Genomic DNA, 56,617 nt, shown 5'->3' on the forward strand with positions numbered 1-56,617 from the left:
GAAATGCTCGGGGTCTTGCCGCAGGCGGTTGCCGATTCCATGTCGACGGGCTTCGAGCAGATCGGTTGGCTCGGTCGCCGCCGGATCAAGGTCCGTTTTTCGGTCCGGTCGCGCTTTGCGGTGCGGCGCCTCAAGCTGATGGCGGGGCTGCGGCGCTGGCGGCTGCAGTCGGTTCGTTATGCCGAGGAGCGGGCCTGGGCCGAGCGCTGGCTGCACATGATCGCGCGCGCCCTCGACAAGCAGCCTGCGGCGGCGCGCGCCGTGATCGAGACGGCGACGATGATCCAGGGACAGGGCGACGCCTACCGTCAGGGGCTCGCGGATTGGCATGCCATCATCGATGGCCTGGCCAAGCCGACCTTCGACGGCGTGCTGCCGATCTCCGATCTCGCCGCCGCGATCGCAGAGGCCCGCGCCGTGGCGCTGGCGGAACCCGGGCAGGGGGCATTGAAGCGAACGATTGCGCAGATCCGCGCACGGGCACAGCCGGCGCCGAGCAGCAACGCGGCGGAGTGAGTTCGCAGCTGAACGCAGCAAATGGCAGCTCGGCAGGTAACCTTACCTCTCGCGGAAAGTGTGGGAAGGGTAGCAGAGTGCGCTTTGAGGTTCCCTTTTGCGTGCAATTCGGCAGCAGAGATGTCATAAGCGTCGCATACGCGTCGAATTGGCCGGGTATTCTCATCAGATTGCGCTGAACGCCTCCAGTTCCCGGTGCGTCCAAGGGTTAGTCGTAGCGAGAGCGTCAGCTTTGTCTTTTCCCGCTTTGTCGTCGCAGGTTGCGGTTGGTGCGCTGGTCGGCTGGATGCTGCTGCTCACCTTCAAGCACATCATTGGCGACTTCGTGCTGCAGAACGCCTGGATGGCCTATGGCAAGGACCAGCGGAAGGGCTGGGCGCTGCCGCTGCTGGTGCATTGCCTGATTCATTTTGCGGTGGCCCTGGTGCTGATCCTGATCGTCGCGCCGAAATTCTGGTTCGTCGCCGCGATCGACTTCGTCATCCACATCACCATCGATCGCATCAAGGGCATCTGCTCGTCGCGTTTCGGCATGACCATCGAGCATCCCTGGTTCTGGACCCTGATCGGCGTCGACCAGGCGCTGCATCACCTGACCGGCTTCGGACTCTCGATCTTCATGGCGGCGAACGGCTGAGAGCCGTGCAGGGAACCGAGGCGTAGCTGCCGGTCACCGTTGTGCCCGCTCTTCAACATGGTTAACCCCGCGTTAGCGATTCGCGTTGCATCCTTCATACAAGAGGATCAGCCGATGCTTCCAAGCCGTAGTGCCTTCGACAGCGATGCCTGCCCGGTCGGCGAGGAACTTCTCGGTGCGCTGTACCGCGCCGATGAAAACGGATTGCCTGCACTGGTCGAGAGCGTCTCCGCCGATGTCCGGGCGATGCTGGCGCTGTTCTGCTACCGGCGCACCCATCTGCATTCACTTGCGCTGGCGATCGCCTCGACCTGCACCGAGCATGATCTGACGCAGTTCGGCGGCCGCGTCGGCACCGCGCTCTACGCGCAGTCCCGCGGCAGCAAGAGCGGACGGGTCAGCCCGCTGTCCAGCAAGAAGCCGATCTCGCTGTCGACCAAGCCGCTGTCGGCGGTGGCGCCGCTGGATGACGATCTCGACGACGACCTCGCGCCCGTGACGGCCTGAGCTCGGTCCTGCTCACGGCAGCGGCGGCAAGCCGAACTTGCGCCGGGCTATCGCGCACTCATCGTCACCGGGCATGCAGATCCGGCACACTTCGGGGCGAACCGCATAGATCCGGCAGGCGACGGCGCGCCCGATCTCGCCGTCCAACGCGCAGCAGCGGTCATTCTCGCAGCGCATGCCGGACAGCCGCTCATTGACCAGCTCGGCCGGAATGAGATCCAGCACCTCATCCTCCTCGATCGTGAAGCGCGGCCAGTTCGATGAATAGCCGCAACATGCGCCGCAGCTTTGACAGGGGCTGCTGTCAGTTGCATGCGACATTGGCTCAGACATCTTTGGGAACCTCCCAGACCAGGCTGCGTCGCCATTTCGCACGCAACGCCTCGCGGCGCTCGGGATATTTGTCGTCCAGATAGTCCGCTTCGACGACGCGGTCGGTCCTGAAGCTGCGGAAATCGCGGCGCAGCTCGCACCAGGCGGCGAGGATGCGCACCGCGTCGTGATAGCCGATCGCGATCGGCCAGATCACCCTCTCGCTGTCGCGGCCCTGCTCGTCGCGATAGCGCAGCTTGATCTTGCGGCCCTCGTGGATCTGCGAGCGCGTGCGCGACATGTCGATGCGGTCGGGCTCGCGGCTCCACGGCCGCGGCGCGCGGCTGGCCGGCTCCAGCACGAACGGCCGCAGCCGTTCCGGCACGGTGTCGGCGATCTTGGCCATCAGGTCCTCGGCCGCGCGCGCCAGCACCGGGTCGGCGTTGACCGACACCCATTGCGCGCCGAGCACGGCCGCCTCGATCTCGTCAGGCGTCAGCATCAGCGGCGGCAGGTCGAAGCCCTTTTCCAGGATGTAGCCCATGCCGGCCTCACCGCGGATCGGCACGCGCTGGCCGATCAGGGTGGCGATGTCGCGATAGATCGTGCGCTTCGACGTCTCCAGCTCGGCCGCGATCGCATCCGCCGTCAGCGGGCGGCGGGTGCGTCTCAGCACCTGGATGATCTGGAACAGCCGGTCGGCGCGTCTCATGATGTGTCCCTGCGGAAGCGATCACCCCGCCGCTGCTGACACGATGTTGGCAGCAGCCCGTCCTTATACCGGGCCAACAACAGGATTGAAGGGGTGATGTCGATGATGATGTTTTATGGCCTTGGCCTTGCCACCACGCTACTGCCGCTGCTGACACCATGGTGGCAGCAGCATGTGCGTAGCGTCCGGCGCCTGCTCAGGAAGTCGGGAGTGCTGTCATGATCACCTTGTTCGGTTTGGGCTCGGGCTTCGGCCTGCCGGAGATCAGCCCCTTCGTCACCAAGACGGAGGTGCAGCTGAAGATGGCGGGCCTCGCCTATCGGAAGCAGCGGGCGATGCCGCCGGCCTCGCCCAAGGGGCAGTTGCCCTTTATCGATGACGGCGGCGCGCTGATTGCGGACTCCACCTTCATCCGCGCTCACATCGAACGCAAATACGGCTTCGACTTCGATGCCGGCCTCGATGTGCGCGCGCGGGCGCAGGCCTGGGCGTTCGAGCGCATGATCGAGCACCATTTGTACTTTGCGCTGGTCGGCGCGCGCTGGGTCGATCCCGTCAACTTCGCCAAGGGCCCGGCGCATTTTTTCGATGGCGTACCGGCCGACCGCCGCGAGAAGCTGCGCGAGGACGCGCAGTTCCGCGTCGCCGAGAACTACTTGATCTCAGGCCTCGGCCGTCATGCGCCGGACGAGGACATCGATCTCGCCGCGCGCTCGCTCCGCGCGCTGTCGGTGCAGCTCGGCGAGCGGCCTTATCTGATGGGCGACCGCCCCTGCGGCACCGACGCGACCGCGTTCGCCGTCATCGCCGGCATCCTCACGCCATTCTTCGATTCGGAGCTGCGCCGGCGGACCGAAAGCTTCGGCAACCTCGTGACCTACGTCGATCGCCTGATGGCCACGTATTTTCCGGAGTTCGAGTGGGGCAGGGCGGCGGAAGCCGCCTGAGCTACACGCCCGGCGCGGGCTCGCCCTTCAACCGCGCCAGCTCGGCCTCGAGCTCCGCGATCCTGGTGTCGCGCACCGCCAGCGCCTCCGCGACATCGGCCGCATCGAACTTCTGCGGAATGTGCTGAGGACAGTTGGTGTCCCAGGCCTCGATCGTGAACAGGATCACCTGCTCGGGTCCCGCCTTGTAGCCCCTCGGCATCAGCGAGGCCGTCAGCACGGCGTCGTCCTCGACCACCCGGGCCGTGCCCCAGATCTTCACCCGGCGGCGGTGCGCGTAGTCCATCACGAAGATGTAGGCGTGCGGATTCTCCGACAGATTACCTTGCGTGATGTATTGCCGGTTGCCGCTGAAATCGGCGAACGCCAGCGTGCGGCTGTCGAGCACCTTGAGAAAGCCCTTCGGCCCGCCCCTATGCTGGATGTAGGGCTGGCCGTCGGCCGAGGCGGTGGCGAGATAGAAGCTCGTGGCCTCGGCAAGGCGGCCGGCGAGATCGGCATCGACCTCGTGGCGGAAGCCGCGGGTCTGCTCGACATGCGCATAGCTGTCGCGCGATCCCTTGCGGGCCTGGATCGCCCTCGCGGCGGGTGAGAACATGACGTCGTCGGGCGCGCGGATATTTGTCTGGGTCATCGCAATGACTCCTCGTCTTCTGCGGCAGTCACTGCCGCCATGCCGCCAATATGGTCCCAAACCCCGTTGGAAATAATCAGACGCCTTGACACTGGATCATTGCAGATGTTGCAATGATCGGATGGACCGCATCGACGCCATGCAGGCCTTCGTCACGGTGGCCGATTTGAACGGCTTCGCGCCGGCGGCGCGGCGCATGAAGCTGTCGCCTTCGGCGGTGACGCGCCTGATCGCCGCGCTCGAAGAGCATCTCGGTGTTCGGCTGCTGCAGCGCACGACGCGTTCGGTGACACTCACCGATGCCGGCCGGCGCTATCTCGAACGGACCAGGCGGATCCTGGCCGATCTGGAGGAGGCCGAGCTCGCCGCCGAGAGCGAGCGGCTGCAGCCGGCGGGACGCCTGGTGGTCTCGGCGCCGGTCGGCTTCGGTCGGCTCCATGTTGGTCCCGTGATGGCCGCTTATCTCAGCCGATATCCGGAGGTCGCCGCCGAGCTGCGTCTCGAGGATCGCCAGGTCAATCTGGTCGAGGATGGCATCGACTGCGCCGTGCGCATCGGCCATCTCGGCGATTCCTCGCTGGTGGCCCGCCAGGTCGGCAGCATGCGGCGAATCGTCGTCGGCGCGCCCGCGTATTTGAAGGCGCATGGCGAGCCGCGCTCGCCCGATGCCTTGGCGAAGCACCAGACCATCCAGTTCGGCGCAGCGGACGAATGGCGTTTCGTGAAGGATGGCCGTGAGCAGGGCATTGAGGTGAGTCCGCGGCTCGTCACCAACAATGCGGACGCCGCGATCCAGTATGCCGAGGCAGGCGGCGGTGTCACACGGGTGATGGCCTATCAGGCAGCGGACAGCCTGCGCGCCGGCCGGCTCAAGCGGGTGCTGACCAAATACGAGCCGCCTCCCGTCCCCATCCACATCGTGTTTCCAAGCTCGCGGCTGCTCTCGGCCAAGGTCCGCGCCTTCATCGATCTGGTCATCGAGACCTGCAATTGGCGCTTCGGCTGACGTTGTCACGCCTTCTTCGGCACCACGCGAAACGTCGCATTCGCCCGCGCAATCACGGCATCGTCCGCCAGCACCAGGCTCTGCACGAAGCACACCGTGCGTCCACTCTTGATCACGTCGCTCTCGACGCTGAGCCACTGTCCGATGCCGGCGCTGCCGATGTAGTCGACCGCGAGATTGATCGTGACCAGCGACACCTCCCAACCCAGCGCCTGGGCGCAACTGTAGCCCATCGCATTGTCGGCGAGCGACGCGATCAGCCCGCCATGGATCAGTCCGCGCGAATTGGTATGCGGCGTGGCGAGCCGCAGGCCGAGAATGACGGCCTTGTCGGTCTTTTTCGCATAGAGCGGCTCCCAGGGATCGGTGAACCGGCTCTTGCGGAAATGAGGCTCGAAGCCGGCGGGGATGGTGCTCATGCGCCTGTGTTCGCTGCTGAGGATCTCAGCAGTCAACGACGGCACCGCGGATTTTGCACCGCCTACAAAGTTTGAAACATGTTTTGCGCTGACGTTTGAAACGGTGCGCGTGCGTGCCGGGAGGGATGGCGCACGATGTCGCAGGGGATGGTCCATGCTCCCGGCAATTTCGCGATGTGCCGATGCCGCCGTGCAATTTCGGGTGCAAGCGAGATGCTTAACGTGTTAATGAATCGGCCACACGCCTGCAACTTTCGTCTGTCAGACTTGCGCTGGCTGGCGCGATAGGGTCGGCTCGCGCGTGCAGCGGCGGCAGGCCTGCCGTCACGCTTGCAATGATGTTTATATGCTATAACAATGAAGCAAAGGGCCCTCGAAGGCCCATGATGGAAGGAGAGGATCCCGATGAGGAAGACGCTTCTGGCGTTGGCGCTGGCTGCCGGTGTGACCACCCCCGCGCTCGCGCAGGACAAGACGTTCGATCTGAAGATTTCGCACTGGGTCCCGGCCAGCCATCCGCTGCAGAAGGCGCTGGAGGATTGGGCCGCGTCGGTCGAGAAGGCCTCCGGCGGCACCATCAAGGGCAAGGTGTTCCCGGCGCAGCAGCTCGGCAAGGCGTTCGATCATTACGACATGGCGCGCGACGGCATCGCCGATGTCACTTATGTGAACCCCGGCTATCAGCCCGGCCGTTTCCCGATCATCGGCGCCGGCGAGTTGCCGTTCCTGGTCTCCGACGCCAAGGGCGGCTCGGAAGGCCTGGACGCGTGGTACCGCAAATATGCCGAGAAGGAGATGAAGGACGTCAAATACTGCCTCGCCTTCGTGCATACGCCGTCCTCGCTGCACACCCGGACCAAGAAGGTCACGATGCCCGAGGACCTCAAGGGCATGAAGATCCGCCCGGCGGATGCGACCATCGCGAATTTCGTCACCCAGCTCGGCGGCACCAATGTGCAATCGTCGGCGCCGGAGGTGCGCGACATCATCGAGCGCGGTGTCGCCGACGGTGTGTTCTTCCCGGCCGGCTCCCTGGTGCTGTTCGGCGTCGACAAGGTCACCAAATTCCACATCGACGCCCCGATGTACGTCACGACCTTCGTCTTCGTCATGAACAAGGACAAGTACAACCAGATGTCGCCCGCGCAGAAGAAGGCGATCGACGACAACTGCAATACCGAGGCCGCAGGCAAGGTCGGCGAGCCCTGGGGCAAGTTCGAGGACGCCGGCGTCGACAAGATCAAGGCGGAAGCCGGCCAGGAGGTCTACAAGCTCACGCCCGAGCAGACCGCCGCCTGGAAGAAGGCCTCCGAGCCGCTGTTCAAGACCTGGGCCGACGGCGTCAAGAAGACCGGCGTCGACGCCGACGCCGCGATGACCGAGCTGAAAGCCTCGCTCGCCAAGTACAACGCCCTGGCGCAGTAAGGCCTTCGACCTAAGCTGTTTGCGCGGCAGACGGTGCGCCCCCTCTCCCCGTTCTTCACGGGGAGAGGGCGGGGGTGAGGGGCAGCGGCACGGGTGGTGCTCGCGGCCGAACCTGTAGACCTCCATCAGCGTGTTGCCGGGCGGCCGCCCCTCACCCCACCCCTCTCCCCGCCCTGGCGAAGCTGCGCTTCGCTAGGGCGAGGCGAGGGAGCCCACCGCCTGCTGCGCAGCAGCTCGCTTCAATTTGTCGGACGTTTGACTTGAGAACGGACACGCCATGCAGCGCGCCTTCATGGATCGGATCATCGACGGGATCGAGTGGATCGCCGCGTTCTTCGTCGGCATCGTCGCGCTCGACATTTTTCTGTCGGTGCTGCTGCGCAATACGCTGAACTACGCGATCCCGGATTCGTTCGACATCGGCCGCATGCTGCTCGGCATCCTGATCTTCTGGGGCATCGCCGCGACATCGTATCGCGGCACCCACATCACCGTAGATCTCATCTGGGGCAATGTCGGCCCACGCTACCAGCGCTGGATCGACATCTTCGCCACCCTGGTCCTGCTGTTCGTCGTCACCGTGCAGACCTGGACCCTGTTCGACAAGGTCCGCGGCACCTATGAGGACAACGTCCTCACCTTCGACCTGCACATGCCGACCTGGCCGTTCTTCGCCATCGCCTGGATCGGCGACGTCTCGGCGGTGCTCCTGATCGCCATCCGGACCTATCGCCTGATCTTCCATCCCGAGGAGATTCATGACCCTCACGTCAAGCCCACGGAGTAGTGCCGCATGAGCACGGATGCGGTCGCCGTCATCGGCTTTGTTGCGCTGTTCGCCCTGATGCTCCTGCGCGTGCCCGTCGGCATGGCGATGGGCCTCGTCGGCGTCTCCGGCTTCGCTTATCTCGTCAACGGCACGGCGGCGCTGAAGCTGGTCGGCCAGACCTCGATGCGCACGGTCACGGACTACACGTTCGGCGTGATTCCGATGTTCCTGTTGATGGGAACGTTCGTCTCCAACTCCGGCATGAGCCGTGAGCTGTTCCGCGCCGCCAACGGCTTCGTCGGCCATCTCCGCGGCGGCCTGGGGATCGCCACCGTCGCCGCCTGCGGCGGCTTCGCCGCGATCTGCGGCTCGTCGGTGGCGACCGCCGCGACCTTCTCGGCGGTGGCCTATCCGGAGATGCGCCGCTTCGGCTATCCGCAATCCTTCGCCACCGGCGTCATCGCCGCCGGCGGCACGCTCGGTGCCATGCTGCCGCCGTCGACCGTGCTCGCGGTCTACGGCATCATCACCGAGCAGGACATCGGCAAGCTGTTCATCGCCGGCATCATCCCGGGCCTGCTGGCGATGACGATGTACATGATCACCATTACGGTGATCGGCAAGGTCAGGCCGGATTTCCTGCCCAAGGGCGAGGCGCCGCCGTGGCGCGAGCGTATCGCGGGGCTGAAGGGCATCTGGGCGCCGGTGCTGCTGTTCCTGTTCGTGATCGGCGGCCTCTATGGCCTGCCGTTCCTGCCGCGCTTCACCCCGACCGAGGCCGGTGGCGTCGGCGCCACCGGCGCGTTCCTGATCGGCGTGTTCACCGGGCGGCTCGACAAGGAGAAGATCCTGGCCTCGCTGCTGCAGGCGACACGCACCGCGGCCGCCGTGTTCACCGTGCTGATCGGCGCGCTGATCTTCGGCTATTTCCTCACGGTGACGCAGACGCCGCAGAAGGTCACGGAATTCCTCACCGGCCTCGGCCTCGGCCCCTACGGCGTGCTGGCGCTGATCATGGTGATGTATCTCGTGCTCGGCTGCCTGATGGACGCCATGGCGATGATCATCCTGACCGTGCCGATCATCTTCCCGGTGATCTCGCATCTCGGTTTCGATCCGATCTGGTTCGGCGTCATCATCGTCATGACCGTCGAGCTCGGCCTGATCCATCCGCCGGTCGGCATGAACGTGTTCGTGATCAAATCGGTGGTGAAGGACGTGTCATTCTCCACGATCTTCAAGGGCGTGCTGCCCTTCGTCGCCACCGATTTGATCCGGCTGGTGATCCTGATCGCCTTCCCGCTGCTCGCCACCTGGCTGCCGCAACAGATGATGAACCGATGACCACGCCCGTTCTCGACACCCGCTACGTCTTCACCCTCACGGTCATGATCGGCGCCGTCACCTCGGCCGGCGAGACCGGCATCGGCGTGCGCCGGATCATTCCGATCCATGGCGGCGAGGTGAAGGGTCCGGGCCTGAACGGCGAGGGCGTCAGCGGCAAGATCTGCAATTTCGGCGCCGACTTCCAGGTGATCCGTCCCAACGAGCTGATCGACCTCGAAGCCAAATACGGCTTCGAGACCGACGACGGCGCCACCATCTATGTCGAGAACCGCGGCATCCGCTTCGGACCGGTCGACTTGCTGCAGAAGCTGAAGCGCGGCGAGCCCGTCGACCCCAAGCTGATCTACTTCCGCACCCACCCGCGCTTCGAGACCGGGCACGAGAAATATCGCTGGCTGATGGAGCACGTCTTCGTCGGCTCGGCCGCGCGGCATGCAGACCGCGTCATCATCGACGTGCACGTGGTGCTGTAGGCCGGCCTGTCTGCCTCACACTCCGTCATTGCGAGCGCAGCGACGTGTCCGCCGAAGCTCGAAGAGCGAAGGCGGAAGCAATCCAGGGCCGGGGCGGGACTCTGGATTGCTTCGTCGCGGAGCCTGTCATCGGGCCGCGCTTTGCGCGGACCGGTTGGTTCCTTGCAATAAGGGTGTCTGTGGCTCCGTCATGGCCGGGCTTGTCCCGGCCATCCACGTGGTGCGGCATCCTGGGAGCGACGTGGATGCCCGGGACAAGCCCGGGCATGACGGAGTGACTAACTGACAGGATCGTTCGGGGCCGAATTCCTGGAAGACGTCCGATCAGTCCTCGTCGTCCCAGCTCGAGGCGCGGCCATAGCCGCCATGGTCGCAATTGCGGTCGCGGTAGACAGGCACGTAGCGGTGACGCTCATAGCCGTAGCCGTCATACGCCGCGTCACGATAGTGGGAGCGGTAGACCGGGGCGGGCTCATAGGCTTGCGCTTCCGATGCGATGGCGCCGCCGACGAGGGCGCCAACCAGAAGACCTCCGATGAGCGCCGCGTTGCGGCCGTCATGTGCCTGGGCCGGCGCCGCGCCGGCGAGCAAAGTGGCAGTCACGGCGAGCGCGGCGACGCCGCCAGCGAGAGAAGTCTTCAGCGAAACCATGGTCCCCTCCATTGGGAAGTGTGGTGACGATGATGTTCTACGCGGTCCGCTTTGAAGCGGTGCTGAATGTGATGTTGTCGGCCGTTCATGTGCCCCACCGAGCTGGCTGGAGGTGAGCAAGACATTTCGCCCTCGTCCAGGGCAGGCCTTGGCGGCCAGCCGGGGTTCGACGAGCGCGTGGTGCTGTGGGCGACGCTGTCGGCCCAAAACATTGGTGTCGTCCCTGCGAACGCAGGGACCCATAATCCCGGTCACCTATTGGGATACGAAGCTGGTCCGGCATCTTGCCTCACAACATCTCCCTGGGTTATGGGCCCCTGCGTTCGCAGGGACGACAGCGGAGGACTGCGAGGCGCCGGTAGGCGACATTCGGCGTATTCGATAAAAAATAAATATGTTGCTGTTTGTCGGAATTCATGGTTCACTCCCGTCATCCCGTCCCAAGCTGAGGGGCGTTGCGCGCGATCGTCACGACACGCGGGGCGGGGAGCGGTGGCCGCGATCATGCCGCAGCGTGGGCGAGAGCTCGCGCGGACGAACGGCGTGGCGCGGACGTGAAGTCGCAGCGTGCTGGCACCCCGACGCTGGTGTCCCGCGCAATGCGCAAGCATTGTCGCGAATGGTGGCCAACAAGCCCGGCGCACCAGGCAGACTGCGTATAAGCGTGAAGACCATCGCGCAGGGAAGGCCGGGCGTGTCTCGGCTGCACCTGTGGTACCTGCCGCCTGCATTTTTGTTAGCAGGCGGGCCGCAGGCGCCAGCCGGCGCCTGGCCTTCCCTGCGCCCTCTGCACATGAGGGTGAACGACGAGCAAGCCCCGGGCGCGAATCCGCCGCGGGAATGCCGCATCATGTCATTTGCCTTTGCGCCGACGCGCCTTACGATGCGGCCCGCGTCGCCTCGCGTAGTTCATTCCGGCGCCGCTCATTTTGCATTGCACAACACGATCTCGGGCGCCGCTTATTGACTCCTGCCGAGATCGTTATAAAACATAACTATTCTGAATAGGACACAATAGATCCCATGGGAAACGCCGACACGACGCCAGCAGGCGATCCGTCTCTGCTGCAGATCGAACAGCAGGGCGCCGTCCTGACCATCGGGCTCAACCGCCCGGCCAAGCGCAATGCGCTGAATGACGGCATCATCCTCGCGATCGGCGAGTGCTTCACCTCTCTGCCCGACGACATCCGCTGCGTCGTGATCCACGGCCTCGGCGACAATTTCTCCTCCGGCCTCGATCTCTCCGAACTGCGCGAGCGCGACGCCACCGAGGGCTTGGTGCATTCGCAGATGTGGCACCGGGTGTTCGACCGCATCCAATATTGCCGCGTCCCGGTGATCGCCGCGCTCAAGGGCGCGGTGATCGGCGGCGGCCTCGAGCTCGCCTGCGCCGCGCATATCCGCGTCGCCGAGCCTTCCGCCTATTTCGCGCTGCCCGAGGGCCAGCGCGGCATCTTCGTCGGTGGTGGCGGCTCGGTGCGGCTGCCGCGCCTGATCGGCGTCGCCCGCATGATGGACATGATGCTCACCGGCCGCGTCTATTCGGCGACCGAAGGCTCGTCCTACGGCTTCGCGCAATATCTGGTCGAGGCCGGCGCCGCCATGACCAAGGCGCTGGAGCTCGCGGCCAAGATCGCGAACAACGCGCCGCTGACGAACTTCGCCGTGCTGCAGGCGCTGCCGATGATCGCGGAAGCCAATCCGCAGACCGGCCTCTTGATGGAATCGCTGATGGCCACAGTCGCGCAGAGCGACAAGGAGGCCAAGGGCCGCATCCGCGCCTTCCTCGATCACAAGACAGCCAAAGTGAAGCCGACGTGACATGACCGCGCAAACAACAAAAATCACACAGGGGGGAACGGACAACACGGCGAGGAGCGCCAGTGTTCATCCGTTGCGCGCCATCTCGTTCAATGATCCCGTCGTCGATGTCGAGCGCCGCGACGACGGCACCATCTATCTCCGGCCGAAGCAGCCGCTTGGCGATTTCCCGCAGCGGATCACCGACCGGCTGCATCACTTCGCCAAGGAAGCGCCGGAGCGCGTTTTCATGGCCGAGCGCGTCGGTCCCGAGGGCTGGCGCGAGCTGAGCTACGGCACCTTGCTGGCGGCGAGCCGGCACATCGCCTCCGGCCTGCTCGCCCGCGGCCTGTCGCCGGACCGCCCGGTGATGATCCTCTCCGGCAATTCGATCGACCATGCACTCGTCGCGTTCGGCTCGCTCTATGCCGGCGTGCCGTTCTGCCCGGTGTCGCCGGCCTATTCGCTGGTGTCGCGCGACTACGGCAAGCTCGCTTATCTGATGAAGCTGCTGACGCCGGGCCTCGTGTTCGTCGATGACGCCGACAAGTTCGCGGACGCTCTGATCGCCAACGTGCCCGAGGGCGTCGAGATCGTGGCCTCGTTCGGTGAGGTGCCGGGCCGCAAGGTCACGATGCTGTCCGAGCTGATCGCCTCGCCACTGTTCGCCGGCCTCGATGCCATCAATGACAAGATCGGCCCGGACACGATCGCGAAATTCCTGCTGACCTCGGGCTCGACCGGCAACCCCAAGGCCGTCATCAACACCCAGCGCATGATCTGCGCCAACCAGGTGATGATCCGCGAGACGCTCGCCTTCCTGAAGGACGAGCCGCCCGTCATCATCGACTGGCTGCCGTGGAATCACACCTTCGGCGGCAACCACAACATCGGCCTGACCCTGTTCAACGGCGGCTCGATGTATCTCGATCAGGGCAAGCCGGTGCCCGGCGGCATCGAGGAGACGGTGCGGAATCTGCGCGAGATCTCGCCGACCGTCTATTTCAACGTCCCCAAGGGCTACGAGTCGCTGCTGCCGTATTTCCGCGAGGACCCCGGCCTGCGGAAGACCTTCTTCCGCCGCCTGCACGCGATGTTCTTCTCCGGTGCCGCGCTCGCGCCGCACGTCTGGAACGAGCTCGACGAGCTCTCGGTGTCCGAGACGGGATATCGCGTGCCGATGCTCACCGGCCTCGGCTCGACGGAAACCGCGCCGTTCTTCATGTCGGTCAATCCGCGCACCAGCCGCTCCGGCCACGTTGGTTTGCCAGTGCCCGGCAACGAGGCCAAGCTCGTGCCCAACAACGGCAAGATGGAAGTGCGCGCCAAGGGCCCGAACGTCACGCCGGGCTATTGGCGTCTGCCCGAAGTCTCTGCCGCTGCCTTCGACTCCGAAGGCTACTACCAGATGGGCGACGCGCTGAAACCCGCCGATCCCAACGACTTCAACGCCGGCTTCGATTTCGACGGCCGCGTCGCCGAGGATTTCAAGCTGGCGTCCGGCACCTGGGTCTCGGTGGGGCCACTCAGAGCGCGCTTCATCGCCGCTTGCGCGCCGCTGGCGCGCGACGTCGTCATCGCCGGCATCAACCGCGACGAGATCGCCGCCATCGTCGTGCTCGATCTCGACGGTTGCCGGCTGATCAACGCGACATTGCCGTTCGACGATCTCGCCGAAACCGCGTCGGATCCGCTGATCGTGGCCGCGTTCCGCGAGCGCTTCGCCAAATTCCTGAAGACCGCGACAGGCTCATCGACGCGGATCACGCGCGCGGTGCTGCTCGGCCTGCCGCTGTCGATCGACAAGGGCGAGGTCACCGACAAGGGCTCGATCAACCAGCGCGCCGTGTTGGAGAACCGCAAGGACCTGATCGAGCGCATCTACGCGTCGACGCCGGACGACGACATCATCGTCGCCGGCTGATCAACGAAATTAAGGGAGAGACGAACATGTTGTTGAAGGATCAGGCCGCCATCGTCACCGGCGGTGCGTCGGGCCTCGGCGCCGCCACCGCCCGCAAGCTCGCCGCGCAGGGCGCCAAGGTCGCCGTGTTCGATCTCAATGCCAAGCTGGCGGAAGAGGTCGCCGCTGAGATCAAGGGCGTGCCGGTGATCTGCGACGTCTCCGACGCCGCCGGCGCGGAAGCCGCCGTGGCCAAGGCGGTCGAGGCGCTCGGCCAGCAGCCGCGCGTGCTGGTGAACTGCGCCGGCATCGGCGTCGCCAAGCGCGTCGTCGGCCGCGACGGCCCGATGGCGCTGTCGGATTTCGAGAAGGTGATCAAGGTCAACCTGATCGGCTCGTTCAACATGCTCAGGCTGGTCACTAACGGCATGACCAAGCTGGAGCCGCAGGCGACCGGCGAGCGCGGCGTCGTCATCAACACCGCCTCCGTCGCCGCCTATGACGGCCAGATCGGGCAATCAGCCTATTCGGCCTCGAAGGGCGGCATCGTCGGCATGACCCTGCCGATCGCCCGCGAACTCGCGCAGTTCGGCATCCGCGTGCTGACCATCGCGCCCGGCCTGTTCCTGACCCCGCTGCTCGCCAACCTGCCGCAGGAAGCCCAGGACTCGCTCGCCGCCGCGATCCCGTTCCCGCGCCGCCTCGGCCACGCCGACGAGTTCGCCGCGCTGGCGCTGCACATGGTCGAGAATCCCTACCTCAACGGCGAAGTCGTGCGCCTCGACGGCTCGCTCCGCATGGCGCCGAAGTGAGATTTCGGCGCCTCTCGCAATGAGGAACAAGAAGTAGGGTGGGCAAAGCGCAGCGTGCCCACCGCCGCTGGAAATGGTGGGCACGGCGCTGCGCGCCTTTGCCCACCCTACGGACCGCCGAAGTAGGATTGATGAGCCGAGCTGCATCCTCGCGACGTGCTCCCAACCTCTCCCCGCGCGCGGGGAGAGGTCGGATTGCATCGCCAGATGCAATCCGGGTGAGGGGGGCTCTCCGCGAGTCTGGTGCTCGTGGCTGCCCCTCACCCCAACCCTCTCCCCGTGAAGAACGGGGAGAGGGAGCTCACCGGCGCTGTGGCTCGTTGCGAGGATTGCTTCGCTTTGTTCGCAATGACGGAAAGAAACGTAGGGTGGGCAAAGCGCAGCGTGCCCACCGCTCAGGAAGACGGTGAAGAGTAGTCAGATTGATGAACACCACTGTTCGCCACGAGCTCGCTCCCAACCTCGCCCCGCGCGCGGGGAGAGGTCGGATTGCATCGCCAGATGCAATCCGGGTGAGGGGGGCTCTCCGCGAGTCTGGTGCGCGTGGCTGCCCCTCACCCCAACCCTCTCCCCGTGAAGGACGGGGAGAGGGGGCTCGCCGCCTTCGCGGCTGATAGCGAGGTACACAACTGATGTTCGTCAACCGCCGCGATGTGCAGATCCAGTGGGGCGACTGCGATCCCGCCAATATCGTCTACTATCCGCGCTACTTCGCGATGTTCGACGATGCGACCTCGGTGATGTTCGAGGCGGCCGGATTCTCCAAGCAGGACATCGTGCGCCGCTATGGCCTGGTCGGCATCCCCATGGTCGACACCCGCGCGAAGTTCTACATCCCCTCGACCTATGGCGACTGGATCACGATCGAGAGCCGGGTCGAGAGCATCAAGCGCTCGTCCTTCGACGTCACCCACAAGGTGTTCAAGGGCGAGGCGCTGGCGATCGAAGGTTTCGAGACCCGGGTGCTGGTCGGGCGCGATCCGGCCGATCCTGACAAGCTCAAATCGGCACCTTTCCCTGAGGAGATGAGGGCGAAGTTTCTCGAAGGATGAGGCTGGAATGGGTGCGACATGCGGCCGTCTTAAGGATGTTCAGCTGTCGTGCTTTGGTCGGATGGTGAGGCGTGATCTTCTCGTGTTCAATGCTATGATCACGGTTGGACACCTATCGGCCGGCCAATTGGAAGACGCCCCGGAACAGGGGCGGGACTGCAAACAGGATCGGCGGATCTCGAGCTGAACCGAAAAGATTGAGGGAGGACTTGATGAGGAAGGCCTATCTGGCTGCGGCTGGCGTCATTGCGATGATCGCGTCGGCTCCGGCGCTGGCGCAGACCAGCGAGATCACCATCGGCATCACCACGACCACGACGGGTCCGGGCGCAGCGCTCGGCATTCCCGAGCGCAATGCGCTGGAATTCGTGCCGAAGGAGATCGGCGGCGTGCCGCTGAAGGTGATCGTGCTCGACGACGGCGGCGATCCGACCACGGCGACCACCAATGCCCGCCGCTTCGTGACCGAATCCAAGGCTGACATCATCATGGGCTCGGCGCTGACCCCGCCGACGATCGCGGTGTCCAACGTCGCCAACGAGGCCGGCATTCCGCATTTCGGCTTGGCGCCGTTCCCGGTCACCCCGGAGCGCACCAAGTGGTCGGTCGTGATGCCGCAGCCGGTGCCGATCATGGGCAAGGTGCTCTACGAGCACATGAAGGCCCATAACGTGAAGACCGTCGGCTATATCGGCTATTCCGACTCTTACGGCGATCTCTGGTTCAACGACCTCAAGAACCAGGGCGTGCCGATGGGCGTCACCATCGTCGACGAGGAGCGCTTCGCGCGTCCCGATACGTCCGTCACCGGCCAGGTGCTGAAGCTGGTCGCCGCCAACCCGGATGCCATCCTGGTCGGCGCCTCGGGCACCGCGGCGGCCCTGCCGCAGACCGAATTGCGCGAGCGCGGCTACACCGGCCTGATCTACCAGACCCACGGTGCGGCGAGCATGGACTTCATCCGCATCGCCGGCAAGGCAGCGGAAGGCGTGATCATGGCCTCCGGCCCGGTGATGTCGCCGGAGACCCAGGACGACAGCGCGCTGACCAAGGCCCCCGGCCTCGAGCTGAACAAGGCCTATGAGGCCAAGTACGGCCCGAACAGCCGCAGCCAGTTCGCCGGTCACTCCTTCGACGCGTTCGAGATCCTCAAGCGCGTCATCCCGGTGGCGCTGAAGACCGCGAAGCCCGGCACGCCGGAGTTCCGCGAGGCGATCCGCCAGGCGCTGCTGAGCGAGAAGGACCTCGCGGCCTCGCAGGGCGTCTACAACTTCACCGAGAAGGATCGCTCCGGCCTCGACGACCGCGCCCGCATCATCCTGACCGTGAAGGACGGCAAGTACGTCCCGGCGAAATGAGCTATCAAGCACTAGCACCCGATCGAGACGAAAGGCCGGCGCAACGCCGGCCTTTCCATTTCTTGCCCGCACTTTCTTCTTTGTCGCGCTTCGCAGCGTCCGTGCCCGACGGGCTAGCTCGCCGGCAGCAACCCCGGATCGACGCCGGTCATCGCGATGGACACGTCCCAGAGGCGGCGGGCGAGATCGGGGTCGACGGCCTGCGGCGCACGAGCGGCCTCTCCGGAGGGACCACGAATCTCGCCGCGGCCCTGCGGCCCGTAATAGCCACCCGCCTGCACGATTCCGGTTGCGGCTTGCAGCGCCGGCCAAGCGCCCATCGCCGGCGTATTGGCGATCAGCCCGAACAGCGGCTTGAGAACGCCGATGAAGCGGATGTGGCGGCCGAGCTCGGTGGTCGCGAAGCCGGGATGGCAGCCGACCGCCGTGATCGAAGAGCCGACCGCACGCAGGCGGCGGTCCAGCTCGAACAGAAACAGAATGTTCGCGAGCTTGCTCTGATCGTAGCGCGGCCGCCTCTCGTAACCGTTGTCGGCATTGAGGTCCGACCAGTCGATCTTGCCGGTCTTGTGCACGAGGCTCGACGTAATCACGACTCGAGCGCCTGCGTTTTCTGCGAGCTTGGGCAGCAGCAGCGAGGTGAAAGCGAAGCAGCCGAGATGGTTGACGCCGAACTGCAGCTCAAAGCCTTGCCTCGTGCGCGTGAGGGGCGGGTTCATGACGCCGGCATTGTTGATCAGTACGTCAACGCGCGGCTCTCGTGCGACTTGATCGGCGGCTGCGCGGATGCTGTCGAGGTCAGCCTGATCATAGCGGAGGAAAGTAAGGTTGGCCGCGGGGACCTGCTGCTTGAGCCGCGCCATCGCGGCATCGGCCTTGGCGCGATCTCGGCATGCCATCAGCACGCGGGCGCCATGCGCCGCCAGGACGCGCGAGATCTCGAAGCCGAGCCCGGTATTCGCACCGGTGACGACGAAGCACTTGCCGGTCTGATTGGGGACATCGTTATCGGTGAAACCGGATGGCTGGCTCATGATCAAGCTCCTTCGATGACGCAAGCGCGCAGCCGCCGTGTCCGCGCCGACGGCCCGGTATTGCACAACTCGCCAGCGCTCACTAAAGTTAAACGGAGACATCTCCGTATTTCCTCTGCATTAGCGGAGAGTTCTCCGTTTCGTCAAGAGGGCATGATGACCGATGCTGAAGACGGCTTGCGGGCCGATGCCCGGGCCAACCGGGCCAAGATCGTCGACGTTGCCCGGGAGGCGCTGGCGCGCGATCCCGCGGTCTCGCTCAACGCCATCGCCAAGGCCGCCGACGTCGGGCCGGGCACGCTGTATCGCCATTTCCCGAACCGGGAGGCGCTGGTGCTCGCCGTGTACCGCCGCGAAATCGAAGCGGTAGCTGCAGTCGCCCAGCAGCTCGTCGTCCGCCATCCGCCGCGCGAGGCGTTCCGCCGCTGGTGCGAGCGGCTCGCGAAGTTCGGACGCATGAAGCAAGGGCTGGCCGACGTGCTGGGCACCGCGACATCCGAGCGCGACCTCATGTATTTGCGCGAGCTTTACGCGCCCATCCTCGAGGCGCTGGATCAACTGCTCCGGGCGGGCGAAGCGTCCGGCGATTTCGCTCCGGGCGCCGATCCAGAGGACGTTCTGCAACTGCTCGGCTTTCTCTGGCGCATCAAGCCGGATGCCCAGGGGACGGCGCGCATCGAGCGCCTGCTCGACCTAGTGGTGCGCGGCTTGAACGCGCCCGTGTCACCGACGACGAGGGAGTGACCGGATGATCTTCGCCCCCACCGGAGCCACCAGGCTCCACATCATCATTGGCGATCCCGTTGCGCAGGTGCGCTCGCCCGCCGGCGTCAGCGAAGCCTTTGCGGATCGCGAGAGCGATGCGATCCTGGTCGCCGTGCAGGTCGCGCCGGCCGATCTCGCCGACTTCATCGCAACGATGACGCGGGTGAAGAATCTCGACGGCATCGTCGCGACCATCCCGCACAAATTCGCCTGCTACCGTGCCTGCGCGACGGCGACCGAGCGCGCGCATTTCATCGGTGCCGTGAACCTGATGCGACGCGGAGTCAATGGCAAGTGGCACGGCGACATGGTCGATGGTCTGGGCTTCGTCGGCGCGGCGCAGGCCGCGGGGTTCGATCCCGCCGACGCGCGCGCCTTGCAGGTCGGGGCGGGCGGTGCCGGCTCGGCAATTGCGCTGGCTCTGATCGATGCCGGCGTGCGCGAACTCGCCATTCACGACAGCGATCCCGGCCGTCGCGATGCGCTGATTGCGCGGCTCAACGAGAGCGGCAAGGGCCGCGCGGTCGTCGGCAGCGCGGATGCAAATGGATTCGACATGGTCGTCAACGCGACGCCGGCCGGCATGCAACCCGGCGATCCCCTCCCGGTCGACATGGCGACGGTGAGCCCATCAGCCTATTGCGGCTGCGTCATCACCAAGCCGGAAGTGTCGCCCTTCATCACGGCCGCGCGTGATCGCGGCTGCCTGACGGCGACCGGCACAGACATGTATCACGCGCTGGAGCGCGTGATGGTCGACTTCCTCTTGTCGAAGGAGGCGCCATCCTGAGACAGCGCCTTTCCATTTTCAGGGCCGGTTCAGTGCGCGGCTGCCTCGGCGAAGCCGAGATAGCTCGCCGCGACGCGCTGGTCGGTCGCGATCTCCGAGGCCTTGCCGTTGAGCACGAACTCGCCGAGCTCCATCACATAGGCGCGGTCGGCCACTTTCAACGCGGCCTTGGCGTTCTGCTCGACCAGCAGCACCGAGACGCCTTCCTCGCGCAGCTTGGCGACGATCTCGAAGATGCCGGCGACGATGATCGGCGCCAGACCGAGGCTCGGCTCGTCGAGCATCAGCATCTTCGGCGATCCCATCAGCGCCCGGCCCATCGCCAGCATCTGCTGCTCGCCGCCCGACAAGGTGCCGGCGAGCTGCTTGCGCCGCTCCTTCAGCTTCGGGAACAGCGTGTAGACGTGCTCGAAGCCGCGCGCCGCATGCGCCTTGCTCATTCTGAAAGCGCCGAGCTGCAGATTGTCCTCGACGTTCATGGTGGCGAACAGCTCGCGATGCTCCGGCACCAGGCAGAGGCCGCGGGCCACGCGGTCCTCGATCTCGTAGCGCGCCAAATCCTCGCCGAGGAAGGCGACGCGGCCCTTGAGCGGAAACACGCCCATGATGGCGCTGAGGAGCGTCGTCTTGCCGGCGCCGTTGGCGCCGATGATGGTGACGATCTCGTTCTCCGCCACGGTGAGCGAGACCGAGCGGACGGCCTCGACCTTGCCGTAGGAGACGTGGGCGTCGGTGACTTCCAGCAGGGTACTCATGCGGCGGCTCCGAGATACGCCTTGATGACCTCGGGATTGGTCTTGATCGCGGCTGGTGTGCCCTCGGCGATCTTGGTGCCGAAATCGAGCACCACGATGCGGTCGGCGAGATCCATGACGAAGCCCATGTCGTGCTCGACCAGCAGCACCGACATGCCGCCGGCTCTGAGTTCGCGAAGCAGCGCACCGAGGCGCTGCTTCTCCATGTGGCGCAGGCCGGCGGCGGGCTCGTCGAGCAGCAGCAGCATCGGATCGACGCACAGCGCGCGGGCGATCTCGACGATGCGCTGCTGGCCGAGGGATAGCGAACCGGCGAGCTGGTGCATCTGGTCGCCGAGGCCGACGCGTTCGATCTGGCGCGCGGCTTCCGCGAGCAGCTTGGCCTCGTCGGCGCGATCGAGCCGGAACATGCTGGAGAGCGCGCCGGAATGGCCGCGCAGATGCGCGCCGATCGCGACGTTCTCCAGCACGGTCATGTCGGGCACCAGCTTGACGTGCTGGAAGGTGCGGGAAATGCCGAGCTTGACGACGTCCTGCGGCGGCGCGTTGCCGACGGCCTTGCCGAGCACCGAGATGTTGCCGGAGGTCGGCGGCAGCACGCCGGTGATCAGGTTGAAGGTCGTGCTCTTGCCGGCGCCGTTGGGACCGATCAGCGCGACGATCTCGCGCGCCTGGACGTCGAACGAGACGTTGTTGACCGCGACCACGCCACCGAACTGTTTGCGCGCATTGTCGACCTGCAGCAGCACGTTCGGCGCCGAGGAGGATCGCACCCGGGCCGGCAGCTCGAGCGAGGTGTCCGGCTTCTTGGCGACCGGCTTGAACGGCAGCCGCGCGGTCAGCCACGGCCACAGGCCGGTCGGCGCGAGCTGGAGCAACGTGACGAGCAGGATGCCGAACACGATGGTCTCGAGCTGGCCCTCGCCATGCAGCAGCAGCGGGAGATAGCTTTGCAGCACCTCCTTCAGGATCACGACGATCGCAGCACCGAGCACGCCGCCCCAGACATAGCCGGCACCGCCGACGACCGCGACGAACAGATATTCGATGCCGGCCTGGGCGCCGAACGGGGTCGGGTTCACGGCGCGGGCGAAGTGCGCGTAGAGCCAGCCGGACAGGCCGGCGAGCACGGCGGCGTAGATGAACACAAGCAGCTTGGCGCGTGGCGAATACACGCCGAAGGCTTCGGCCGCGATGTGCCCGCGGCGCAGCGCGCGAATGGCGCGGCCGGTGCGGGAGTCCAGGAGGTTCATCGTCAGCAGCGCGGAGATCAGCACGGCGGCCCAGATCGCGTAGTAGATCGTGCCGGGATCGAGCATCCTGAGGCTGCCGATCGACAGCGGGGGGATGCCGGAGATGCCGTCGTTACGGCCGAGGAAGGCCAGCTTGCTGAAGAGATAGTAGAGGCCGAGACCCCAGGCGAGCGTGCCGAGCGGCAGATAATGGCCGGACAGCCTGACCGTGACGAGGCCGAGCAGTACCGCGGCGAGGCCGGAGACCAAGAGCGACAGCGGCAGGGTCAGCCAGGGCGAGACGCCGTAATTGGCGGACAGCACCGCGGTCGTGTAGGCGCCGAAGCCGACGAAGGCGGCCTGGCCGAACGAGGTGAGGCCGCCGACGCCGGTCAGCAGCACCAAGCCCATCGCGACCAGCGCGGACAGGCCGATATTGTCGAGCAGCACGATCCAGAACGGCGGCACGCCCGGGATGAACGGAACATCCGCGACGAGGACGGCAAAGACGATGAGAGGCCAACGCTCGCGCACGGCTCAATCCTTTTCTTCTTCGACCGCGGGCGCGGCAAGCGAACGCAGCAGCAGGACCGGGATCAGCAGCGTGAAGACGATGACTTCCTTGAAGTTCGAGGCGTAGAACGAGGAGAACGCCTCGACGATGCCGACGACCAGCGCGGCGACGGCGGTCAGCGGATAACTGATCAGGCCGCCGATGATCGCGGCGATGAAGCCCTTCAGGCCGATCAGGAAGCCGGTGTCGTAATAGAGCGTCGTGATCGGAACGATCAGGATGCCGGACAGCGCGCCGATGGTGGAGGCCAGCAGGAAGGCGATCTGGCCGGACAGCGTGGTGCGGATGCCGACCAGGCGGGCGCCGAGACGATTGACCGCGGTGGCGCGCAGCGCCTTGCCGTACAGGGTCAGGCCGAAGAACAGCCAGAGACCGACGATGAAGGCGATGGTGATGCCGTAGACCGCCATGCCCTGGCCGGTGAAGCGCAGCGAGCCGAGCGTCGCACTGGTGGTGAGCAGGGCCGGGCCGCGCTGGCCCTCGGCGCCGAAGAACAGCAGGCCGAGTCCTTGCAGCGCGAGGTGCACGCCGACGGAGGCGATCAGCAGCACCAGCACCGAGGTGTGGGCGAGCGGCTGGAACACGATGCGGTACAGCGACAGGCCGATGCTGGCAACGATCAGCAGCGACAGCACCAGGCTGACGCCGGCGGGCATGCGCTGGTCGGCCGCCCACATGCTGGCGAGCAGCACGACGAGGGGAAAGACGACGTGAAGGGCAGCGGCGCGCGCGACCTTGGGCACGTGCAGCGTCTTGCGCATCGCATAGAGGTCGAAGGCGAAGGCGACGAGGCCGATCACCACGGCAAGCTTCGCGGTGCCCGGCATGCGGCCGGCGGCGAGCGAGGCGTAGGTGAGGGCGCCGTAGGTGACGAATTCGCCCTGCGGGATCAGGATCACCCGGGTGACGGCAAATACCAGCACCAGCGCTAGCCCGAGCAGGGCGTAGATCGCGCCGTTGGTAATGCCGTCCTGCAACAGGAACAGCAAGATCGTTGTGTTCAAGACAGGACGCTCCCCCTCTGTGGTGACCGCACGCCGTGGGGTGCCTGGCGCCCGCGGCTGGTCGGAGCAGTTGAATGGCTGCCCGTGTTTGATATAGTGGATAACAATTATCGATTATAATCTCAAGGCCGCTGTTCCGGCTGCGGCATTCGAGACCAGGGATGGAAGCGGGTCCGATGAATTTGGCGGATTGTGATGGCCGATAGCGCCAAGCCCGTCAGCAAAGCCAGAGAAAGCCGAAAGGAAGCTGCCGCAGCCGTCGAGGAGACGCAAGCGGTCCAGCTCGGCGAGCTCTCCGATCTGCTCGGCTATGTGCTGAAACGGGCGCAGTTGAAGGTGTTCGAGGACTTTCTACGCTGCGTTGCACCGTTGCAGCTGACGCCGGCGCAGTTCTCGGTGCTGCTGCTGCTCGACGCCAATCCCGGCCGCAACCAGACCGAGATCGCCAACACGCTGGGCATCCTCCGGCCCAATTTCGTGTCGCTTTTAGATAGCCTGGAAAGCCGTGAGCTCTGCACCCGCGTCCGCTCGGCCAATGACCGACGCTCGCACATCCTGCTGCTGACCGAGAAGGGCAAGGGCGTGCTCGCTCGCGCCAAGAAGCTGGTCGTCTCCAAGCACGAGGCGCGACTGAACGAGCTGCTCGGCCCCGACGGGCGCGAGACGCTGCTCGCGATGCTCACCAAGATCGCGGAGGAGTTCTGAGGGCGTCGTGCCCTCAGTCGACCAGGATCACTCTCACATCGTTGACGTTGGTCAGCGTCGGGCCGGTCTGCAGCAGGCCGCCGGTCGCGGCGAAGAACGCGGTGGCGTCGTTGTTGGCGAGATAGGCTTGGGGATCCAGTCCCTGCGCCCGCATCGCTGCGATGACCTCGGCATCGACCAGCGCGCCGGCCGGGTCCGAGGCGCTGCCACCGCCGCCATCGGCACCGTCGGTGTCGCCGGCCAGCGCCGCGACGCCGTCCATGTCCTTCAGCAGGTCGGCGAGCGCCAGCGCATATTCCTGGTTCGGCCCGCCGCGGCCGTGGCCGCGCACGGTCACCGTGAGCTCGCCGCCCGAGATGATCGCCATGCGGCGGCCGAGCGAACGGGCCTCCCGCGCCAGCTTGGCATGATCGGCGGCGACCTCGCGGGCCTCGCCCTCGAGATCGGCACCGAGGTCGAGCACGTCGTAGCCCGCGGCCTTGACCGCGGCCACAGCCGCTTCGAGCGAACTCGCGGGCCGCGCGATCAGCTCGAACGATGCGCGGGCGAAGGCGGGGTCGCCAGGCTTGCAGCTCTCATTGGCGGGATCTTCGAGCGCACGAGCAATCGCCGGGTCGACCTCGAGCCTGTATTTCGCGACGATCGCGCGGGCATCGGCCAGCGTCGTCGGATCCGGCACCGTCGGCCCGGAGGCGATGGCGGAGGGATCGTCATGCGGCACATCGGAGATCGCCAGCGTCACGATCTCGGCCTTCTGCCCGGCGCGCGCCAGCCGCCCGCCCTTGATGCGCGACAGATGCTTGCGGACGATGTTCATCTCGCCGATCGGCGCGCCCGAACGCAGCAGCGCCCGCGTCAGCTGCTGCTTCTGCCCGAAGCTGACGCCGTTCACCGGCGCAACCCAGTTCGCCGAGCCGCCGCCGGAGATCAGCACCAGCATCAGATCGTCGGCTTCTGCCGTTGCGGCCAACTGCAGCGTATCGTCCGCTGCCTTGAGCCCGGCCTCGTCCGGCATCGGGTGGCCCGCTTCGATGACTTTGACGCGGCGCGTCGGCACACCGTGGCCATGACGGGTGGTTGCAATGCCGACGAGCTTCGCCGGATCGAACCCGAGCGTGTCGAGGTAGTGCCGCTCTGCGGCAACTGCCATCGCGGCGGCGCCCTTGCCGGCGGCGAGGCAGATGATCCGGCCCTTCGGTGCCGCCGGGAGGAAGCCCGGCAGCACGACATCGGGATGCGCCGCGGCGACCGCGGCATCGAAGATCGATCGCAACAGCGGACGGCGGCTGCTCATGCGAGGCCGCCCGCGGATGCGCGATGGTTCACTTCAGCTCGCCGCTCATGACCTCGCCGAACAGCTGCCAGCGCTCGCCCTTGAATTGCATCAGCTGCAGCTGCTCGATCGGCTGGAAATCGTCGGGCCCCGTGGTCAGCGTGACGCCGGGCAGCAGCCCGCCTTGCGCAAACTGCTTCAGGCTTGCCGCCTGTTTCATGACGTTCGCGCGTGTCAGTTCGTCGCCGCATCGCTTCAGCACCTCGACCATCGTGGTGGCGATGTTGTAGCCGGTCAGCGCCGACGAATCCACGGGGTTGATCTCCGGCAGGTATTTGGCGAGCAACTCGCGGAACGCGCCGAGGCCCGGATCATTGGCCCATTGCGGATCGGAGGCATCCTTGGCATAGGCGGCCGAGATCACGCCCTGCGAGTTCTCGACGCCAGCCGGCCGCATCACCGCAGCCGTGGAGGCGCTGACGTTGGAGATGATGGTGAGCGGCTTCCAGCTCATCTCGCCGAGCTTCTTGATCGCCTGTGCGCCCGACTTCGGCGTCGTGAACAAGATGACGACGTCGGGATTGGCCGACTTCATCTTGACGATGTGCGACTCCACCGTCGGCTCGGCGATCTCGTAGCTCTCCTCCAGCACCACCCGAGAGGCCTCGCTGCCGAGACCGTCCTTGAGGCCCTTTAGATAGTCTTTGCCCATGTCGTCGTTCTGGTAGAGCACCGCGATCTTCCCGCTCGGCTGCTGCGCCATGAGATATTTGGCGTAGATGCGCGCTTCCGATTGGTAGCTCGGCAGCCAGCCCATGGTCCACGGATTGGTCTTGGGCTCGTTCCACTTGGTGGCGCCGGTCGCCACGAACAGCTGCGGCACCTTCTTGGCGTTCATGTATTTCTGGATCGCCGTGTTGGGCGCGGTGCCGAGCACGCCGAACAGGAACAGCACCTCATCGCTCTCGACCAGCTTGCGCGCCTGCTCCACCGTCTTCGGTGGCGAATAGGCGTCGTCATACGAGATGAAATTGATCTTGCGGCCGTTGATGCCACCTTCGTCATTGACCTTCTTGAACACAGCCGACATCGCCTTGCCGACCGAGCCATAGGCCGAGGCCGGGCCGCTATAGGGCACGATGTTGCCGATCTTGATCTCGGTGTCGCTCGCGCCGTTATCGTATTTCTTGTCGGCGTACGCGCTGCTGGCAGCGGCGCCAACGAGGGCGAGGCCGAGCAGGCTGGAGAGCGTGCGGCGGGTGAGGGCAGTGGTCACGTGGGGAGACTCCTTCTCGGCCTTGGAGCTTGGCCTTGTTGTTGGACTCGCCGCGATCAGGGCGACTCGTTTCACTCCGAAGGCGTCCCCATAGCCCAGCCGCGCGCGCGGCGTAACCGCCGGCGACGCATGACCGCCGTTCCGTGAACTCCTAGCTTAAGGATTAGTGGGAAAAGAAAGCTGACTTGTTCGTAGATGAAACCTCCTGCGGCGTGACGCCGCAGGAGGCATAGTCAGTTCGTCGTATCAGCCGCCGACGTCGGCCGAGATCACGTCGCCGAACAGTTCCCACCTGTCGCCCTTGAAGCGCATCAACTGCAGCTGGCTGACGGGCGCGAAGTCGGTCGCCGAGGTGTTGATGCTGATGCCCGGCAACAGCATCTCGGTGCGGAAGTTGCGCAAGCTCGCCGCCTGCTTCATGACGTTCTCGCGGGTGAGATCGTCGCCGCACTGCTTCAGCACCTGCACCAGGGTCTGCGCCACGCCGTAGCCCACGACGGCGCCGCCATCGAGCTTGTCACCTTCGGGGAAGTCCTTGGCCATGAACTCCAGGAACTGCTTCATCCCGGTGTCGTCCTTCCACTGGGGATCGGACACGTCCTTCAGATAGGCGGCCGAGATGATGTCCTGCGAGTTCTCGAAGCCGGCAGGTCGCAGCACGCTGCCGACCGAGGCCGAGACGTTGTTGAGGAGGTGCAGCGCCTTCCAGTCGATCTCCTTCACCTTTTTGATCGCCTGCGCTGCGAATTTCGGCGTCGTGATGTTCATGAAGACGTCGGCGCCGGTAGACTTCAGCTTGACGATATGGCTGTCGATCGTCGGCTCCGTCGTCTCGTAGCTCTCCTCCATGACGATCATGCTCGCCGCCTTGGCGCCGAGCCCGTCCTTCAGGCCCTTGAGATAATCCTTGCCGTAATCGTCGTTCTGATACAGCACCCCGATCTTGGCGTCCGGCTTCTCCTTCAGCAGATACTTGGCATAGATGCGCGACTCCGCCTGGTAGCTCGGCTGCCAGCCCATCGTCCACGGGAAGCTCGACGGATCGTTCCACTTGGTCGCGCCGGTCGCGACGAACAGCTGCGGCACCTTCTTGGCGTTCATGTACTTCTGGATCGCCGTGTTCGACGGTGTGCCGAGTGAGTTGAAGATCAGCAGCACCTCGTCGCTCTCGACCAGCTTGCGCGCCTGTTCGACGGCCTTGGGCGGCGAATAGGCGTCGTCATAGGAGATGAAGTTGATCTTGCGGCCATTGATGCCGCCCTCGGCGTTGATCTTCTTGAAGTAGGCCGCTTCCGTCTTGCCGATGACGCCGTAGGCTGACGCCGGCCCGCTATACGGCATGATGTTGCCGATCTTGATTTCGGTGTCGGAGGCTCCGGTGTCGTATTTCTTGTCGGCGGCGAACGCGCCTGACGAAGCGAAGGCGATGGCGGCGACGGAGGCGAGGGCGGCTCTGCGCGTGATCATCATTGTGCGTATCTCCCGTGTTGTTCTCGATGATGTGTCGCGGCTTCCTTGCTGGAAGCTCTTGGTGACACAGGAACTATAGCAGAGCTGGTGCGGCCACGCTGCGACATCACGGCACGGGCCGTGTTTTCGCGGCTGCCTGGGATGTGCAATTGCGAGAAGGCGCAATCTCGGCGGGTGGGTGCTTTGCGAGAACAGCTTGAGATCAGTCAGACGGTGTCGCTTCACCGCTGGTCGAACGGGCATGCCGCGCATGAAAAAGCCCCCCGTGCCGAGGGCACGGAGGGCCAGTGGAGATCGGCACCGCTCGTTAGCGGCGATGCGCGATGTCTCTAATTTGAGCTACTCAACGGCGCCGCTGATGGCCTCGCCGAACAGCTCCCACTTCTCGCCCTTGAACCGCATCATCTGCAGCTGCTCGATCGGGGCGAAGTCGGTGGCCGAGGTGTTGATCTTGACGCCCGGCAGCAGCGTGTCCGGCGCGAAGTCCTTCAGGCTCGCGGCCTGCTTCATGACGTTGGCGCGGGTGAGATCGTCGCCGCACATCTGCAGCACCTTCACCAGCGTCTGGGCGGCGCCGTAACCGTAGACGGTCGAGCTGTCGAGCTTGTTGGCGTCGGGAGCGTACTGCGCCAGGAAATCGAAGAACTTCTTCATGCCGGGATCATTGTCCCATTGCGCGTCCGCGGCGTCCTTGGCGTAGGCGGCCGAGAGGATCCCTTGCGAGTTCTCGAAGCCGGCCGGCTTGATGACGCTGCCGACCGAGGCCGAGACGTTGACGACGAGATGCGTCGGATGCCAGTCGATCTCGGCGAGCTTCTTGATCGCCTGCGCCGCGAACTTCGGCGTGGTGACGCTGAAGAAGGTGTCGGCGCCGGAGGCCTTCAGCTTGACGATATGGCCGTCGATCGAGGGCTCGGAGGTCTCGTAGCTCTCCTCCATCACAATCATCGACGCGGCCTTGTCGCCGAGTCCGTCCTTGAGACCCTTCAGATAGTCCTTGCCGAAATCGTCGTTCTGGAACAGCACGCCGATCTTGGCGCCCGGCTTCTCCTTGAGCAGGTACTTCGCATAGATGCGGCCCTCGCTCTGGTAGCTCGGCTGCCAGCCCATGGTCCACGGGAAGTTCTTCGGATCGTTCCACTTGGTGGCGCCGGTCGCGACGAACAGCTGCGGGATCTTCTTGCCGTTGAGGTACTTCTGGATCGCCGAGTTCGACGGCGTGCCGAGCGGGTTGAAAACGAACAGGACCTCGTCGCTCTCGACCAGCTTGCGCACCTGCTCCACGGCCTTCGGCGGCGAGTAGGCGTCGTCATAGGTGACGAAGTTGATCTTACGGCCGTTGATGCCGCCCTCGGCGTTGATCTTCTTGAAATACGCTTCCTCGGTCTTGCCGATCACGCCGTAGGCGGACGCGGGTCCGCTATAGGGCATGATGTTGCCGACCTTGATCTCGGTGTCGGACGCGCCGGTGTCGTATTTCCTCTGGGCGAAGGCTGCGCCCGAGCTGAGGGCGACGACCGCCGTCGCGAGGGCGGCGATCCGTAGATGGTGAGCGACCTGCAAGAGTTCCTCCTTAGTTCTTTCTGAGTTTGCCGAGCAGCTGCTGGGCCACCATCGCCACCTGCCGCGCGCCGTGCGGCACGAGGAAGATGACGAGGAACAGCAGCACGCCGAACACCGCGCCGGACAGGCCCTTGGAAATGCCTTCGGCGATGTTGGGAACGAAGATGATGAAGGCAGCGCCGACGAACGAGCCGGGCAGCCAGCCGACGCCGCCGACGACCATGCCGAGGAACAGCGAGATCGCGAGCACGATCGTGTAGCTGTCCGGCGCGACGAACTGCACCGCGATGGCCCCGAGCCCGCCGGCGACGCCCGTGATCCCCGCGCTGACACCGAATGCCAGCGTCTTATAAGTCGCGACGTCGATACCCATGGCGGAGGCGGCGATCTCGTTGTCACGGATCGCCATGAACGCCCGGCCGGAGCGGGAGCGCAGCAGGTTCACTGAGAAAATGTAGATCGCGATCGTGATCGCCAGGGTGAAGTAATACAGCCACATGTCCTGCGACATCGGCAGGCCGAACGGCGCGTCCGGCTTGGTCACGACCAGACCCTGCACGCCGCCGGTCCAATGCTCGAAGAAGCCGAGTTTCAGGATCTGCGGCATCGCGGTGGCGAGCGCGAAGGTGGCGAGCGCGAGATACACGCCCGACAGCCGCAGCGCCGGCTGGCCGAACAGGAAGCCGAAGCCGAAGCAGATCACGCCTGCGATCGGCAGGGTCAGCGCGTAGTTGACGTTGTACTGCTCCATCAGGATCGCCGACGTATACGCGCCGACGGCATAGAACGCGCTCTGCCCGAGCGAGAACTGCCCGGAGCCGCCGGTCAGGATGTTCAGCGCCAGAACGGCGAGGCCATAGATCAGGAGCATCGTCATCTGGAAGATGATGAAGTTCTTGACGAACAGCGGCACGACGAGAAGCAGCAGCACGACGACGAAGGTGGTGCCGGAGCTCAGGGTCATGGCCCGCTTCGGAACGGCCTCGACCGCGGGCGCTGGGGATGCGATTTCCTCGACTGCGCTCATGATCAGACTCGCTTCACGATGTTGCGGCCGAACAGGCCGGCGGGTTTGATGACCAGGACGGAGATGATCAGGGCCAGCGCGATCGGCAGCTTCATCTCATTGCCCACATGCGGGATGTAGGTGCCGGCGAGGTTCTCGAAGATGCCGACCAGGAAGCCGCCGAGCACCGCGCCGAACGGGCTGGTGAGGCCGCCGAGCACGGCCGCGGCGAAGCCGTAGATCAGCACGCCGCCCATCATGTTGGGCTCGAGGAACACCACCGGCGCGATCAGCATGCCGGCGATCGAGCCGATCGCCGCGGCCATGCCCCAGCCGAGCGCGATCATCCACGACGTGTTGATGCCGACCAGCCGCGCCGACTCGGGCAGCGCTGCCGCCGCCCGCATCGCGAGGCCGACGCGGGTGTATTGGAAGAAGAAGTACAGGCCGACCAGGAGCAGGAGCGTAATGCCGATCATGCCGGCCTGGTGGGTCGAGATCAGCTGGCTGCCGAGGAATGGCGAGGAGCCGAACGGCGTCGGATACTGCTTGATCGTGAAGTCCCAGATCAGGCCGGCGCAGGAGTTGATGATCGAGAACAGCGCGATGAAGCCGGCAACTTGCGTCAGGATCGGCGCCTTGGTCAGCGGCTTGAACAGCACGCGCTCGATCGCGATGCCGCCGGCGAAGGAGAACGCCAGCGTGACGATGAAGGCGCCCCAGTAGGGCAGGCCCCATTGCATCAGCTGCCAGGAGATGAAGGTCGAGAACATCGCCATCTCGCCTTGCGCGAAGTTGAGATGGTCGATCGCCTGGTAGATCATCACGACGGCGAGCGCCATGCAGGCGTAGATCGCGCCCGTCGCGATGCCGGCCAGGACCTGGTTGGTGAAGAGTTCCATTGTCCCGCCTCCGTCAGTAGCCAAGATAGGATTTGCGGACGTTCTCGTCGTTCGCGATGTCCTTTGCGACACCCGACATGACGATGCGACCGGTCTCGATCACATAGGCCTGGTCGGCGAGCTCCAGCGCGAGCTGGGCGTTCTGCTCGACGACGAGAATCGAGACCTTCTCGTCGCGATTGATCTTGCCGAGGATGCCGAAGAGATCACGTACCACCAGCGGCGCGAGGCCGAACGACGGCTCGTCGAGCAGCATCAGCCGGGGACGCAGCATCAGCGCGCGGGCCACGGCGAGCATCTGCTGCTCGCCGCCGGACAGCGTTCCGGCCTGCTGGGTGTGGCGCTCCTTCAGCTTCGGGAAGTAGGAGTACATCCGCTCGATATCGGCGACGATGCCCGCCTTGTCGCTGCGGGTGATGGCGCCGAGCTGCAGGTTCTCCTCGACCGTCATGTTGGTGAAGGTGCCGCGGCCCTGCGGCACGTGCGCGATGCCGAAGCGGACGATGCTCTCGGTGGACTTGTTGTTGAGTGGCTTGCCCTCGAACTCGATCGCGCCGGTCGAGCGCACCATGTTGCAGATCGCGCGCAAGGTCGTGGTCTTGCCGGCGCCGTTGGCGCCGAGCAGGGTCGTCAGCGAGCCCTCGTTGAGCGAGAAGGAGAGGCCGTGCAGGGCCTGGACTTGGCCGTAATACGCCCTGAGATCCTTGACGTTGAGAAGCGCCGTCATTGATCCTTGCTCCCGAGATAGGCCTTGATGACGTCGGGATCGGCCTGCACCTGGGCCGGCGTGCCCTCGGCGAGCTTGCGGCCAAAGTTCAGCGCCACGACGTGATCGGCGATCGACATCACGAGACCCATGTGATGCTCGACCAGCAGCACGGTGATGTGACGGTCGTCGCGGATGCGCCGGATCAGGTCGCCGAGCACATAGACTTCCTCGTGATTGAGGCCGCCGGCAGGCTCGTCGAGCAGCAGGATCTTCGGATCGGCGGCGAGCGCGCGTGCCAGCTCGACGCGCTTCTGCGTTCCGAACGGCAGGCCGGATACGGTCTTGTGCGCGACCTCCTCGAGGTTGAGATAGGCCAGGATCTCGTGAACCTTGGTGTTCACGGATTTCTCGCTGCGCCGGATCCAGGCGAGCCGCAGCGAGTCCGAGATGATGTCGCTCGATGTCCGCGCATGCGTACCGACGCGGACATTGTCCAGCACCGAGAGGTTCGGGAACAGTGCAACGTTCTGGAAGGTGCGGCCGATGCCGATCTCGGCGATGCGATGTGGCGGCCGCGACAGGATGCTGCGACCTTCCATCAGGATGTCGCCGGCGCTCGGCTGGTACAGACGGCTGAGGCAGTTGAACAGCGTCGTCTTGCCGGCGCCGTTGGGACCGATGAGGCCGAGGATCTGGCCCTTGTGCATGTCGAACGACACGCCGTTCAGTGCGACGATGCCGCCGAACACGACGCTGACGTCGCGGACCGCGAGCAGCGGATCGTTCGTCGGGGCGAGTTGTGCCTGCGTCATCTCGTCTCGCCCCTCCCGAAATCGTTCAGGTTAGAGCGCGGCGCCAGCCGACCGCGATGATGCAGGCTATCTGATACCCTCGGCAACACGGGCAACTTTTCCTCCTGGCTTCGGCTTTTTATTGGGTTCTTTGTGAGACGATTGGCTCGTCTGATTATTTGTCTGATTAGTTTGCGGCGCGAGTCCGCCAAGCGCTGCTTCGATTTTTCTTACCATCGCGACGAGGCGAGGTCCAATGTCGGAGAGCAGACGCTCTTCCGTGAAGCGGAATGCAGGCGCGCCGCAATTGATCGCGTAGGGACCCGTTCCATCGTTGAGCCTGAGCGCCGCGGCGACGGCATGCACATCGTCCTGCCACTCGCCGGCCGAGATCGCGAAACCGTGTTTGGCGACGGTCTCGCCGGCGCGTTCGATGCCGTCGCGGATCTTCGGCCAGCGGTTGCCGTAATGCTCGCGCATCTCGCGCATGAGCGCGGTGCGTTCCTCCTCGGGCAGCGCCCAGAGATAGGCGCGGCCCATTGCGGTCGTGGCGATCGGAATGCGCGATCCGACGTCGAGCTCGACATTCACGACGCCGTGACGGCTCTGGCCGATATAGATCATGCTGAGCCGGTCGCGGCCGCCGATCGCGACCGCGCCGCCGGTCTCGCGCATCAGCTGCTCGCGGAACGGCTCGGAGAGCTGGCGCACGCCGAGATTGGCGAGCGCGGCATAACCGAGCAGCAGTGCTGACGGTGCCAGCTGGTACTTTTCGAACCGAGGAACCGGGGTGAGATAGCCGAGCTTGGTGAGCGTATAGGTCAGGCGCGACACCGTGGCCTTGGGCAGGTTGGTGCGCGCGGCGATCTCCTGGTTGCCCAGCAGGCCGTCGTTCGGCCGGAAGGCACGCAGCACTTCCAGGCCGCGCGACAGCGCAACGACGAAGTTGCGATCGGTCGCAGCTTTCTTCCCTGGGCGTTTCATGTCATCGGCTGTTGATTGATGAGCCTCGTTGACAACGCTCGTGCTTCAAAATAACCCTGGCTGTCAAGATGTGGAATTACGTTTCGCACTGCGGAATTGAGGTTCGGCAGCGGGTAGACGCAAGCAAGGCTGATACTCTGCGCAAATGAAGGTCCAACAATTGGCAGGTCGGTTAACCGGCCGCAAAGAAACGACATCCAAGGAGCTTACGCGTGAGCGAAGTGGCAAAGCTTGATCGCCAAGACATCATCGGCATCGTCACCATCGACAGCCCGCCGGTCAATGCGCTGAGTGCCGCAGTTCGCGGCGGCATCCTCGACAACGTCAAGGCGGCGATCGACGATCCCACGATCAAGGCCATCGTTCTGACTTGCGGCGGACGCACCTTCATCGCCGGCGCCGATATCACCGAGTTCGGCAAGCCGCCGAAGCCGCCGGCGCTCAACGACGTGCTCAGCACGATCGAGAATAGTCCGAAGCCGGTGATCGCTGCGATCCACGGCACCGCGCTTGGTGGTGGCCTCGAAGTGGCGCTGGCCTGTCATTACCGTGTCGCCACCAAGGACTCGAAGCTTGGCCTGCCGGAGGTGAAGCTCGGCCTGCTGCCGGGCGCGGGTGGTACGCAGCGCCTGCCGCGCGCGGTCGGTCCGGAGCTTGCGGTCAAGATGATCGTCGGCGGCGATCCGATCGGCGCCGCGGAGGCGCTCAAGTCGGGGCTGATCGAGGAGATCGTCGAGGGACCCGCGTCGGGCGGCGTGGAGTTCGCGCGCAAGGTGGTGGCGGAGAACCGTCCGCTGCGCAAGCTGCGCGACGACGAATCCAAGATCGCTGCCGCCAAGGCCGATCGTTCGATCTTCACCAACGCGGTCGCTGCGATCACCAAGAAGTCGCGCGGCCTTGAGGCGCCGTTCGCTGCGGCCGATGCCGTCGGCTACGCGATTGACCTGCCGTTCGACGAAGGCCTGAAGCGCGAGCGCGAGGGCTTCCTCAAGCTGGTGGCCAGCGATCAGTCGAAGGCGCAGCGCTACGCGTTCTTCGCCGAGCGCGAGGCGGCCAAGATCGCCAGCGTGCCCGAGGGCACCAAGGGTCGCAAGGTCGAGCGCGTCGCCATCATTGGCGCCGGCACCATGGGCGGCGGCATCGCGATGTCGTTCGCCAATGCCGGTATTCCGGTCACCCTGATCGAGACCGCGGAAGAACAGCTCAAGCGCGGCATGGGCATCATGCAGAAGAACTGGGAAGCGACCGCCGCGCGCGGCGGCATCCCGGCGGATGCACCGGCCAAGCGTATGGCGCTGATCGACGGCAAGGTCGGCCTGGAGAACGTCAAGGATGCCGACCTCGTGATCGAGGCGGTGTTCGAGACCATGGCCGTGAAGAAGGAAGTGTTCGGCAAGCTCGATCAATACGCCAAGCCGGGCGCAGTGCTGGCCTCCAACACCTCCTATCTCAACATCGACGCCATCGCCGCGGAGACCAGCCGTCCGCAGGACGTGCTCGGCATGCACTTCTTCTCGCCGGCCAACGTCATGAAGCTGTGCGAGATCGTGCGCGCCGAGAAGACCGCGCCGGATGCGCTGGTCACCGCGGTGTCGATCGCGCGCAAGATCGCCAAGGTGCCGGCGGTTGTCGGGGTCTGCGACGGCTTCGTCGGCAATCGCATGCTGGCGCAGCGCGGCAAGCAGGCCGAGAAGCTGCTGTTCGAAGGCGCGCTGCCGCAGCAGGTCGACGCCGTCGTCACCAAGTTCGGCATGCCGATGGGCCCGTTCGCGATGGGCGATCTCGCCGGCCTCGACATCGGCTGGCGATCGCGCAAGGACCGCGGCATCAAGAGCGAGATCGCGGACGCGCTGTGCGAGGCCGGACGCTTCGGCCAGAAGACCGGCAAGGGCTACTACAAATACGAGGCGGGCTCGCGCGCGCCGCTGCCGGATCCCGATGTCGAGAAGCTGATCGACGAGACGCTTGCCAAGCTCGGCCTCAAGCGCCGCGCCGTGAGCGACGAGGAGATCCTCGAGCGCATGATGTATCCGATGATCAACGAGGGCGCAAAAATCCTCGCGGAAGGCATCGCCGCGCGGCCGTCGGATATCGACGTGGTCTGGCTCTACGGCTACGGCTGGCCGATCTATCGCGGCGGCCCGATGTACTGGGCCGACAGCGTCGGCCTGAAGCATATCGCCGAGCGGCTGGCGTTCTACGCCAAGGAAACCAACGATCCGTCGCTCGAGCCGGCGCCGCTGCTGAAGAAGCTTGCGGATGAGGGCAAGACGTTCGCCTCACTGGCCAAGGAATCCAAGGCTGCCTGATGCAGCCTGCTCGTCGCCTCGTTCGCAGGTGCGCTCCCCTCCCCCTTGCGGGGAGGGGTTGGGGGTGGGGGTCCACAACGGCAGTCTCACCCGCGGCCACCCCCCTCCCTGACCCTCCCCCGCAAGGGGGGAGGGGACGGACGCAGCGGGGCCACCTGACGGCAACAAACACAGAGTCCGCATGACCCATCCCGGCGAACAGTTCTATCCCGAAGGCGTCCGCTGGGACGCGCCGCTCGCGCGCGGCACCTTGCCGGACCTGCTGGCGAAGTCCGTAAGCGATTTCGGCGATCGCCATGCGTTGGAATTCCGCGACCGCCCGATCACATTCACTCAGCTCTCAAGCCTCGTCGACCAGGCCGCCGCTGCCTTCCTCCGCGCCGGCTTCGGCAAGGGCGCCTCGATCGCGCTGTTCCTCGGCAACACACCGGATCATCCGATCAATTTCTTCGGCGCCCTCAAGGCCGGTGCCCGCGTCGTGCATCTGTCGCCGCTCGACGGCGAGATCGCGCTGTCGCACAAGCTCAGCGATTCCGGCGCGCGCATTCTGGTGACGTCGAATTTGTCGGCGCTGCTGCCGATGGCGCTCAAGTTCCTGGCGAAGGGTCTGCTCGATCGGCTCATCGTTTGCGAAGATGATCATTGGGGCAAGGTCGGCACGCCGCAGACGGCGCTGCCTGACAATCCTGCCGTCATCACCCATCGCGCCTTCGTCAACGGCGCCGTGCCGCCCGCATCGTGGCCCGCGATCTCGCCCGACGACATCGCACTGCTGCAGTACACGGGCGGCACCACCGGCCTGCCCAAGGGCGCGATGCTGACGCACGGCAATCTCACCTCAGCGGTCTCGATCATCGAGATCTGGGGCCGCGCTACACGGATCCAGCATGAGGGCGGCGACCGCGTCATCTGCGTGCTGCCGCTGTTCCACATCTATGCGCTCACCGTCGTGCTGCTGACGGCGCTGCGCATCGGCAGCCTGGTCTCGCTGCATCAGCGCTTCGATCTCGAGGCCGTGATGCGCGACATCGAAGTGAAGCGCGCGACCTATTTCCCGGGCGTGCCGACGATGTGGATCGCGATCGCCAACCTGCCGGATCTCGACAAGCGCGATCTGTCGTCGTTGACCAGCGTCGGGTCCGGCGGCGCGCCGTTGCCGGTCGAGGTCGCGCGCATCCTGGAGCGCCGCGTCGGCATGAAGCTGAAGAGCGGCTGGGGCATGACCGAGACCTGCTCGCCCGGCACCAGCCACCCGAAGGAAGGGCCGGACAAGCCCGGCTCGATCGGCATCGCACTGCCCGGCATCGAGATGGACGTCGTGTCGCTCGAAGATCCCTCGAAGGTGTTGGGGATCAACGAGGTCGGCGAGATCCGCGTCAAGGGGCCGAACGTCACCAAGGGCTATTGGAACAGGCCCGAGGAGTCGGCGCAGTCCTTCGTCGGTGACCACTTCCTGACCGGCGACATCGGCTATGTCGATGCCGACGGCTTCTACTTCCTGGTCGACCGCAAGAAGGACATGATCATCTCCGGCGGCTTCAACGTCTATCCGCAGATGATCGAGCAGGCGATCTACACGCATCCCGCCGTGCAGGAAGTGATCGTCATCGGCATTCCCGACGCCTATCGCGGCGAGGCGGCCAAGGCCTTCATCAAGCTGCGCGACGGTTTCGCGCCGTTTTCGGTCGAGGAGCTCCGCGGCTTCCTCACCGGCAAGCTCGGCAAGCATGAACTGCCGGCGGCGGTCGAGTTCGTCGACGAACTGCCGCGCACGCCGGTCGGTAAATTGTCGCGCCACGAGTTGCGCCAGCAGCAGTCACCACCATCCCACAGCAAACAATCCTAACAACAACAGGAGGTCGCCCATGACCGATGCCGTCATCGTTTCCACCGCCCGTACGCCGATCGGCAAGGCCTATCGCGGCGCGCTCAATGCCACCGGCGGCGCGACGCTGCTCGGCCACGCCATCGGCGAGGCCGTCAAGCGCGCCAAGATCGATCCGGCCGAGGTCGAGGATGTCGTGATGGGTGCGGCCCTGCAGCAGGGTTCGACCGGCGGCAACATCGCGCGCAAGGCGCTGCTGCGCGCCGGCCTGCCGGTGTCGGTCGGCGGCACCACGATCGATCGCCAGTGCGCCTCCGGCCTGCAGGCGATCGCGCTCGCCGCGCGCTCGGTGATCTTCGACGGCGTCGAGATCGCGGTCGGCGGCGGCGGCGAGTCGATCTCGCTGGTCCAGAACGACAAGATGAACGCGTTCCAGGCCACCGATCCCGCGCTGCTCGAGATCAAGGGCGACGTCTACATGCCGATGATCGACACCGCCGAGGTGGTCGCCAAGCGCTACGGCATTTCGCGCGAGCGCCAGGACGAGTACGCGCTGGAGAGCCAGCGCCGCACGGCTGCCGCGCAGCAGGGTGGCAAGTTCAACGAGGAGCTGGCGCCGATCTCGACCAAGATGGCCGTCACCGACAAGGCCACCGGCAACGTCTCGTTCAAGGACATCGCGCTGTCGCAGGACGAAGGTCCGCGTCCGGAGACGACCGCTGAAGGCCTCGCCGGCCTCAAGGCCGTGCGCGGCGACGGCTTTACCATCACCGCCGGCAATGCCAGCCAGCTGTCTGACGGTGCTTCGGCCTCGGTGATCATGAGCGACAAGGAGGCCGCCAAGCGCGGCCTGCAGCCGCTCGGCATCTTCCGCGGCTTCGTTGCGCACGGTTGTGAACCGGACGAGATGGGCATCGGCCCGGTCTTCGCGGTGCCGCGCCTGTTGAAGCGTCATGGCCTCACTGTCGACGACATTGGCCTGTGGGAGCTCAACGAGGCGTTTGCGGTGCAGGTGCTGTACTGCCGCGACAAGCTCGGCATCGACCCCGACAAGATCAACGTCAATGGCGGCGCGATTTCGGTCGGCCATCCCTACGGCATGTCGGGCGCGCGCCTCACCGGCCACGCCCTGATCGAAGGCCGCCGCCGCAAGGCCAAATACGCCGTCGTCACCATGTGCGTCGGCGGCGGCATGGGCGCCGCCGGCCTGTTCGAGGTGCTGCAGTAACAACATCGTAGTCCCGCGCAAACCTGGTGCGGGACCTAAACAGGTGTCGTCCCGGACAAGCCGGCAAGCGCGACGCGCTTGCCGGCGCAGATCCGGGACCCATACCGCGTGATGTCGCTTGGGGCATTCTGGCAGACGCCTTTCGCACCAATGACGGCCGGTGGTTATGGGTCCCTGCGTTCGCAGGGACGACAGCTGAGTGTGACGAACTGACCGAAGCCCGATTTGAATACTAAGGGAGCGATCCAATGGATCTTGCATTCACGAAAGAAGAGCAGGCGTTCCGCGAGGAAGTCCGGCAGTTCTTCAGGGACAACGTGCCCGCGGAAACGCGCCGCAAGATGGTGGAGGGCCGGCATCTGTCGAAGGACGAGATGGTGACCTGGTGGCGCATCCTCAACAAGAAGGGCTGGGGCGTCTCGCACTGGCCGACGGAATATGGCGGCACCGGCTGGAGCTCGGTGCAGCACTACATCTTCAACGAGGAGCTGCAGGCCTATCCGGCGCCGCAGCCGCTCGCCTTCGGCGTCAGCATGGTCGGCCCCGTCATCTACACCTTCGGCAACGAGGAGCAGAAGAAGAAGTATCTGCCGCGCATCGCCAATGTCGATGATTGGTGGTGCCAGGGCTTCTCCGAGCCCGGCTCCGGCTCCGACCTCGCCTCGCTCAAGACCAAGGCTGAACGCCGTGGCGACAAATGGATCATCAACGGCCAGAAGACCTGGACGACGCTCGCCCAGCACGCCGACATGATCTTCTGCCTGTGCCGCACCGATCCCTCCGCGAAGAAGCAGATGGGCATCTCCTTCATCGTCTTCAGCATGAAATCGAAGGGCGTCACGGTGCGTCCGATCCAGACCATCGACGGCGGCCACGAGGTCAACGAGGTGTTCTTCGACGACGTCGAGGTCCCGATCGAGAACCTGATCGGCGAGGAGAACAAGGGCTGGGACTACGCCAAATTCCTGCTAGGCAATGAGCGCACCGGCATCGCCCGCGTCGGCGTCTCCAAGGAGCGCATCCGCCGCATCAAGGAGCTCGCCGCCAAGGTCGAGGCCGGTGGCCGCCCGGTGCTGCAGGATCCGTCGTTCCGCGAGAAGCTCACGGCGTGCGAGGTCGAGCTGAAGGCGCTGGAGCTGACCCAGCTGCGCGTGGTCGCCGATGAGGGCAAGCACGGCAAGGGCAAGCCCAACCCGGCGTCCTCGGTGCTGAAGATCAAGGGCTCCGAGATCCAGCAGACCACCACCGAGCTGCTGATGGAAGTCATCGGCCCGTTCGCCGCGCCCTACGACGTGCATGGCGACGACGACAGCAACGAGACCATGGACTGGACCGCCCAGATCGCGCCGAGCTACTTCAACAACCGCAAGGTCTCGATCTACGGCGGCTCCAACGAGATCCAGCGCAACATCATCGCCAAGGCGGTGCTGGGGCTCTGACGTGTGAGCCGCAGCGCCTCGACAACGCACGCCGTCATGGCCGGGCTTGACCCGGCCATCCACGCGCAGCCCCGCCCGGGCACGACGTGGATGCCCGCGACAAGCGCGGGCATGACGGAGAATGGGGATACTGGAGAGTCAACCAATGGATTTTGATCTCACCGAGGAGCAGCGCCTCCTCAAGGACAGCATCGACGGCCTGCTGGCGGATGCGTACGATTTCGACAAGCGCAAGCTGTACATGAAGGAGAAGGGCGGCTGGAGCAAAGCGATCTGGTCCAAGCTCGCCGAGCAGGGCCTGCTCGGCCTGCCATTCTCCGAGGAAGATGGCGGCTTCGGCGCCGGCGGCGTTGAGACCATGATCGTGATGGAGGCGATGGGCCGCGCGCTGGTGCTGGAGCCCTATCTCGCGACGGTCGTTCTGTCCGGCGGCTTCCTTCGCCATGGCGGCTCGGCGGCGCAGAAGGCGGCGCATCTGCCGGGAATCATCGACGGCAGCAAGACGTTCGCCTTCGCCCAGCTCGAGAAGCAGTCGCGCTACGACCTGTTCGATGTCGCGACGTCGGCGAAGAAGAAGGGCGACGGCTACGTCATCGACGGGGAGAAGTTCGTCGTGCTCAACGGCGAGAACGCCGACACCTTGATCGTCACCGCGCGCACCTCGGGCGGCCAGCGCGACAAGTCCGGCATCGGCGTGTTCATCGTGCCGGCTGATGCCAAGGGCGTCACCCGCAAGGGCTATCCGACCCAGGACGGCCTGCATGCCGCCGACATCACCTTCACCGGTGTCGAAGTCGGCGCTGATGCCGCCATCGGCGATCCCGCCAATGCGCTGCCGCTGATCGAGCGCGTCGTCGACGAGGCCCGCATCGCGCTGTGCGCCGAGGCCGTCGGCCTGATGGACGAGTCGCTCAAGACCACGGTCGAGTACATCAAGACGCGCAAGCAGTTCGGCGTCGCGATCGGCTCGTTCCAGTCGTTGCAGCACCGTGCCTCCGACATGTTCGTCGCGCTGGAGCAGGCCCGCTCGATGTCGATGTTCGCCACCATGGCCGCCGAGTTCGACGACGCCAAGGAACGGGCGACCTCGATCGCGGCAGCCAAGGTGCAGATCGGCAAATCGGCCAAGTTCGTCGGCCAGCAGTCGATCCAGCTGCATGGCGGCATCGGCATGACGATGGAGGCCAAGATCGGCCACTACTTCAAGCGCCTCACGATGATCGAGAGCACCTTCGGCGACACCGACTACCACACCCGCCGCGTCAGCGAGGCCGGTGGGTTGATCTGAGAGGATGCGTCGTTGCCGGGCTTGACCCGGCAACCCATCGTTCTCGGGAAAAGATGGATGCGCGGGCCTTCGCCGCGCCGAAGGGGCTTCGGCTCCGCAGGCGGGTCAATCCCGCGCAGGACGATTTGAGGCTCTTCGGTGCCTAGCCAACCTAGCTCCGAAGGGATTTGAATTTGGAGCCGTCATTGCGAGCGAAGCGAAGCAATCCAGGACGTCACGCGTGACTCTGGATTGCGTCGTCGCTTCGCTCCTCGCAATGACGCCGAGGAGGCAGACATGACCCCGAACCCCTTCAATCTCGCCGGCCAGGTCGCCGTCATCACCGGCTCCAGCCGCGGCATCGGCCGCGCGTCGGCTGAATTGCTCGCGCAACTCGGCGCCAAGGTGGTGATCTCCAGCCGCAAGGCCGACGCCTGCGAGGAGGTCGCGGCCGGCATCCGCGCCAATGGCGGCGATGCGCATGTCATTCCTTGCAACATCTCGCGCAGGCCTGAGGTCGACGCGCTGATCGAGGGCGCGGTGAAGCATTACGGCCAGGTCGACATCCTCGTCTGCAACGCCGCCGTGAATCCTTACTACGGCCCGCTGCTCGACATCACCGACGAGGCCTTCGACAAGATCATGGCCTCCAACGTCAAGAGCAATCTCTGGCTCTGCGCCAAGGCGATCCCGCCGATGGCCGTGCGCGGCAAAGGCTCGGTCGTCATCGTCTCCTCGATCGGCGGCCTGCGCGGCTCGACCGTGATCGGCGCCTACGGCATCTCCAAGGCCGCCGACTTCTCGCTGTGCCGCAGCCTCGCCGGTGAATGGGGCCCGCAGGGCGTGCGCGTCAACTGCGTCGCGCCCGGCCTGGTCAAGACCGACTTCGCCCGCGCGCTGTGGGAAGACGAAGCCCGCCTGAAGCAGCGCTGCGCGACGACGCCACTGCGCCGCATCGGCGAGCCGCACGAGATCGCGGGCGCGGTGGCGTATCTGGCGTCGGATGCCTCGACGTTCATGACCGGGCAGACGATTGTCGTCGACGGTGGTGTGACAACGGCGGCGGTGTAGCTGTCCGTCCACACGACGGCTGTACCCTCTCCCCCTGTGGGAGAGGGTGGTTTCTCACGAAGTGAGAAACCGGGTGAGGGGTCTCTGTCCGCAAACTCCGAACGTGCATGTGGCATCAACCCCTCACCGAAGTGAGATCGGAGCATCCGCCAGCGTAGCCCTCTCCCACAAGGGGAGAGGGCGCAGTCATGCGCAGCGGAATCGGTTGTAACTGCAGCGCGCGGTCCTCGCGCGCAACCACCTTGACCTTCCCTCGCCAATCCGCTTGCTTGTCGCCCCAACGTCGTCAACCTCCCGGGAAGAAACCCATGTCCTTCGTGCTGGCCATCGATCAGGGCACCACGTCCTCGCGCGCGATGGTGTTCCGCTCCGACATTTCGATTGCCGCTGTCGCGCAGCAGGAATTCCCGCAGCATTTCCCGGCCTCGGGCTGGGTCGAGCACGAGCCGGAGGACATCTGGACCTCGACCGTCATGACCTGCCGCGACGCCCTGGAGAAGGCGGGGCTCGGGCCCGCGGACATCGCCGCGATCGGAATCACCAACCAGCGCGAGACCACCGTTGTCTGGGATCGCGCCACCGGCCAGGCCGTGCACCGCGCCATCGTCTGGCAGGACCGCCGGACTGCCGATATCTGCGCGCGCCTGAAGGCAGAGGGCCATGAGCCTGACGTCAGCGCCAGGACCGGGCTGATCATCGATCCCTATTTCTCCGGCACCAAGGTCGCCTGGATCCTCGACCACGTGCCGGGCGCGCGCGAGCGTGCCGAGCGTGGTGAACTGATGTTCGGCACCGTCGACTGCTACCTGCTGTGGCGCCTCACGGGCGGCCGTGTGCACGCGACCGACGCGACCAACGCCTCGCGCACTCTGCTGTTCAACATCCACACCGGGCAGTGGGACGACACGCTGCTGAAGCTCTTGCGCGTGCCCCGCTCGATGCTGCCGGAGGTGAAGGATTCTTCCGCTGATTTCGGCTCCACGACGCCGGACCTGTTCGGCGGCCCGATCAAGGTCGCAGGCATCGCCGGCGACCAGCAGGCGGCGACCATTGGACAGGCCTGCTTCACGCCGGGCATGATGAAGTCGACCTACGGCACCGGCTGCTTCGCGCTGCTCAACACCGGCGCGACGCCGGTGAAGTCGAACAACAAGCTGCTGACGACCATCGCCTATCAGCTGAACGGCGTCCGGACCTATGCGCTCGAAGGCTCGATCTTCGTCGCCGGCTCGGCCGTGCAGTGGCTGCGCGACGGGCTCGGCATCATCAAGCACGCGGCCGAGACCGGCCCGCTCGCCGATAAGTCCGATTCGATGCAGTCGGTCTATCTGGTCCCGGCCTTCGTTGGCCTGGGCGCTCCCTACTGGAATCCGCGCGTTCGCGGCGCGCTGTTCGGCCTCACGCGCAACACCGGCCCGGCGGAGCTGGCGCATGCCACGCTGGAGAGCGTCTGCTACCAGACCTACGATCTCTGGGCGGCGATGCGCGCCGACTGGCCGGATGCCTCCGCCGCCACCATCGTGCTGCGCGTGGACGGCGGCATGACGGCGTCGGACTGGACCATGCAGCGCCTGGCCGACCTGCTCGACGCGCCGGTCGATCGCCCAATGATCCAGGAGACGACCGCGCTCGGTGCCGCCTATCTCGCCGGCCTCAATGCCGGCGTCTATCCCGAGCCGGAGAAATTCGCCGACAATTGGCGGCTCGAGCACCGCTTCAGGCCGGCGATGAGCGCAGCAACCCGGCAGCGCAAGCTGGCCGGCTGGGCCCGCGCGGTGAAGGGCGTGCTGGCGAGCGACGAGGGCGAGTAGGGATGTCCCTTCCGGACGGTTATGTAGACATCCCGCCCGGCAAGATCGCCGCAGTGGTCACCTCGCTCGAAATGCTGGCGCGGCCGGTGATTCCGCCCGATCCCGTAGGAGATTGGCGCATTCGCCGCGTCGCGCAGCCGGATCTCGACTGGTACCGTGACCTCTATGCGCGCGTCGGTTGGGACTGGCTGTGGTCGCAGCGAACGCGCATGAGCGATGCTGAACTCGCCGGGACCATTCGCGCCCCTGGCGTCGAGATCACCACGCTCGAATATGACGGCGGCGACGAGGCTCTGCTGGAACTTGACTTCGGCAAGAAGAACGAGTGCGAGCTGGTGCTGTTCGGCGTCACTTCGAAGCTGATCGGCACCGCCGCTGGTCGCTTGCTGATGAACCACGCGCTGCGCCGCGCCTGGGCCCAGCCGCTCACGCGGCTCTGGGTCCACACCTGCAGCTTCGATCATCCGCGCGCGCTGGCGTTCTACCAGCGCTCCGGCTTCCGTCCCTATCGCCGACAGATCGAGATCGCGCCCGACCCGCGGCTCGACGGCACGCTGCCGCGCGATGTGGCAGCCCATGTGCCGCTGCTCGACTGAATTTGTCCGCTGACAACGCGGCCGAATGGCGCTTCAATGCAGCGCACAGGAGGATGCGCCATGTTCCTGATCGGCCAATACGACTCGCCCTTCGTCCGTCGCACCGCCATCGCGCTGCGGCTGTATGACATTCCGTTCGAGCACAAGCCATGGTCGACCTTCGGCGATGCCGACAAGATCGCGCCTTATAATCCACTGTTGCGCGTGCCGGTTCTGGTGCTCGACAATGGCGAGGCGCTGATCGATTCGGCTGCGATCCTCGATCATCTCGACGAGACCGTCGGACCCAAGCGCGCCATGCTGGCGCCGAGCGGCGCGCTGCGCCGGCAGCAGTTGCATACCATCGCGCTCGCCACGGGGCTCGCCGACAAGGCCGTCAGCCTGATCTACGAGCGCGTGCTGCGCAAGGATCGCCTCGCGCTGTGGGTGAAGCGTTGCGAGACGCAGATCGCCGGCGTGCTGGCGATGCTGGAGGCCGAGCGCGCGGATGTGACGACCGATTATTGGTATGGCGATGATATCGGCCACGCCGACGTCGCCGTCGCCTGCGTGCTGCGGTTCACATCGGAAGCACATCCGCATCTGCTCGATGGCAAGCGCTATCCGGCGCTGGCGGCCCATGCTGGCAGATGCGAGGCCCTGCCGGCCTTCCAGGAGATCGTCCAGCCGCTAGCGCCGCCGAGCGGCGATTAGCTCAAGCGATTCTGTCGCCGCGCCGGCGGTGCGCTCCCTCTCCCCGTTCTTCACGGGGAGAGGGTTGGGGTGAGGGGCAGCCGCGCGGGAAGTATTAACGGGGCACACGCGCCGGGAGCGCTTGTCGAGAGACCTGTACCCCCCCTCTACCTCCTCACCCGGATTGCATCTGTCGATGCAATCCGACCTCTCCCCGCAAGCGGGGCGAGGTGCACCGCGCCAGCGGCGGCAGATGGGCTCAATTCAGTTGGCTTTGAACGAGCGTCTTCAGCTCGTTGCTACTTGAAAGACGTCGCCCCTCACGGCCTGAAATACACATCCACCTTCATCCCTACCGCGAACGGGCCGGGCTCGGCCAGATCGACCAGCACCTCGACGACATCCACGTCCGTCATGTTGCGCTGGCTGAGCGCGGCGGCACGGCTGCTCTCGACCAGCGGCGCAACCGCCGCGACCTTGCCGGCGACGTCGCGGCCGCGGAAGGCGTCGGAGCGGACGACGGCCTGCTGGCCGACCTTGATCTTGTCGAGGTCGCGCTGGTCGAGCTCGGCGCGGACCCGCAGCGACGACATGTCGCCGAGCAGCACCAGCGGCTGCGCGGCTTGCGGCGAGGCGATCTCGCCGGCGCGCGCATTGACCTGCAGCACGGTGCCGTCGAGCGGGGCACGAATGGTGAGCTTCTCGAACGCGGCGCGCGCCGCCTGCAGATCGCTGCGGGCGACGTTGAGCTGCCCCTCGGCGCTGATCGGCAGCGGCGCGTCGGGCGTGACCTTGCGCAGCTCGTCGGCCTGCTGATCCAGCTTAGCCTGCGCATTCGTCAGCTGCGTGCGCGCTGTGTCGACGTCACCGTCAGAGCCGCGCCCGGCGCGTCGTTCGGCGACGGCCTTGTCGAGCGCCACCCGCGCGTCGAACACTGCTGCCTGCGCGTCAGCCACGCCATCCTCGGCGCGGCGCCGCGGGCCGGCGCCCGACGGCGTCGATTCCTTGTTGCGCACGCGCTTGCGCGTCGCGGTCTGCGCCTCCGCGCTGGCGAGCTGCGCGCGCGCCTCGGCGTCAGTGAGCCGCACCAATGCCTGGCCGGCGAACACCGTGTCCCCGGGCTTGACCAGCACCTCCTGGATCGGCGCCACCACAGGCGCGCCAAGCTTGATCAGGCCGGACGCCGGCTCGACGCGGCCGGGCGCCACCGCCAGCCAGCGCTCCTCCTGGGCGTTGGCGGCCTCCGCATCCGGAGCAAACGGGGCCGATGTCAGGGCGATGACGGTCGCAGCGGCCAGTATCAGCGCGCAGGCCTGGCTTACGATCCCGGACGTCTTCATGCGTGCGAAGCCTTCTTCAGTTGGTTGCCTCCGCTTTCCTCGCGGACGATGCGGCCGTCCTCGATATGAACGACGCGATTGGCATAGGGCAGGATGCGCGGGTCATGCGTCACCACCAGCACCGCGCGCGACGGATCCTTGGCGATGTCGGCGAGCAGGGTCATGATGGCCTGGCCGTTGGCGGTGTCGAGCGCGCCGGTCGGCTCATCGGCCAGAATGACCTGAGTCTTGCCGACGATGGCGCGGGCGATCGCGACGCGCTGCTGCTCGCCGCCGGAGAGCTCGCGCGGCAGCGATTTGCGCTTGTGGCCGAGGCCGACGGTGGCCAGCACTTCGCGCGACGCAGTCTTCGCCGCCCGCGCGCGCTCACCGCGCACGTCGAGCGCCAGCCGGACATTGTCCTCGGCATTGAGCGTCGGGAACAGATGATAGGACTGGAAGATGAAGCCGATGCGCTCGCGCCGGAGTTTTGCCAGCGCCTCCGCATCCAATCCGGCGACGGCCTGGCCGCCGACCTTCACCGTGCCGGCATCCGGCGTCATCAGGCAGCCCAGGATCGACAATAACGTCGTCTTGCCGCTGCCCGAGGGGCCCATCAGCAGCACCAGCTCGCCGCCCTTCAATGCGAGGCTGACGCCCTTCAGCGCCTGCACCCGGCCGGCGCCCTGGCCGAGGTGATGGACGAGATCGGTCGCCTCGAGCACGATGTCGCTCATCGCGAGAACACCATGGCCGGATCGATGCGCATCACCTTGACGATCGCCGCGATCGCGGAGCCGACGCACATCGTCACCGTGAGCAGGAACAGTGCCACGGTGAGCATCGGCGTCATGATCACCGGCAGCGCCGACTCTGCCGTCGCCGCCGCGACGATCTTGCCGATGCCCGCCGCACCGGCGAAACCGACGATCGCGCTGAGCAGCGCCTGCCAGATGATGACCGTGTAGATGTAGCGGCTCGACGAGCCGATCGCACGCAGCGTGGCGAATTCGTTGATGTGGTCCTTGGTGCTCGAATACAGCGTCTGCGCCACGATGACGGTGCCGACGATCACCCCGAGCAGCGCGCCGGCGAACAGCGCCGCGCCCGCGCCGGTGCCGAACAGCCAGAACGAGCGGCTGCGGTTGCGAAACTCGGCTGCCGTCAGCACCTCGACATTCCCCAGACTGTCGCGCAGCGCCTGCTGAACTTTCCAGAGATCGGCATCAGGCGCGAGCCGCACCAGCAGATAGGACGCCTTGCTCGGCGTCGTGCCCGTGTAGTTGCGTGCGCGCTCGACATCGGTGAACACGTAAGGCGTCGTCGTGAACGAGCGGATGCCCTTGCTCACCGCCATCACCTGCACCTTGCGATCGCGCAGCTCGGCGGTCTGCTCCACGCCTGTTATGCCGAGCCGCTCGAAATAGGTCTGATCGATTGCGACCGCGCCGGGGACAGAGAGGTCGTCGAGCCGGCCCTCGACCACGTCCCACGGATGCAGGCCGAGTCCGCGCAGCTCCGAGCCGACGACGAACACCGGCGTCGTGGTGCCCTGCGGCAACCGCCATTGCGCATAACCGATGACGAGCGGCGTGGCCTCGGCGACGCCGGGAACCGCGAGCGCCCGGAAGCGCTGCCGCTCGTCGAGCAGCGAGGGGTCCTCGAAGCATTTGGTGCCGACCGGCATGATCCACAGCTGCGCCGGGGCATGGTCGATCATCGTCGTCACCATGCGGCGGAAGCCGACATAGAGGCCCATCTGCACGGTCACCAGCACGATCGAGAAGATGATGCCGATGACGGTCGCGACGAAGCGCAGCCTGTCATGGAACAGGTTTCGCGACGCAAGCCTGAACTGCAACGACATGAACCAAAACCACCCGGCGCCCCCGGGTATTTCAGCCGGTTATGGAGGCGATGTCCACGCTGGATCGGGCCCCGTCAGCTGTGGCGCTTTGTCATTCGGAGCGGCCGTGGCGCGAGGGACACGGGGGAGGGGCCGGCGCCCAGGGTCTCCGTGTAAGCCGACCATGGTGCGTCAAAACCGGTGTCGTCCCGGCCTTGAGCCGGGACCCATAACCACAGGGAGCAGTGATGCGCTCGATCTCTGTCACCGCGCGCCACAGATACATCACGCGGTATGGGTCCCGGCGTTCGCCGGGACGACAGCTGTGGGCGGGGCGATAGCTTGACCTACTTCGCCCCGACCGCCTTCTTGCGCCACGCCAGATGCACCGCGCAGGTGCAGCCTGCGGGATGACTGGCCAGCTCGGCGGGGGCGGCGTCGTTAGCCGGGGCGGGCGAAGCCGTAGCGCGCGCGACCGCATCGGCCTGCGGACCACCCCGCGCGGGGATGTAGTTCAAAATCGGCGCCAGCCAGCGTTCGACCTCGGCGACCGTCATGCCCTTGCGCGCGGCGTAGTCCTCGACCTGGTCGCGCTCGATCTTGCCGACGCCGAAATAGAAGCTCTCCGGCGAGGCGAAATAGAGGCCCGAGACCGACGAGCCCGGCCACATCGCAAAGCTCTCGGTCAGCCGCACGCCGGCATTCTTCTCCGCGTCGAGCAGCTCGAACAAGGTCGCCTTCTCGGTGTGATCAGGCTGTGCCGGATAGCCCGGCGCCGGGCGGATGCCCTGGTACTTCTCCAGGATCAGATCGTCGGCCGAGAGCGTCTCGTCCGGCGCATAGGCCCAGAACTCGCGGCGCACGCGGGCGTGGAGGCGCTCGGCGAAGGCCTCGGCGAGGCGGTCGGCCAGCGCTTTCACCAGGATGGAGGAGTAGTCGTCATTGGCGTTCTTGAAGCGGTCGGCGACCGCGTCCTCGCCGAGCCCCGTCGTGACGACGAAGCCGCCGACATAGTCCGGCACGCCGGAGCCGGCGGGTGCGACGAAGTCGGACAGCGCGGTGTTGAAGCGGCCCTCGCGCTTTTCGAGTTGCTGGCGCAGCGTGTGCAGCGTCGCAACTGTCTTGGTGCGGCTGTCATCCGCATACAGCACGATGTCGTCGCCGACGGCATTCGCCGGCCAGAAGCCGATCGCGGCGCGCGCGGTGAACCACTTCTCGTCGACGATCTGCTTCAGCATCTTCAGCGCGTCGTCATACAGCGCCCGCGCGGCTTCGCCGACCTTGGCGTCGTCGAGGATCGCCGGAAAGCGCCCCGCGAGCTCCCAGGTCTGGAAGAACGGCGTCCAGTCAATGTAGGGCACGAGCTCGGCGAGATCGTAGTCGACGAACGTCTTCGTTCCGAGGAACGTCGGCTTCACCGGCTTGGCCTTGGCGAAATCGATTTTCGGCGCATTGGCGCGCGCGTCCGTCAGCGACAGCCGCTTCTTGTCGGCCTGGCCGCGCAGATGCGCTGCGGCGATCTTCTGATACTCGCCGCGGATATCCGCCGCATAGGCGTCCTTGCGTTCCGGCGACAGCAGCGACGAGGCGACGCCGACGGCGCGGCTGGCGTCGTTGACGTGCACGACAGGGCCGCCATGATAGTTCGGGTCGATCTTCACCGCCGTATGGACGCGGCTCGTCGTGGCGCCGCCGATCAGCAGCGGCACGTTCAGCCCCTGGCGCTCCATCTCCGAGGCGAGATAGGCCATCTCGTCGAGCGACGGCGTGATCAGGCCGGAGAGACCGATGATGTCGGCATTCTCGGCTTTCGCCGTCTCGATGATCTTCGCGGCGGGCACCATGACGCCGAGGTCGATGACCTCGAAATTGTTGCACTGGAGCACGATGCCGACGATGTTCTTGCCGATGTCGTGGACGTCGCCCTTGACGGTGGCGAGCACGATCTTGCCGGCGTTGGAGCGTTCGTTGCCGCGGCCCTTGTTGGCGGCCTTCTCGGCCTCCATGAACGGCATCAGATAGGCGACCGCCTGCTTCATCACGCGCGCGGACTTCACGACCTGCGGCAGGAACATCTTGCCGTCGCCGAAGAGATCGCCGACCACGTTCATGCCGGCCATCAGCGGGCCTTCGATGACGTCGAGCGGCCGCGCCGACTTGGCGCGCGCCTCTTCGGTGTCCTGCTCGATGAACTCGGTGATGCCGTGCACCAGCGCGTGGCTGAGCCGCTTGTCGACCGGCCATTCGCGCCAGGCGAGATCAGCCTCCTTGGTCTGCTTGCCTTGGCCGCGGAATTTCTCCGCCAGCGCCAGCAGCCGCTCGGACGCGCCGGGGTCGCGGTTGAGGACGACGTCCTCGCAGACCTGGCGCAGCTCCGGATCGATGTCGTCATAGACGATCATCTGGCCGGCATTGACGATGCCCATGTCCATGCCTGCCTTGATGGCGTGATACAGGAACACCGAATGCATCGCCTCGCGCACCGGCTCATTGCCGCGGAACGAGAACGACAGATTGGACACGCCGCCGGAAATGTGGGCATGCGGCAGGTTCTGGCGGATCCACCGCGTCGCCTCGATGAAATCGACGCCGTAGTTGTTGTGCTCTTCGAGGCCGGTCGCGATCGCAAAGATGTTGGGATCGAAGATGATGTCCTCCGGCGGGAAGCCGACCGTCTCGACCAGGATCTTGTAGGCGCGGGCGCAGATCTCCGTCTTGCGCTGATAGGTGTCGGCCTGGCCGGTCTCGTCGAACGCCATCACGACGACGGCCGCGCCATGGCGGCGCGCGATCTTCGCCTCGTGGATGAACTTCTCTTCGCCTTCCTTGAGCGAGATCGAGTTCACGACCGGCTTGCCCTGCACGCATTTCAGGCCGGCCTCGATGACGTGGAACTTCGAGGAGTCGACCATGACCGGGACGCGGGCGATATCCGGCTCGGCGGCGACGAGGTTGAGGAAGGTCCGCATCGCGGCTTCCGAATCCAGCAACCCTTCGTCCATGTTGACGTCGATGACCTGGGCGCCGTTCTCGACCTGGTCGCGCGCGACCTGCAGCGCTGCCGTGTAGTCGCCCGCGGTGATCAGCTTGCGAAATTTGGCCGAGCCGGTGACGTTGGTGCGCTCGCCGACATTCACGAACGGGATTGCGGGCGTCAGCTCGAACGGCTCGAGGCCCGACAGCCGCAGCCGCGGCGCGATCTCGGGTACGGCTCGCGGCTTGTGCGGGGCGACGGCGGCGGCGATCGCCGCGATATGATCCGGCGTGGTGCCGCAGCAGCCGCCGACGATGTTGACGAGGCCGGCCGACGCGAACTCGCCGATCAGCCGCGCCATATAGGCAGGGGTCTCGTCGTATTGGCCGAACTCGTTAGGCAGGCCGGCATTCGGATAGGCGCACACCAGGGTGTCAGCGACGCGGCCGATGTCGGCGACATGGGCGCGCAGATCCTCGGCGCCGAGCGCGCAATTGAAGCCGATCGTCAGCGGCTTGGCGTGACGCACCGAATTCCAGAATGCCTCCGGCATCTGGCCGGAGAGCAGGCGGCCGGACTTGTCGGTGATCGTGCCGGAGATCATCACGGGCACGTCGATGCCGCGCTCCTCGCACAGCTCGGTGATGGCATACAGCGCTGCCTTGGCGTTGAGCGTATCGAAGATCGTCTCGACCAGCAGAATGTCGGCACCGCCGTCCAGAAGTCCGCGCGCCTGCTCGCCATAGGCGAGGCGCAGATCGTCGAAGGTGACGGCGCGATAGCCGGGGTTGGAGACGTCAGGTGAAATCGACGCGGTGCGGTTGGTCGGCCCCATCGCGCCCGCGACGAAGCGCGGCTTGCCGTCCTCGGCTGCGACACGAACCGCGGCGTTGCGCGCCAGGCGCGCGCCCTCGCGGTTGAGCTCGTAGATGATGTCGGACAGATCGTAGTCGGCCTGCGCGATCGAGGTTGCCGAGAAGGTGTTGGTGGCGACGATGTCGGCGCCGGCGCGCAGATATTGCGCGTGGATGTCCTCGATCGCGTCGGGCTGGGTCAGGATCAGCAGATCGTTGTTGCCGCGGAGATCGCGGTGAAAATCCTTGAAGCGATCACCGCGGAACGCGGCCTCGTCGAACTGCAGCGCCTGGATCATCGTGCCCATGGCGCCGTCGAGAATCAGGATGCGTTCCCGGGCAGCGGCGAGGAAAGCGGTACGCGCGGTGGACACAGGGGGGGACATCAGGCGGCGACCTTGTTGACGGACTTCGGGCGGATGCCCAGCAGATGGCTGATGGCGAACACGAGGTCGGCGCGGTTCATGGTGTAGAAATGGAACGTGTCGACGCCGTGCTTGGCGAGCTTGTGCACCTGGCCGGCGGCCACCGTGGCCGCGATCAGCTTGCGGGTTTCCGGATCATCGTCGAGACCGTCGAACTTCTCGGCCAGCCACTCCGGCACGCTGGTGCCGTTGCGGGTCACGAAGCCGCGCGCCTGCTTGAAATTGTGCATCGGCATGATGCCGGGCACGATCGGAATGTCGATGCCGCGGGCGCGGACGCGGTCGAGGTAGCGGAAGTAGACGTCGTTATCGAAGAACACCTGGGTGATGGCGCGGGTCGCGCCGGCATCGACCTTGGCCTTGAGCATGTCGATGTCGGCGTCGAAGTCGCGGCTCTCCGGATGCTTCTCGGGATAGGCCGAGACCGAGACCTCGATATCCGGATGGCGCCTCTTGATGCCGGCGACCAGCTCGGGCGAGCTTTGATAACCCTCGGCATGGGCCTGATACGGCGTGCCGATGCCGCCGGGCGGATCGCCGCGCAGCGCGACGATGTGGCGGACGCCGACCTCGTGATAGCGGTCGACGACCTCGTCGATCTCGCCTCGGGAGGCGCCGACGCAGGTGAGATGCGCCGCCGGCAGCAGCGCGGTCTCCTTCAGGATGCGCGCGATGGTGGCGTGGGTGCGCTCGCGGGTCGAGCCGCCGGCGCCATAGGTCACCGAGACGAAGCTCGGCTCCAGCGGCGCCAGACGCTCGATCGAGGTCCACAGCGTCCGATCCATCTCCTCGGTCTTCGGCGGGAAGAACTCGAACGAGATTTTAGGCCGGATGATCGCGGCGTGTCCGTCAGTGATGGCGGTGGCGAGGTCGGTCATGGCGGCGCAGGTTCCCGATGCGGCGTAAATTTCAACTTGAGAGCGGATCGCTGCTCAGATGCGCCAAGATAGGGGAAGTGCGTCGCAATAGACAGCCCACCGGAAATGGGATTTAGCCCACAATGACGAGTCAAGTGCCATTTTATGTGCTGTAGGTGGATATTGGAGTGGGCTAAAAAAGAGCAACACTTACAAAGGTAACCGCGTCGAAGCAGTTGAATTTTCTCAAATTCTGGGGTGGGATAGTTGTTCTCTGAGAATGTATACAGCTTGTCTGTCCCAACGCAATTTCGGCCTGATCCCTGCATTTCCGGCAGATCACCGGCGCGCTTAGCCCATTGTGGCGGGCGTCCCAGTCACTAGGTTGAAGCCATGATCCCGATTTCAGTCCTCGACCTCTCCGTCACCACGACGGCCACGCCGGCCTCAGCGGCGCTGCGCAACAGCATCGATTTGGCCCGCCATGTCGATCAACTCGGCTATGTCCGCTATTGGCTCGCCGAGCATCACAGCCTGGTCTCGGTGGCGAGCCCGGCGCCCGACATCATGATCGGCCAGATCGCGGCCGTCACCAAGCACATCCGCGTCGGCTCCGGCGGCGTCATGCTGCCCAACCACGCGCCGCTGGTCGTCGCCGAGCGCTTCAAGATGCTGGAAGCGCTGTTCCCCGGCCGGATCGATCTTGGCCTAGGGCGCGCGCCCGGCACCGACGGCACCACGGCCTATGCGCTGCGGAGCCGGCTCGACCGCCGCGAGGGCGACGATTTCCTCGAGCGGCTGCATGAGCTGACCTTGTGGGAGACGCGCGAGTTTCCCGCCGGCCATCCCTACAACAACGTCATCGCCATGCCCGACGATGCGCCGCTGCCGCCGATCTGGCTGCTCGGCTCCAGCGACTATTCCAGCGAGCTCTCGGCGCAGATGGGCATGGGCTTCGGCTTCGCGCATCATTTCGCCAATCATGACGCGATCGACGCGATGACCAATTATCGCGCCCATTTCACTGCCTCGCGCTGGCGCTCGCAGCCGCATGCGATCCTGGCGGTCGCGGTGGTGACGGCGGAGACCGACGCCGAGGCCGAGCGGCTGGCGTCCTCGATGGACCTCAACCGCCTCCGGCGCGACCGCGGCCAGTTCCTGCCGCTGCCGAGCCCGGAGGAAGCGGCGGCCTATCCGTATACAGACTCCGACCGCGCCTCGATCGCCCGCAACCGCTCGCGGCTGTTCGTCGGCTCGCCGGCCACGGTGCGCGCCAAGCTCGACCAGATGATCGCGGCGAGCCAGGCCGACGAGCTGATGGTCATCACCGCGATCTTCGATCACGAGGCCCGCAAGCGCTCCTACACCCTGCTCGCGGATGCCTTCGGCCTGCAGCGGCAGGCGGCGGCCTAGCCGCGCGAATCTGCGAGCAAATGAGTTCCGGATCGTGCGGCAGGCAGATCACCTCTCCCGAAGGGAGAGGTCGGATTGCATCGAAGATGCAATCCGGGTGAGGGATTCAGGCGCCACCGATCGCGCGGATACACCCCCTCACCCGGCGCTGCGCGCCGACCTCTCCCCGATGGGGCTAGCGTGAGCACACATCTCGAAGTCGGATCCAGTCACTTCAATGCAAGGACGGTAGGCTCCCTCTCCCCGTTCTTACGGGGAGAGGGTTGGGGTGAGGGGCGGCCGCACGGGCGGTGTGAGTAGGGGGCCCGCGCGCCAGGAGCGTGCGCGGTGAGACCTGTACCCCCTCACCCGGATTGCATCTGGCGATGCAATCCGACCTCTCCCCGCAAGCGGGGCGAGGTAAATCCCGTCGTGGCCAAGATGTGTGCTGAAACGCCCCGATGGGGAGAGGTGAACGGAGTTCGCCCGCAGAGTAATCAAGACGCAGCCAGTTGGACTTCACGTGCGGTGTCCTGCTCACCACGTGATCAGCGGCGCGCGGCGCAGAAAGCTGTCATCGCTCACCTGATCCACCACGAAGCGGGCGACGTCCGCG

The 56,617-nt window shown here is 65.6% G+C and carries 51 protein-coding genes (2 of these 51 running past the window's edge); 27 read left to right on the top strand and 24 right to left on the bottom strand.

All coding sequences use genetic code 11. The features are described from left to right. From BRAD285_RS02030 to BRAD285_RS02040, 3 genes are all read left to right on the top strand, one after another. On the top strand, positions 1–516 hold the 3' portion of the coding sequence (locus BRAD285_RS02030) for a DUF6537 domain-containing protein (protein WP_006611334.1). 366 nt of this gene lie to the left of the window's left edge; the window shows 516 of its 882 coding nt (coding positions 367–882); its start codon lies beyond the left edge, outside the window; the stop codon is at positions 514–516. A gap of 286 nt (positions 517–802) precedes the next feature. Further along, entirely contained in the window at positions 803–1,153 is a 351-nt protein-coding gene (locus tag BRAD285_RS02035; RefSeq protein WP_006611335.1) for a DUF3307 domain-containing protein, read from the top strand. Positions 1,154–1,267: 114 nt separating this feature from the next. Continuing rightward, positions 1,268–1,660, top strand: coding sequence for a hypothetical protein (locus BRAD285_RS02040; RefSeq protein ID WP_006611336.1), 393 nt, complete (start codon positions 1,268–1,270; stop codon positions 1,658–1,660). A 12-nt stretch (positions 1,661–1,672) separates the two neighbouring features. Here BRAD285_RS02040 and BRAD285_RS02045 read toward each other — a convergent pair whose 3' ends face one another. Together BRAD285_RS02045 and BRAD285_RS02050 are read right to left on the bottom strand one after the other, a co-directional pair. After that, positions 1,673–1,993 carry a YkgJ family cysteine cluster protein gene (locus BRAD285_RS02045; protein WP_006611337.1) on the bottom strand — a complete coding sequence of 107 codons (321 nt, stop codon included), beginning with the start codon at positions 1,991–1,993 and terminating at the stop codon, positions 1,673–1,675. Further along, positions 1,986–2,684 carry a YafY family protein gene (locus tag BRAD285_RS02050; protein WP_006611338.1) on the bottom strand — a complete coding sequence of 233 codons (699 nt, stop codon included), beginning with the start codon at positions 2,682–2,684 and terminating at the stop codon, positions 1,986–1,988. Before BRAD285_RS02050 ends, BRAD285_RS02045 begins: the two co-directional genes overlap by 8 nt. 218 nt (positions 2,685–2,902) lie before the next feature. Between BRAD285_RS02050 and BRAD285_RS02055 the strand changes: the two genes are divergently transcribed. Next, positions 2,903–3,631 (top strand): glutathione S-transferase family protein, encoded by a 729-nt coding sequence (locus BRAD285_RS02055; protein ID WP_006611339.1) that lies wholly within the window; start codon positions 2,903–2,905, stop codon positions 3,629–3,631. A 1-nt stretch (position 3,632) separates the two neighbouring features. On the opposite strand, the gene BRAD285_RS02060 is transcribed toward BRAD285_RS02055, so the two are convergent. After that, on the bottom strand, positions 3,633–4,265 hold the full coding sequence (locus BRAD285_RS02060; RefSeq protein WP_006611340.1) for a pyridoxamine 5'-phosphate oxidase family protein: 633 nt from the start codon (positions 4,263–4,265) through the stop codon (positions 3,633–3,635). Positions 4,266–4,386: 121 nt separating this feature from the next. Between BRAD285_RS02060 and BRAD285_RS02065 the strand changes: the two genes are divergently transcribed. Continuing rightward, entirely contained in the window at positions 4,387–5,271 is an 885-nt protein-coding gene (locus tag BRAD285_RS02065) for a LysR family transcriptional regulator (RefSeq protein ID WP_006611341.1), read from the top strand. A 5-nt stretch (positions 5,272–5,276) separates the two neighbouring features. On the opposite strand, the gene BRAD285_RS02070 is transcribed toward BRAD285_RS02065, so the two are convergent. Then, a complete protein-coding gene (locus tag BRAD285_RS02070; RefSeq protein WP_006611342.1) occupies positions 5,277–5,690 on the bottom strand; it encodes a PaaI family thioesterase in 414 nt (137 codons plus the stop codon). A 405-nt stretch (positions 5,691–6,095) separates the two neighbouring features. Between BRAD285_RS02070 and BRAD285_RS02075 the strand changes: the two genes are divergently transcribed. The 4 genes from BRAD285_RS02075 (at position 6,096) to BRAD285_RS02090 (ending at position 9,704) form a co-directional block, all read left to right on the top strand. Continuing rightward, entirely contained in the window at positions 6,096–7,115 is a 1,020-nt protein-coding gene (locus BRAD285_RS02075; RefSeq protein ID WP_006611343.1) for a TRAP transporter substrate-binding protein, read from the top strand. Between the two features lie 277 nt (positions 7,116–7,392). Next, positions 7,393–7,902, top strand: a complete 510-nt coding sequence (locus tag BRAD285_RS02080; protein ID WP_006611344.1) for a TRAP transporter small permease — start codon at positions 7,393–7,395, stop codon at positions 7,900–7,902. A 6-nt stretch (positions 7,903–7,908) separates the two neighbouring features. Beyond that, positions 7,909–9,228, top strand: a complete 1,320-nt coding sequence (locus tag BRAD285_RS02085) for a TRAP transporter large permease (protein ID WP_006611345.1) — start codon at positions 7,909–7,911, stop codon at positions 9,226–9,228. Beyond that, positions 9,225–9,704: a DUF3237 domain-containing protein gene (locus BRAD285_RS02090; protein WP_006611346.1), complete on the top strand. Its 480-nt coding sequence runs from the start codon at positions 9,225–9,227 to the stop codon at positions 9,702–9,704. The genes BRAD285_RS02085 and BRAD285_RS02090 overlap by 4 nt, the downstream gene beginning before the upstream one ends. A 324-nt stretch (positions 9,705–10,028) precedes the next feature. Here the strand turns inward: BRAD285_RS02090 and BRAD285_RS02100 are convergent, their stop codons facing one another. Further along, positions 10,029–10,355 carry a hypothetical protein gene (locus tag BRAD285_RS02100; RefSeq protein WP_006611347.1) on the bottom strand — a complete coding sequence of 109 codons (327 nt, stop codon included), beginning with the start codon at positions 10,353–10,355 and terminating at the stop codon, positions 10,029–10,031. Between the two features lie 1,023 nt (positions 10,356–11,378). Here BRAD285_RS02100 and BRAD285_RS02110 point away from each other — a divergent pair. The 5 genes from BRAD285_RS02110 (at position 11,379) to BRAD285_RS02130 (ending at position 17,283) form a co-directional block, all read left to right on the top strand. Beyond that, positions 11,379–12,179, top strand: coding sequence for a crotonase/enoyl-CoA hydratase family protein (locus BRAD285_RS02110; RefSeq protein WP_006611348.1), 801 nt, complete (start codon positions 11,379–11,381; stop codon positions 12,177–12,179). A gap of 1 nt (position 12,180) precedes the next feature. Further along, positions 12,181–14,082 carry a feruloyl-CoA synthase gene (locus tag BRAD285_RS02115; RefSeq protein WP_006611349.1) on the top strand — a complete coding sequence of 634 codons (1,902 nt, stop codon included), beginning with the start codon at positions 12,181–12,183 and terminating at the stop codon, positions 14,080–14,082. 26 nt (positions 14,083–14,108) lie between these two features. Beyond that, a complete protein-coding gene (locus tag BRAD285_RS02120) occupies positions 14,109–14,873 on the top strand; it encodes an SDR family NAD(P)-dependent oxidoreductase (protein ID WP_006611350.1) in 765 nt (254 codons plus the stop codon). A 632-nt stretch (positions 14,874–15,505) separates the two neighbouring features. Then, positions 15,506–15,925, top strand: coding sequence for a thioesterase family protein (locus BRAD285_RS02125; protein ID WP_006609537.1), 420 nt, complete (start codon positions 15,506–15,508; stop codon positions 15,923–15,925). A 212-nt stretch (positions 15,926–16,137) separates the two neighbouring features. Continuing rightward, positions 16,138–17,283: an ABC transporter substrate-binding protein gene (locus BRAD285_RS02130; RefSeq protein ID WP_035644574.1), complete on the top strand. Its 1,146-nt coding sequence runs from the start codon at positions 16,138–16,140 to the stop codon at positions 17,281–17,283. Between the two features lie 113 nt (positions 17,284–17,396). On the opposite strand, the gene BRAD285_RS02135 is transcribed toward BRAD285_RS02130, so the two are convergent. Beyond that, the gene (locus BRAD285_RS02135) at positions 17,397–18,317 is read right to left on the bottom strand and encodes an oxidoreductase (RefSeq protein WP_006609539.1); all 921 of its coding nucleotides are present in this window, start codon (positions 18,315–18,317) and stop codon (positions 17,397–17,399) included. A 156-nt stretch (positions 18,318–18,473) separates the two neighbouring features. Here BRAD285_RS02135 and BRAD285_RS02140 point away from each other — a divergent pair, with 156 nt between their 5' ends. Together BRAD285_RS02140 and BRAD285_RS02145 are read left to right on the top strand one after the other, a co-directional pair. Continuing rightward, positions 18,474–19,061 (top strand): TetR/AcrR family transcriptional regulator, encoded by a 588-nt coding sequence (locus BRAD285_RS02140; protein ID WP_197696969.1) that lies wholly within the window; start codon positions 18,474–18,476, stop codon positions 19,059–19,061. Between the two features lie 4 nt (positions 19,062–19,065). Beyond that, the gene (locus tag BRAD285_RS02145) at positions 19,066–19,872 is read left to right on the top strand and encodes a shikimate dehydrogenase (protein ID WP_006609541.1); all 807 of its coding nucleotides are present in this window, start codon (positions 19,066–19,068) and stop codon (positions 19,870–19,872) included. Between the two features lie 29 nt (positions 19,873–19,901). Here BRAD285_RS02145 and BRAD285_RS02150 read toward each other — a convergent pair whose 3' ends face one another. From BRAD285_RS02150 to BRAD285_RS02160, 3 genes are read right to left on the bottom strand one after another with little or no spacing between them, the layout of a single operon-like run. Then, positions 19,902–20,627 carry an ABC transporter ATP-binding protein gene (locus BRAD285_RS02150; protein ID WP_006609542.1) on the bottom strand — a complete coding sequence of 242 codons (726 nt, stop codon included), beginning with the start codon at positions 20,625–20,627 and terminating at the stop codon, positions 19,902–19,904. Continuing rightward, entirely contained in the window at positions 20,624–22,393 is a 1,770-nt protein-coding gene (locus BRAD285_RS02155; RefSeq protein WP_006609543.1) for an ATP-binding cassette domain-containing protein, read from the bottom strand. The genes BRAD285_RS02150 and BRAD285_RS02155 overlap by 4 nt, the downstream gene beginning before the upstream one ends. Positions 22,394–22,396: 3 nt before the next feature. Continuing rightward, entirely contained in the window at positions 22,397–23,437 is a 1,041-nt protein-coding gene (locus tag BRAD285_RS02160; protein ID WP_035644578.1) for a branched-chain amino acid ABC transporter permease, read from the bottom strand. A gap of 195 nt (positions 23,438–23,632) precedes the next feature. Between BRAD285_RS02160 and BRAD285_RS02165 the strand changes: the two genes are divergently transcribed. Next, on the top strand, positions 23,633–24,142 hold the full coding sequence (locus BRAD285_RS02165; protein WP_006609545.1) for a MarR family winged helix-turn-helix transcriptional regulator: 510 nt from the start codon (positions 23,633–23,635) through the stop codon (positions 24,140–24,142). Positions 24,143–24,155: 13 nt separating this feature from the next. Here the strand turns inward: BRAD285_RS02165 and BRAD285_RS02170 are convergent, their stop codons facing one another. The 9 genes from BRAD285_RS02170 to BRAD285_RS02210 form a co-directional block, all read right to left on the bottom strand. Further along, positions 24,156–25,436, bottom strand: coding sequence for a glycerate kinase (locus tag BRAD285_RS02170; protein ID WP_006609546.1), 1,281 nt, complete (start codon positions 25,434–25,436; stop codon positions 24,156–24,158). 28 nt (positions 25,437–25,464) lie between these two features. Beyond that, entirely contained in the window at positions 25,465–26,691 is a 1,227-nt protein-coding gene (locus BRAD285_RS02175; RefSeq protein ID WP_035644581.1) for an ABC transporter substrate-binding protein, read from the bottom strand. A gap of 246 nt (positions 26,692–26,937) precedes the next feature. After that, positions 26,938–28,161, bottom strand: a complete 1,224-nt coding sequence (locus tag BRAD285_RS02180; protein ID WP_006609548.1) for an ABC transporter substrate-binding protein — start codon at positions 28,159–28,161, stop codon at positions 26,938–26,940. 339 nt (positions 28,162–28,500) lie between these two features. Then, a complete protein-coding gene (locus BRAD285_RS02185; protein ID WP_006609549.1) occupies positions 28,501–29,724 on the bottom strand; it encodes an ABC transporter substrate-binding protein in 1,224 nt (407 codons plus the stop codon). A 10-nt stretch (positions 29,725–29,734) separates the two neighbouring features. After that, a complete protein-coding gene (locus tag BRAD285_RS02190; protein WP_006609550.1) occupies positions 29,735–30,751 on the bottom strand; it encodes a branched-chain amino acid ABC transporter permease in 1,017 nt (338 codons plus the stop codon). Positions 30,752–30,753: 2 nt separating this feature from the next. Beyond that, complete coding sequence (locus tag BRAD285_RS02195; protein ID WP_006609551.1) at positions 30,754–31,632, bottom strand: branched-chain amino acid ABC transporter permease; 879 nt, start codon at positions 31,630–31,632, stop codon at positions 30,754–30,756. A gap of 13 nt (positions 31,633–31,645) precedes the next feature. Further along, positions 31,646–32,359: an ABC transporter ATP-binding protein gene (locus BRAD285_RS02200; RefSeq protein ID WP_006609552.1), complete on the bottom strand. Its 714-nt coding sequence runs from the start codon at positions 32,357–32,359 to the stop codon at positions 31,646–31,648. Continuing rightward, positions 32,356–33,153 carry an ABC transporter ATP-binding protein gene (locus tag BRAD285_RS02205; protein WP_006609553.1) on the bottom strand — a complete coding sequence of 266 codons (798 nt, stop codon included), beginning with the start codon at positions 33,151–33,153 and terminating at the stop codon, positions 32,356–32,358. Before BRAD285_RS02205 ends, BRAD285_RS02200 begins: the two co-directional genes overlap by 4 nt. Before the next feature lie 66 nt (positions 33,154–33,219). Next, the gene (locus BRAD285_RS02210) at positions 33,220–34,116 is read right to left on the bottom strand and encodes an IclR family transcriptional regulator (protein WP_006609554.1); all 897 of its coding nucleotides are present in this window, start codon (positions 34,114–34,116) and stop codon (positions 33,220–33,222) included. A gap of 212 nt (positions 34,117–34,328) precedes the next feature. Between BRAD285_RS02210 and BRAD285_RS02215 the strand changes: the two genes are divergently transcribed. The 9 genes from BRAD285_RS02215 to BRAD285_RS02255 all read left to right on the top strand — a co-directional run bounded on the left by BRAD285_RS02215 (position 34,329) and on the right by BRAD285_RS02255 (position 46,355). Next, on the top strand, positions 34,329–36,425 hold the full coding sequence (locus tag BRAD285_RS02215) for a 3-hydroxyacyl-CoA dehydrogenase NAD-binding domain-containing protein (protein ID WP_006609555.1): 2,097 nt from the start codon (positions 34,329–34,331) through the stop codon (positions 36,423–36,425). A 181-nt stretch (positions 36,426–36,606) separates the two neighbouring features. Continuing rightward, on the top strand, positions 36,607–38,271 hold the full coding sequence (gene pimA, locus BRAD285_RS02220) for a dicarboxylate--CoA ligase PimA (RefSeq protein ID WP_006609556.1): 1,665 nt from the start codon (positions 36,607–36,609) through the stop codon (positions 38,269–38,271). A 19-nt stretch (positions 38,272–38,290) separates the two neighbouring features. Next, a complete protein-coding gene (locus tag BRAD285_RS02225; protein ID WP_006609557.1) occupies positions 38,291–39,478 on the top strand; it encodes an acetyl-CoA C-acyltransferase in 1,188 nt (395 codons plus the stop codon). A 248-nt stretch (positions 39,479–39,726) separates the two neighbouring features. Continuing rightward, a complete protein-coding gene (gene pimC, locus BRAD285_RS02230) occupies positions 39,727–40,917 on the top strand; it encodes a pimeloyl-CoA dehydrogenase large subunit (protein ID WP_006609558.1) in 1,191 nt (396 codons plus the stop codon). 145 nt (positions 40,918–41,062) lie between these two features. Further along, positions 41,063–42,205, top strand: a complete 1,143-nt coding sequence (pimD, locus tag BRAD285_RS02235; RefSeq protein WP_006609559.1) for a pimeloyl-CoA dehydrogenase small subunit — start codon at positions 41,063–41,065, stop codon at positions 42,203–42,205. 276 nt (positions 42,206–42,481) lie between these two features. Next, entirely contained in the window at positions 42,482–43,255 is a 774-nt protein-coding gene (locus BRAD285_RS02240) for an SDR family NAD(P)-dependent oxidoreductase (RefSeq protein WP_006609560.1), read from the top strand. A gap of 308 nt (positions 43,256–43,563) precedes the next feature. Then, positions 43,564–45,066, top strand: coding sequence for a glycerol kinase GlpK (gene glpK, locus BRAD285_RS02245; protein WP_006609561.1), 1,503 nt, complete (start codon positions 43,564–43,566; stop codon positions 45,064–45,066). 2 nt (positions 45,067–45,068) lie between these two features. After that, on the top strand, positions 45,069–45,662 hold the full coding sequence (locus BRAD285_RS02250) for an N-acetyltransferase (RefSeq protein ID WP_006609562.1): 594 nt from the start codon (positions 45,069–45,071) through the stop codon (positions 45,660–45,662). A gap of 60 nt (positions 45,663–45,722) precedes the next feature. Continuing rightward, on the top strand, positions 45,723–46,355 hold the full coding sequence (locus tag BRAD285_RS02255) for a glutathione S-transferase family protein (protein WP_035644585.1): 633 nt from the start codon (positions 45,723–45,725) through the stop codon (positions 46,353–46,355). 299 nt (positions 46,356–46,654) lie between these two features. Here the strand turns inward: BRAD285_RS02255 and BRAD285_RS02260 are convergent, their stop codons facing one another. The 5 genes from BRAD285_RS02260 to metF form a co-directional block, all read right to left on the bottom strand. Beyond that, positions 46,655–47,674 carry an HlyD family secretion protein gene (locus BRAD285_RS02260; RefSeq protein ID WP_006613691.1) on the bottom strand — a complete coding sequence of 340 codons (1,020 nt, stop codon included), beginning with the start codon at positions 47,672–47,674 and terminating at the stop codon, positions 46,655–46,657. Then, the gene (locus tag BRAD285_RS02265; protein ID WP_006613692.1) at positions 47,671–48,390 is read right to left on the bottom strand and encodes an ABC transporter ATP-binding protein; all 720 of its coding nucleotides are present in this window, start codon (positions 48,388–48,390) and stop codon (positions 47,671–47,673) included. The genes BRAD285_RS02260 and BRAD285_RS02265 overlap by 4 nt, the downstream gene beginning before the upstream one ends. Further along, on the bottom strand, positions 48,387–49,520 hold the full coding sequence (locus tag BRAD285_RS02270) for an ABC transporter permease (protein WP_006613693.1): 1,134 nt from the start codon (positions 49,518–49,520) through the stop codon (positions 48,387–48,389). Before BRAD285_RS02270 ends, BRAD285_RS02265 begins: the two co-directional genes overlap by 4 nt. 326 nt (positions 49,521–49,846) lie before the next feature. Then, positions 49,847–53,713 carry a methionine synthase gene (gene metH, locus BRAD285_RS02275; RefSeq protein WP_006613694.1) on the bottom strand — a complete coding sequence of 1,289 codons (3,867 nt, stop codon included), beginning with the start codon at positions 53,711–53,713 and terminating at the stop codon, positions 49,847–49,849. Beyond that, positions 53,713–54,630, bottom strand: a complete 918-nt coding sequence (metF, locus tag BRAD285_RS02280; protein ID WP_006613695.1) for a methylenetetrahydrofolate reductase [NAD(P)H] — start codon at positions 54,628–54,630, stop codon at positions 53,713–53,715. The genes metH and metF overlap by 1 nt, the downstream gene beginning before the upstream one ends. Before the next feature lie 372 nt (positions 54,631–55,002). Here metF and BRAD285_RS02285 point away from each other — a divergent pair, with 372 nt between their 5' ends. Then, positions 55,003–56,022: an LLM class flavin-dependent oxidoreductase gene (locus BRAD285_RS02285; protein ID WP_035647766.1), complete on the top strand. Its 1,020-nt coding sequence runs from the start codon at positions 55,003–55,005 to the stop codon at positions 56,020–56,022. A 516-nt stretch (positions 56,023–56,538) separates the two neighbouring features. On the opposite strand, the gene BRAD285_RS02290 is transcribed toward BRAD285_RS02285, so the two are convergent. Further along, positions 56,539–56,617, bottom strand: the 3' portion of a protein-coding gene (locus tag BRAD285_RS02290; RefSeq protein ID WP_006612185.1) for an NAD(P)-dependent oxidoreductase. Its footprint extends 590 nt past the window's final position; the window shows 79 of its 669 coding nt (coding positions 591–669); the start codon falls outside the window, past its right edge; the stop codon is at positions 56,539–56,541.

Origin of the sequence: Bradyrhizobium sp. ORS 285, assembly GCF_900176205.1 — a bacterium.
GTDB lineage: Bacteria > Pseudomonadota > Alphaproteobacteria > Rhizobiales > Xanthobacteraceae > Bradyrhizobium.

What these genes read in the sequence shown, in the direction of transcription:
- BRAD285_RS02035 (WP_006611335.1), top strand. Translation starts at nt 803, where the DNA reads ATGCTGCTGCTCACCTTCAAGCACATCATTGGCGACTTCGTGCTGCAG.
- BRAD285_RS02040 (WP_006611336.1), top strand. Translation starts at nt 1,268, where the DNA reads ATGCTTCCAAGCCGTAGTGCCTTCGACAGCGATGCCTGCCCGGTCGGC.
- BRAD285_RS02045 (WP_006611337.1), bottom strand. Translation starts at nt 1,993, where the DNA reads ATGTCTGAGCCAATGTCGCATGCAACTGACAGCAGCCCCTGTCAAAGC.
- BRAD285_RS02050 (WP_006611338.1), bottom strand. Translation starts at nt 2,684, where the DNA reads ATGAGACGCGCCGACCGGCTGTTCCAGATCATCCAGGTGCTGAGACGC.
- BRAD285_RS02055 (WP_006611339.1), top strand. Translation starts at nt 2,903, where the DNA reads ATGATCACCTTGTTCGGTTTGGGCTCGGGCTTCGGCCTGCCGGAGATC.
- BRAD285_RS02060 (WP_006611340.1), bottom strand. Translation starts at nt 4,265, where the DNA reads ATGACCCAGACAAATATCCGCGCGCCCGACGACGTCATGTTCTCACCC.
- BRAD285_RS02065 (WP_006611341.1), top strand. Translation starts at nt 4,387, where the DNA reads ATGGACCGCATCGACGCCATGCAGGCCTTCGTCACGGTGGCCGATTTG.
- BRAD285_RS02070 (WP_006611342.1), bottom strand. Translation starts at nt 5,690, where the DNA reads ATGAGCACCATCCCCGCCGGCTTCGAGCCTCATTTCCGCAAGAGCCGG.
- BRAD285_RS02075 (WP_006611343.1), top strand. Translation starts at nt 6,096, where the DNA reads ATGAGGAAGACGCTTCTGGCGTTGGCGCTGGCTGCCGGTGTGACCACC.
- BRAD285_RS02080 (WP_006611344.1), top strand. Translation starts at nt 7,393, where the DNA reads ATGCAGCGCGCCTTCATGGATCGGATCATCGACGGGATCGAGTGGATC.
- BRAD285_RS02085 (WP_006611345.1), top strand. Translation starts at nt 7,909, where the DNA reads ATGAGCACGGATGCGGTCGCCGTCATCGGCTTTGTTGCGCTGTTCGCC.
- BRAD285_RS02090 (WP_006611346.1), top strand. Translation starts at nt 9,225, where the DNA reads ATGACCACGCCCGTTCTCGACACCCGCTACGTCTTCACCCTCACGGTC.
- BRAD285_RS02100 (WP_006611347.1), bottom strand. Translation starts at nt 10,355, where the DNA reads ATGGTTTCGCTGAAGACTTCTCTCGCTGGCGGCGTCGCCGCGCTCGCC.
- BRAD285_RS02110 (WP_006611348.1), top strand. Translation starts at nt 11,379, where the DNA reads ATGGGAAACGCCGACACGACGCCAGCAGGCGATCCGTCTCTGCTGCAG.
- BRAD285_RS02115 (WP_006611349.1), top strand. Translation starts at nt 12,181, where the DNA reads ATGACCGCGCAAACAACAAAAATCACACAGGGGGGAACGGACAACACG.
- BRAD285_RS02120 (WP_006611350.1), top strand. Translation starts at nt 14,109, where the DNA reads ATGTTGTTGAAGGATCAGGCCGCCATCGTCACCGGCGGTGCGTCGGGC.
- BRAD285_RS02125 (WP_006609537.1), top strand. Translation starts at nt 15,506, where the DNA reads ATGTTCGTCAACCGCCGCGATGTGCAGATCCAGTGGGGCGACTGCGAT.
- BRAD285_RS02130 (WP_035644574.1), top strand. Translation starts at nt 16,138, where the DNA reads ATGAGGAAGGCCTATCTGGCTGCGGCTGGCGTCATTGCGATGATCGCG.
- BRAD285_RS02135 (WP_006609539.1), bottom strand. Translation starts at nt 18,317, where the DNA reads ATGAGCCAGCCATCCGGTTTCACCGATAACGATGTCCCCAATCAGACC.
- BRAD285_RS02140 (WP_197696969.1), top strand. Translation starts at nt 18,474, where the DNA reads ATGACCGATGCTGAAGACGGCTTGCGGGCCGATGCCCGGGCCAACCGG.
- BRAD285_RS02145 (WP_006609541.1), top strand. Translation starts at nt 19,066, where the DNA reads ATGATCTTCGCCCCCACCGGAGCCACCAGGCTCCACATCATCATTGGC.
- BRAD285_RS02150 (WP_006609542.1), bottom strand. Translation starts at nt 20,627, where the DNA reads ATGAGTACCCTGCTGGAAGTCACCGACGCCCACGTCTCCTACGGCAAG.
- BRAD285_RS02165 (WP_006609545.1), top strand. Translation starts at nt 23,633, where the DNA reads ATGGCCGATAGCGCCAAGCCCGTCAGCAAAGCCAGAGAAAGCCGAAAG.
- BRAD285_RS02170 (WP_006609546.1), bottom strand. Translation starts at nt 25,436, where the DNA reads ATGAGCAGCCGCCGTCCGCTGTTGCGATCGATCTTCGATGCCGCGGTC.
- BRAD285_RS02180 (WP_006609548.1), bottom strand. Translation starts at nt 28,161, where the DNA reads ATGATGATCACGCGCAGAGCCGCCCTCGCCTCCGTCGCCGCCATCGCC.
- BRAD285_RS02190 (WP_006609550.1), bottom strand. Translation starts at nt 30,751, where the DNA reads ATGAGCGCAGTCGAGGAAATCGCATCCCCAGCGCCCGCGGTCGAGGCC.
- BRAD285_RS02195 (WP_006609551.1), bottom strand. Translation starts at nt 31,632, where the DNA reads ATGGAACTCTTCACCAACCAGGTCCTGGCCGGCATCGCGACGGGCGCG.
- BRAD285_RS02200 (WP_006609552.1), bottom strand. Translation starts at nt 32,359, where the DNA reads ATGACGGCGCTTCTCAACGTCAAGGATCTCAGGGCGTATTACGGCCAA.
- BRAD285_RS02205 (WP_006609553.1), bottom strand. Translation starts at nt 33,153, where the DNA reads ATGACGCAGGCACAACTCGCCCCGACGAACGATCCGCTGCTCGCGGTC.
- BRAD285_RS02210 (WP_006609554.1), bottom strand. Translation starts at nt 34,116, where the DNA reads ATGAAACGCCCAGGGAAGAAAGCTGCGACCGATCGCAACTTCGTCGTT.
- pimA (WP_006609556.1), top strand. Translation starts at nt 36,607, where the DNA reads ATGACCCATCCCGGCGAACAGTTCTATCCCGAAGGCGTCCGCTGGGAC.
- BRAD285_RS02225 (WP_006609557.1), top strand. Translation starts at nt 38,291, where the DNA reads ATGACCGATGCCGTCATCGTTTCCACCGCCCGTACGCCGATCGGCAAG.
- pimC (WP_006609558.1), top strand. Translation starts at nt 39,727, where the DNA reads ATGGATCTTGCATTCACGAAAGAAGAGCAGGCGTTCCGCGAGGAAGTC.
- pimD (WP_006609559.1), top strand. Translation starts at nt 41,063, where the DNA reads ATGGATTTTGATCTCACCGAGGAGCAGCGCCTCCTCAAGGACAGCATC.
- BRAD285_RS02240 (WP_006609560.1), top strand. Translation starts at nt 42,482, where the DNA reads ATGACCCCGAACCCCTTCAATCTCGCCGGCCAGGTCGCCGTCATCACC.
- glpK (WP_006609561.1), top strand. Translation starts at nt 43,564, where the DNA reads ATGTCCTTCGTGCTGGCCATCGATCAGGGCACCACGTCCTCGCGCGCG.
- BRAD285_RS02250 (WP_006609562.1), top strand. Translation starts at nt 45,069, where the DNA reads ATGTCCCTTCCGGACGGTTATGTAGACATCCCGCCCGGCAAGATCGCC.
- BRAD285_RS02255 (WP_035644585.1), top strand. Translation starts at nt 45,723, where the DNA reads ATGTTCCTGATCGGCCAATACGACTCGCCCTTCGTCCGTCGCACCGCC.
- BRAD285_RS02260 (WP_006613691.1), bottom strand. Translation starts at nt 47,674, where the DNA reads ATGAAGACGTCCGGGATCGTAAGCCAGGCCTGCGCGCTGATACTGGCC.
- BRAD285_RS02265 (WP_006613692.1), bottom strand. Translation starts at nt 48,390, where the DNA reads ATGAGCGACATCGTGCTCGAGGCGACCGATCTCGTCCATCACCTCGGC.
- BRAD285_RS02270 (WP_006613693.1), bottom strand. Translation starts at nt 49,520, where the DNA reads ATGTCGTTGCAGTTCAGGCTTGCGTCGCGAAACCTGTTCCATGACAGG.
- metH (WP_006613694.1), bottom strand. Translation starts at nt 53,713, where the DNA reads ATGTCCCCCCCTGTGTCCACCGCGCGTACCGCTTTCCTCGCCGCTGCC.
- metF (WP_006613695.1), bottom strand. Translation starts at nt 54,630, where the DNA reads ATGACCGACCTCGCCACCGCCATCACTGACGGACACGCCGCGATCATC.
- BRAD285_RS02285 (WP_035647766.1), top strand. Translation starts at nt 55,003, where the DNA reads ATGATCCCGATTTCAGTCCTCGACCTCTCCGTCACCACGACGGCCACG.